Annotated in this window: 39 protein-coding genes and 1 pseudogene; 14 read left to right on the top strand and 26 right to left on the bottom strand. The window is 69.4% G+C overall.

Going from position 1 to position 53,678, the window contains the following annotated elements; all coding sequences use genetic code 11:
• Positions 1–189: 189 nt before the first annotated feature.
• Positions 190–3,192 carry a UPF0182 family protein gene (locus AB0H42_RS22900; protein ID WP_357058835.1) on the bottom strand — a complete coding sequence of 1,001 codons (3,003 nt, stop codon included), beginning with the start codon at positions 3,190–3,192 and terminating at the stop codon, positions 190–192.
• Positions 3,193–3,372: 180 nt separating this feature from the next.
• Here AB0H42_RS22900 and AB0H42_RS22895 point away from each other — a divergent pair, with 180 nt between their 5' ends.
• The gene (locus tag AB0H42_RS22895) at positions 3,373–3,966 is read left to right on the top strand and encodes a PPA1309 family protein (RefSeq protein ID WP_357058832.1); all 594 of its coding nucleotides are present in this window, start codon (positions 3,373–3,375) and stop codon (positions 3,964–3,966) included.
• 58 nt (positions 3,967–4,024) lie between these two features.
• On the opposite strand, the gene AB0H42_RS22890 is transcribed toward AB0H42_RS22895, so the two are convergent.
• Together AB0H42_RS22890 and AB0H42_RS22885 are read right to left on the bottom strand one after the other, a co-directional pair.
• Positions 4,025–5,050, bottom strand: coding sequence for a PDZ domain-containing protein (locus AB0H42_RS22890; protein WP_357058830.1), 1,026 nt, complete (start codon positions 5,048–5,050; stop codon positions 4,025–4,027).
• Between the two features lie 87 nt (positions 5,051–5,137).
• Positions 5,138–5,368, bottom strand: coding sequence for a mycoredoxin (locus tag AB0H42_RS22885; RefSeq protein ID WP_357059030.1), 231 nt, complete (start codon positions 5,366–5,368; stop codon positions 5,138–5,140).
• Between the two features lie 128 nt (positions 5,369–5,496).
• On the opposite strand from AB0H42_RS22885, the gene AB0H42_RS22880 reads away from it, so the two are divergent.
• The 3 genes from AB0H42_RS22880 (at position 5,497) to AB0H42_RS22870 (ending at position 8,573) form a co-directional block, all read left to right on the top strand.
• The gene (locus AB0H42_RS22880; RefSeq protein ID WP_357058828.1) at positions 5,497–7,626 is read left to right on the top strand and encodes an ATP-dependent DNA helicase UvrD2; all 2,130 of its coding nucleotides are present in this window, start codon (positions 5,497–5,499) and stop codon (positions 7,624–7,626) included.
• A 150-nt stretch (positions 7,627–7,776) separates the two neighbouring features.
• The gene (locus tag AB0H42_RS22875) at positions 7,777–8,112 is read left to right on the top strand and encodes a hypothetical protein (protein WP_357058825.1); all 336 of its coding nucleotides are present in this window, start codon (positions 7,777–7,779) and stop codon (positions 8,110–8,112) included.
• 179 nt (positions 8,113–8,291) lie between these two features.
• Complete coding sequence (locus AB0H42_RS22870) at positions 8,292–8,573, top strand: WhiB family transcriptional regulator (protein WP_357059027.1); 282 nt, start codon at positions 8,292–8,294, stop codon at positions 8,571–8,573.
• Positions 8,574–8,724: 151 nt separating this feature from the next.
• On the opposite strand, the gene AB0H42_RS22865 is transcribed toward AB0H42_RS22870, so the two are convergent.
• The 5 genes from AB0H42_RS22865 to AB0H42_RS22845 all read right to left on the bottom strand — a co-directional run bounded on the left by AB0H42_RS22865 (position 8,725) and on the right by AB0H42_RS22845 (position 14,859).
• Entirely contained in the window at positions 8,725–10,044 is a 1,320-nt protein-coding gene (locus AB0H42_RS22865) for an AarF/UbiB family protein (RefSeq protein WP_357059024.1), read from the bottom strand.
• Positions 10,045–10,149: 105 nt separating this feature from the next.
• Positions 10,150–11,013, bottom strand: a complete 864-nt coding sequence (locus AB0H42_RS22860) for a TOMM precursor leader peptide-binding protein (protein ID WP_357058823.1) — start codon at positions 11,011–11,013, stop codon at positions 10,150–10,152.
• 181 nt (positions 11,014–11,194) lie between these two features.
• On the bottom strand, positions 11,195–12,622 hold the full coding sequence (locus AB0H42_RS22855) for a zinc-dependent metalloprotease (RefSeq protein WP_357058820.1): 1,428 nt from the start codon (positions 12,620–12,622) through the stop codon (positions 11,195–11,197).
• A 202-nt stretch (positions 12,623–12,824) separates the two neighbouring features.
• Positions 12,825–13,754: an NAD(+) diphosphatase gene (gene nudC / locus AB0H42_RS22850; protein ID WP_357058818.1), complete on the bottom strand. Its 930-nt coding sequence runs from the start codon at positions 13,752–13,754 to the stop codon at positions 12,825–12,827.
• A 40-nt stretch (positions 13,755–13,794) separates the two neighbouring features.
• Positions 13,795–14,859, bottom strand: coding sequence for a potassium channel family protein (locus tag AB0H42_RS22845; RefSeq protein ID WP_357058815.1), 1,065 nt, complete (start codon positions 14,857–14,859; stop codon positions 13,795–13,797).
• Positions 14,860–14,993: 134 nt separating this feature from the next.
• Between AB0H42_RS22845 and AB0H42_RS22840 the strand changes: the two genes are divergently transcribed.
• Positions 14,994–15,407, top strand: a complete 414-nt coding sequence (locus tag AB0H42_RS22840; RefSeq protein WP_357058812.1) for a hypothetical protein — start codon at positions 14,994–14,996, stop codon at positions 15,405–15,407.
• Positions 15,408–15,514: 107 nt separating this feature from the next.
• On the opposite strand, the gene AB0H42_RS22835 is transcribed toward AB0H42_RS22840, so the two are convergent.
• Together AB0H42_RS22835 and AB0H42_RS22830 are read right to left on the bottom strand one after the other, a co-directional pair.
• Positions 15,515–18,892 (bottom strand): UvrD-helicase domain-containing protein, encoded by a 3,378-nt coding sequence (locus AB0H42_RS22835; RefSeq protein WP_357058809.1) that lies wholly within the window; start codon positions 18,890–18,892, stop codon positions 15,515–15,517.
• Positions 18,889–22,956 carry a PD-(D/E)XK nuclease family protein gene (locus AB0H42_RS22830; RefSeq protein WP_357058807.1) on the bottom strand — a complete coding sequence of 1,356 codons (4,068 nt, stop codon included), beginning with the start codon at positions 22,954–22,956 and terminating at the stop codon, positions 18,889–18,891. Before AB0H42_RS22830 ends, AB0H42_RS22835 begins: the two co-directional genes overlap by 4 nt.
• 93 nt (positions 22,957–23,049) lie before the next feature.
• Here AB0H42_RS22830 and AB0H42_RS22825 point away from each other — a divergent pair, with 93 nt between their 5' ends.
• Both AB0H42_RS22825 and AB0H42_RS22820 read left to right on the top strand, forming a co-directional pair.
• Positions 23,050–23,826, top strand: coding sequence for an alpha/beta fold hydrolase (locus AB0H42_RS22825; protein ID WP_357058805.1), 777 nt, complete (start codon positions 23,050–23,052; stop codon positions 23,824–23,826).
• Positions 23,823–24,122, top strand: a complete 300-nt coding sequence (locus AB0H42_RS22820) for an MGMT family protein (protein ID WP_357059020.1) — start codon at positions 23,823–23,825, stop codon at positions 24,120–24,122. Before AB0H42_RS22825 ends, AB0H42_RS22820 begins: the two co-directional genes overlap by 4 nt.
• 22 nt (positions 24,123–24,144) lie before the next feature.
• Here the strand turns inward: AB0H42_RS22820 and AB0H42_RS22815 are convergent, their stop codons facing one another.
• Complete coding sequence (locus AB0H42_RS22815) at positions 24,145–24,936, bottom strand: amino acid ABC transporter ATP-binding protein (protein ID WP_357058802.1); 792 nt, start codon at positions 24,934–24,936, stop codon at positions 24,145–24,147.
• Positions 24,933–26,411 (bottom strand): ABC transporter substrate-binding protein/permease, encoded by a 1,479-nt coding sequence (locus AB0H42_RS22810; RefSeq protein WP_357058800.1) that lies wholly within the window; start codon positions 26,409–26,411, stop codon positions 24,933–24,935. Before AB0H42_RS22810 ends, AB0H42_RS22815 begins: the two co-directional genes overlap by 4 nt.
• Before the next feature lie 178 nt (positions 26,412–26,589).
• On the opposite strand from AB0H42_RS22810, the gene AB0H42_RS22805 reads away from it, so the two are divergent.
• On the top strand, positions 26,590–28,380 hold the full coding sequence (locus AB0H42_RS22805; RefSeq protein WP_357058798.1) for an NTP transferase domain-containing protein: 1,791 nt from the start codon (positions 26,590–26,592) through the stop codon (positions 28,378–28,380).
• Positions 28,381–28,410: 30 nt separating this feature from the next.
• Here the strand turns inward: AB0H42_RS22805 and narI are convergent, their stop codons facing one another.
• The 4 genes from narI to AB0H42_RS22785 all read right to left on the bottom strand — a co-directional run bounded on the left by narI (position 28,411) and on the right by AB0H42_RS22785 (position 35,656).
• Positions 28,411–29,151, bottom strand: a complete 741-nt coding sequence (narI, locus tag AB0H42_RS22800; protein ID WP_357058795.1) for a respiratory nitrate reductase subunit gamma — start codon at positions 29,149–29,151, stop codon at positions 28,411–28,413.
• Between the two features lie 90 nt (positions 29,152–29,241).
• The gene (gene narJ / locus AB0H42_RS22795) at positions 29,242–29,955 is read right to left on the bottom strand and encodes a nitrate reductase molybdenum cofactor assembly chaperone (protein WP_357058792.1); all 714 of its coding nucleotides are present in this window, start codon (positions 29,953–29,955) and stop codon (positions 29,242–29,244) included.
• Positions 29,956–30,022: 67 nt separating this feature from the next.
• Positions 30,023–31,813: a nitrate reductase subunit beta gene (narH, locus tag AB0H42_RS22790; protein WP_357058789.1), complete on the bottom strand. Its 1,791-nt coding sequence runs from the start codon at positions 31,811–31,813 to the stop codon at positions 30,023–30,025.
• A 105-nt stretch (positions 31,814–31,918) separates the two neighbouring features.
• Positions 31,919–35,656, bottom strand: a complete 3,738-nt coding sequence (locus tag AB0H42_RS22785; RefSeq protein ID WP_357058787.1) for a nitrate reductase subunit alpha — start codon at positions 35,654–35,656, stop codon at positions 31,919–31,921.
• Between the two features lie 512 nt (positions 35,657–36,168).
• On the opposite strand from AB0H42_RS22785, the gene AB0H42_RS22780 reads away from it, so the two are divergent.
• Positions 36,169–36,846 carry a hypothetical protein gene (locus AB0H42_RS22780; protein WP_357058785.1) on the top strand — a complete coding sequence of 226 codons (678 nt, stop codon included), beginning with the start codon at positions 36,169–36,171 and terminating at the stop codon, positions 36,844–36,846.
• 32 nt (positions 36,847–36,878) lie between these two features.
• Entirely contained in the window at positions 36,879–37,406 is a 528-nt protein-coding gene (locus AB0H42_RS22775) for a DUF6886 family protein (protein ID WP_357058783.1), read from the top strand.
• A gap of 54 nt (positions 37,407–37,460) precedes the next feature.
• Here AB0H42_RS22775 and AB0H42_RS22770 read toward each other — a convergent pair whose 3' ends face one another.
• The 6 genes from AB0H42_RS22770 to AB0H42_RS22745 form a co-directional block, all read right to left on the bottom strand.
• A complete protein-coding gene (locus AB0H42_RS22770; RefSeq protein WP_357059017.1) occupies positions 37,461–38,273 on the bottom strand; it encodes a CbiX/SirB N-terminal domain-containing protein in 813 nt (270 codons plus the stop codon).
• A gap of 62 nt (positions 38,274–38,335) precedes the next feature.
• A complete protein-coding gene (locus tag AB0H42_RS22765; RefSeq protein WP_357058781.1) occupies positions 38,336–39,556 on the bottom strand; it encodes a uroporphyrinogen-III synthase in 1,221 nt (406 codons plus the stop codon).
• Positions 39,553–39,954 (bottom strand): nitrite reductase small subunit NirD, encoded by a 402-nt coding sequence (gene nirD / locus AB0H42_RS22760; protein ID WP_357058780.1) that lies wholly within the window; start codon positions 39,952–39,954, stop codon positions 39,553–39,555. Before nirD ends, AB0H42_RS22765 begins: the two co-directional genes overlap by 4 nt.
• 365 nt (positions 39,955–40,319) lie before the next feature.
• Complete coding sequence (gene nirB / locus AB0H42_RS22755) at positions 40,320–42,848, bottom strand: nitrite reductase large subunit NirB (protein ID WP_357058778.1); 2,529 nt, start codon at positions 42,846–42,848, stop codon at positions 40,320–40,322.
• 24 nt (positions 42,849–42,872) lie between these two features.
• Positions 42,873–44,345: a nitrate/nitrite transporter gene (locus AB0H42_RS22750; protein WP_357059014.1), complete on the bottom strand. Its 1,473-nt coding sequence runs from the start codon at positions 44,343–44,345 to the stop codon at positions 42,873–42,875.
• A gap of 323 nt (positions 44,346–44,668) precedes the next feature.
• A complete protein-coding gene (locus AB0H42_RS22745) occupies positions 44,669–45,931 on the bottom strand; it encodes an MFS transporter (protein ID WP_357058775.1) in 1,263 nt (420 codons plus the stop codon).
• Between the two features lie 65 nt (positions 45,932–45,996).
• On the opposite strand from AB0H42_RS22745, the gene AB0H42_RS22740 reads away from it, so the two are divergent.
• From AB0H42_RS22740 to AB0H42_RS22730, 3 genes and pseudogenes are all read left to right on the top strand, one after another.
• Positions 45,997–46,665 carry a FadR/GntR family transcriptional regulator gene (locus tag AB0H42_RS22740; protein ID WP_030523404.1) on the top strand — a complete coding sequence of 223 codons (669 nt, stop codon included), beginning with the start codon at positions 45,997–45,999 and terminating at the stop codon, positions 46,663–46,665.
• A gap of 268 nt (positions 46,666–46,933) precedes the next feature.
• Entirely contained in the window at positions 46,934–48,424 is a 1,491-nt protein-coding gene (locus AB0H42_RS22735; protein WP_357058773.1) for an MFS transporter, read from the top strand.
• A 30-nt stretch (positions 48,425–48,454) separates the two neighbouring features.
• A pseudogene (locus AB0H42_RS22730) lies at positions 48,455–48,622 on the top strand (zinc ribbon domain-containing protein); the annotation flags it as partial.
• A 233-nt stretch (positions 48,623–48,855) separates the two neighbouring features.
• Here AB0H42_RS22730 and AB0H42_RS22725 read toward each other — a convergent pair.
• From AB0H42_RS22725 to AB0H42_RS22715, 3 genes are all read right to left on the bottom strand, one after another.
• Positions 48,856–49,710, bottom strand: coding sequence for a TIGR02569 family protein (locus AB0H42_RS22725; protein WP_357058770.1), 855 nt, complete (start codon positions 49,708–49,710; stop codon positions 48,856–48,858).
• A 168-nt stretch (positions 49,711–49,878) separates the two neighbouring features.
• Positions 49,879–51,060: an adenylyltransferase/sulfurtransferase MoeZ gene (gene moeZ, locus AB0H42_RS22720; protein ID WP_063131507.1), complete on the bottom strand. Its 1,182-nt coding sequence runs from the start codon at positions 51,058–51,060 to the stop codon at positions 49,879–49,881.
• Between the two features lie 190 nt (positions 51,061–51,250).
• Positions 51,251–52,192 (bottom strand): DUF3152 domain-containing protein, encoded by a 942-nt coding sequence (locus AB0H42_RS22715; protein ID WP_357059011.1) that lies wholly within the window; start codon positions 52,190–52,192, stop codon positions 51,251–51,253.
• Positions 52,193–52,516: 324 nt separating this feature from the next.
• On the opposite strand from AB0H42_RS22715, the gene AB0H42_RS22710 reads away from it, so the two are divergent.
• Entirely contained in the window at positions 52,517–53,173 is a 657-nt protein-coding gene (locus AB0H42_RS22710; RefSeq protein WP_030523399.1) for a TetR/AcrR family transcriptional regulator, read from the top strand.
• Positions 53,174–53,245: 72 nt separating this feature from the next.
• Here AB0H42_RS22710 and AB0H42_RS22705 read toward each other — a convergent pair whose 3' ends face one another.
• Positions 53,246–53,473, bottom strand: a complete 228-nt coding sequence (locus AB0H42_RS22705) for a DUF3107 domain-containing protein (RefSeq protein ID WP_030523398.1) — start codon at positions 53,471–53,473, stop codon at positions 53,246–53,248.
• Positions 53,474–53,678: the final 205 nt, after the last annotated feature.

Below are 53,678 nucleotides of genomic sequence, written 5' to 3'. Positions count from 1 at the left end.
CGCGCCTAACCGCTGTACCCGCAACCGGATCCGGACCCCTTCTACACCGCACCCCCCGAACTCGCCGAACTTGCCATCCATCCGGATGGCAGCGCCTCTTCGTGGTTTCCGGCCCGGAATCCGACCGGACCCCGCGGCCGCTCACCGCGCGGAGCCGCCAGGGACCGGCTCCGCGCCGGGAGCGGGCTGCTACCTACCCCCGCCGGCGTCCTGATACGCCTTCACGGCGGCGTCCAGCTCGTCCAGTGCCCGGCCGAAGTCCTCGAAGTTTCCGGTACGCATGGCGGCGCGCACCTCTTCGATCTTGCGGCCCAGCTCCGCCGCCGCGGCATCCCGCGCGGCCGAACCGGTGCTCGCGGGCGGCGGGGCCGAGCCGTTGGGTGTCGCCGCGCCCTGATCCTGCGAATCATTGCCCTGGGGCTGCGGCGGCGCTGCCCCGGGGTTGGGCCTGGTGGCTGGATCACCGCCGGACGGGGTGGCCAATGCGCCGGAGCCGGGTAGCACCTGGTTCAATGCGTCGGCCAGCGTCGAACCGTAACCGACCTTCACGCTGCCGGCCTGGTCGCGGTAGCTGACCAGCACGCGCAGCAGCTGCGGGAAGGTCGCCGTGTTCTGGCCGGTATTACGCTCGTTGTAGAACGGCTCCACATAGAGGATGCCGCCGTCGGCCACCGGCAGGGTGAGCAGATTGCCGTATCTGATCTTGTTCGAGTTCGACAGCAGCGTCTTCTCCTGGGAGACCTGCGGCGCTGTCGTCATCGTGTTCTGCGTCTGCTGCGGACCCTGGGTCTGCGTATCGGTCGGCAACTGCAGAATCCGGAACTTGCCGTAACCGTCCGGATCGGAGCGCACCGATATATAGGAGGACAGGAACTGCCGGTTGTACCCGACCATCGCACTGGTCAGATTGAACACCGGCTTACCGGTCTCCGGATCGCCGAGCAGCACATAGTACGGCGGCTGGCTGGCCGACACCCCCTCCACCGTCGGATCGGCGGGCACCGACCAGAACGCGTTGTTGGTGAAGAACTCGCGCGGATCGTCCACGTGGTACTTGGTCAGCATCTCGCGCTGCACCTTGAAGAGATCCTCCGGATACCGGAAGTGCTCGCGCAGCTCGGGGCTGATCTCGCTCTCCGGGATCACCGCGTCCGGGAACACTCCCCGCCAGGCCTGCAGGACCGGGTCGCTGGGGTCGGTCTCGAACAGCTTGACCGTGCCGTCGTAGGCGTCGACGGTGGCCTTCACCGAGTTGCGGATGTAGCTGACCTCTTTGCGTGGCAGCAGCCGACCGGTGCGCTGGTCGACACTGTCCTCGACCGCGCCCTCGAGCGAGGTCGTCTGGGCGTAGGGGTAGCTGTCGAGCGTCGTGTAGGCGTCCACGATCCAGACGATGCGCCCGTCCACGACCGCCGGATAGGCGTTACCGTCCGGGGTCAGCCACGGCGCGACCTTCTGTACCCGGTCCCGCGGCGAACGGTTGTACAGGATCTTCGAATCAGCGCTGATCGCCGAGGAGAACAGGATATTGCGTTCGGCGTACTTGGCCGCGAACGCCAGCCGGTTGAACCAGTTCCCGATCGGCACACCGCCGGCGCCGTCGTAGGTGAAGCGGGCCTGGTCGGTGTCGTACTCGCGGGGGTTCTGGCCGTCCTTCGTACCGACGATGGCGTAGTCGGGATCGGACTGCGAGATCAGCTCGCCGTAGTAGATACGCGGCTGATCGACCTTGATCCGCTGTTGATCCTTCGGCGTGAACAGATCACTGACCAGGAAGATGGGATAACCCGAATCACTACTGCCACCCGCGGCGTTGGGATCTTCGGATTGCGGCCGGTTGACCCGGTTGGCGGGCGCGGCGACGAACCCGTTGCCGTGCGTGTAGACCGTGTGCTTGTTGATCCAGTCGGTCTGGTTACCGCTCAGGGTGGCCGGAGACAGTTCGCGGGCAGCCACGATGTAGTCCTGGATCTGGCCGTTGAGCGAATACCGGTCGATATCGAGCGCCTCGGGGAAGCCGTAGAAGTTTTTCAGCTGCCGCAACTGGGTGAAGGTCGGGGACAGGATGTTGGGATCCAGCAGGCGGGCGTTGGCGATGGTGGCATGGTCCACCGCCACGTTCACCGGATTCTTGCTGCTCTCCCCTTTGTAGTCGACGTATTCGATCTTGTCGTCGGTGATTCCGTAGGCTTCCCGGGTAGCGGCGATATTGCGCTCGATGTACTCGCTTTCCTTCTCCGCCGCGTTCGGGCGCACCGAGAACTGCTCGACCATGAGCGGCCACACCGCACCCACCAGCACCGAGGAGAGCACCAGCAGCGCCGCCGCCATCGCGGGCACCCGCAGATCACGCAGCACGATCCCGGCGAAGAAAGCCAGCGCGCAGATGATCGCGATGGACATCAGGATCAGCTTGGCCGGCAACACCGCGTTGATATCGGTGAACGAACCACCGTTGAAGGTGGGTTCCTTCCGGCTGCTCATCAGCAACTGATAGCGGTCGAACCAGTACGCGACGGCCTTCAGCAGCACGAAGATCCCGGCCAGCACCGCGAGCTGGACCCGCGCCGGAGTGGTAAGCACGCCCTCGCGCCCGGTCAGCCGCAAGCCACCGAAGATGTAGTGGGTCACCAGGCTCGCGAAGAACGCGATCACCGCGGCGACGAACAACCAGTTCAGCACCATCCGGTAGAACGGCAGATCGAAGGCGTAGAAGCCCACATCGAGACCGAACTGCGGATCGGTGCGGCCGAACGAACCGCCGTGCAGGAACAACTGCACGGTGACCCAGTTCGACTGGGCGACCAGTCCGGACAGCACACCCAGCAATGCCGGGATACCGAGCCCGAACAATTTCAGCTTGCCGAGCACCGTCGTCCGATACCGGGCGATCGGATCACCGGCGCCCGAGGTCGGCACGAACACCGGGCGTGATCGGTAGGCCAGCAACAGGGCGAGCCAGACGATCGCCCCGACCAAGAGCGCGACCACCGCGAACACCGCGACCCTGGTCAGCAGCACGGTCAGGTAGACGCCGCGGAAATCGACCTCCCCGAACCACAGCCAGTTCGTATAGGTATCGATGAGCCGGGGCCCTACCAACAGCAGTGCGGCCAGCACCACCGCAGCCACCAGCAGCAGACGGCTGCGCCGGGACAGCGACGGTAAACCGGCGGGGGGGCGCATGCCCACGATGCCACGCTCCAGGGTCCGGCGGCGAATGAGCCGGTAGCGCCACCGGCCGCTGCGCCGCAGTCCGAATTGTTGAGGTCGGGCCCGTACGGACCCTCTGGGCCCACTCTACGGAAAACGGACATCTTCGCGACCGCAGGGTTCGAGCGGTGTCGCGGCGGCGGATGCGAGGATGGTCGGGTGAGCGCCGATCTGCATGCCGAAATCGTCCTTGCCCGTTCCGTCCACGAGGTCGCGGAGTTCGTGGACGCCGAGGGCTGGGGAAGATCACCACAGATGTTCGCGCTGGTGCGAACCGCGGATCTGGTGGCCGCCGAACCCGCGCTCATCGACGAGGTCGACGCCGCGGACGAACTGACACCGATCGCCCAGGACCCCCTGCCCGATCATGTGGCCGGCGGATCGATGGCGCTCGACGAATTCCTCGCCACCACCAGTTGGCCCCCGGCGGTGGCGGGCTGTGTGCTGGTGCAGGAGATCGTGGTACTCCCACCGGACGCCGAGGAGGATCTCGACGAGGCCCTCACTCCGCTGCTGGCCGATGCGGACGCCGCCGACGCGGCCGGCCGGGCCGCCGCCCACGCGCACCCGGGACGGCGCGAGGCCCGGCTCTTCGCGGCTGTGCTGCGTTCGGGAAACAGCCTCTGCCTGTTGCAGCTACGGCCCGAAGAGGACGACGAGGACGGCGCCGACCTCGACCTGCGCACCTACCCGAACCTCGCGCCGAACCTGGTGGAAGCGCTGCGGCAAACATTCGAGGAATCCGCCGACTGAACGGCGAACGCCCGGGTCCGTGGGCCCGGGCGCACGGACTCCGCCGTCCTCGAATTTTTCAGCCGCAGCCGACGACTTCCTGCCCCGCCGACAGATCCTCGAGCGCCTGCACCGCGCCCGCCAGCGTCTCCACCCGCACCAGCCGCAGACCGTCGGGGACCCGCTGACTCGCCTCGTTGCAGTTACCCGCCGGGACCAGGAACGTTTCCGCGCCCGCCTCCTGGGCCGCCATCATCTTGTACTGGATCCCACCGATCGCGCCGACCTTGCCGTCCTCGTCGATGCTGCCGGTCCCCGCCACGAAAGTCCCGCCGTCGAGGTCGCCGGGACTCAATTTCTCCACCAGCGCCAGACTGAACATCAAACCGGCCGACGGACCACCGATATCGGCCAGATTGAAATCGATCTGCATGGGCGGCGCCGCGGATTCGGTGGGTGTCAACCCCAGGAACCCCTTGGCGGCGTCGTCGGGCCGGGCACCGAGCGTGATGTTCGCGGTCTGCTCGGCGCCGTCGCGGCGGTACACCACCGGCACCACGGTCCCGGGGGCCCGGCTCGACGCCTCATTGAGCACATCCTGGGTGGTCGCCACCGACTTACCGTTCACGCTGACGAGCTGATCCCCGGCCCGCAGCACGTCCTGGGCCGGAGCGCCTTCGGCGACCTTGTGCACGAACACCGCCGTCGGCAGGTTCAGCTGACGCATCGCCGCGACCTCGGCATTGCTCTCCGAGGTCGTGAACTCCTGCTCGTTCGATTCGTCGACCTCCTCCCGGGACACCCCGGGCGGATACACCTCGGCGCGCGGCACGATCCCGTGCCGGCCGCTCACCCAGAAACCGAGCGCCTCGAAAATCGTCAGACCGTCCCGCACCGCGACCGTGGTCATGTTCAGCTGCCCGGCGGTTCGATCGACCTCGGCCCCCGACACCTGCACGACCTCGAGACCGTCCACTGTCCCGAGTGTATCGACGGTGGGTCCGGGCCCCAGCGCCACGAACGGCACGGTGAACACACTGCCCACCACACCGAACAACACAACCGGGACAAGAGCGACCAGGAGCGTGATGATCCGACGATTCACCCGGCCAACACTAGCCATCCGCTCCCGCACAATGCGGGACAGGCACGCGCGCGATCCACGAGATCGCCCCCTCCGGACCCGGCGAGATCACACCAGACGCGCGAGCGCCTGCTTCACCTCGGCCAGGGACGGATTGGTGGCGGTCGAACCGTCGGCGAACTTCACGGTCGGCACCACATGGTTGCCGTTGTTCACGCTGCCGACGAACTCCGCCGACGCCGGATCGTCCTCGATATCGATCTCCACATAGCTGATCCCGGCCTCTTTCAGCTGGGTCTTCAACCGCCGGCAGTAACCGCACCAGGTGGTCGAGTACATGGTCAGATCAGGGGTCACGTCAGTCACGAACAGAGCAACACCCACCGGGCCACGTTTATTGCCGCGTCATTTCCGTTCTTCCCGGCGCCGCCGACCGGGCACTCGGGCCCACGCATAGACTTCCCCGGGTGGGCGCAGTCGATCTATCCGAGTTGGACTCGGAACAGGCCGCCGCCGTCCGCGCGCCGCGCGGGCCCGTCTGCGTGCTGGCCGGCGCGGGTACCGGGAAGACCCGCACCATCACCTATCGCATCGCGCATCTGGTGGCGGCGGGGCAGGTGCGGGCGGACCAGGTACTGGCCGTCACGTTCACCGCCCGGGCGGCCGGGGAGTTGCGGGCGCGGCTGCGGGCGCTCGGGCTGGGGGCGGCCGCCTCGACCGTGCAGGCCCGGACCTTTCATGCCGCGGCGCTGCGGCAGCTGCGGTATTTCTGGCCGCAGGTGGTCGGGGAGGTGCCGTGGCGGATGCTGGACAGTAAGTTCCCGGTGGTCGCGCGGGCCGCGAACCGCGTGGGTCTGGCTTCCGGGACCGAGAGTGTGAAGGATCTACTCGGCGAGATCGAATGGGCCAAGTCCTCGCTGGTGGCGCCGGAGGATTACGCCGCGGCAGCCGATGCCCACCGCCGGGACACGCCGTTCGCGGCCGCCCGGGTCGCGGAGGTCTACGCCGCCTACGAGTCGGTGAAGACCACGCCGGAGGGTCTGCTGCTGGATTTCGACGATCTGCTGCTGCACACCGCCGCCGCGCTCGAGGACTATCCGTCGGTCGCCGACGAGTTCCGGGAACGCTACCGATGCTTCGTCGTCGACGAATACCAGGACATCACCCCGCTGCAGCAGCGGGTCCTGGACGCCTGGCTGGGGGACCGCGACGATCTCACCGTCGTCGGGGACGCCAACCAGACCATCTATTCGTTCACCGGAGCCGGGCCGGGCCGGTTGCTGGATTTCTCCCGCCGGTTCCCGGAGGCGACCGTGGTGCGGCTCGAGCGCGACTACCGGTCGACTCCGCAGGTCGTCGACCTCGCCAATCGGGTGATCGGGATGGCGCAGGGCCGGATCGCCGGGACCCGGCTGCAGTTGATCGGGCAGCGGCCGGACGGACCGGAGCCGGAGTTCGCCGAATACGCCGAACTCGCCGCGGAAGCGGCCGATATCGCCCGCCGGATCGAGGAACTCCTGGCCGGTGGCACCCCGGCGGCCGAGATCGCGGTCCTGTACCGGATCAACGCCCAATCGGAGGCCTACGAGCAGGCACTGACCGAGCGCGGGATCGCCTATCAGGTTCGCGGCGGCGAGGGTTTCTTCCAGCGGCCGGAGGTACGCCAGGCGGTGCAGGAGTTGCGCAAGGCGGCGTCCCGCGACGACCTGCCCGAAACGTCACGGTCCGGGAAGAACCTGGTGAGCCTCGTGCGAGCCGCGCTGGCACCGATCGGTCTCACCGCGTCCGCGCCGGTGGGCGCGCAGGCCCGCCAGCGCTGGGAGTCCCTGACGGCGCTGGTCCGGCTGACCGAGGAACTCGTCGAGCACGAACCGGGTCTGGAACAGACCGGACTGCTGCGCGAACTCGCCGCGCGGGCCGAAGCCCGGCATCCACCGACCGTGCAGGGCGTGACCCTGGCCTCGTTGCACGCGGCCAAGGGCCTGGAGTGGGACGCGGTGTTCCTGGCCGGGCTCACCGACGGCACCCTGCCGATCTCCTACACACTCAACGGTGACGGGTCGGTCGCCGATGCGGCGGCGCTGGAGGAGGAGCGCCGGCTGCTCTACGTGGGGGTGACCCGGGCCCGGGTCCACCTCCGGTTGTCGTGGGCGCTGAGCCGAGGAGACGGTGACCGCCGGGCACGGCGGCGCTCCCGGTTCCTCGCCGGGCTGGTGCCCGACGGCTCCCCCGCGTCCCCGATCGCCGCCCCGGCGCGACCCGCCGCGGACGCCAACCGGCCGGTGTGCCGGATATGCGGTCGTGCGCTGCTCGATTCGGAGGCGCTGCTGCTGCGCCGGTGCAAGAACTGTGTGGGACAACCGGATACGGAACTGCTCGGCGCTCTCCAGGATTGGCGCCGGGAGAAGGCGGCCGAACTCGCCGTGGATCCGCGCGGGATCCTCGGTGTGAATACGCTCACCGCGATCGCCGAGCAGCTGCCCGATGACGAAGCCGCGCTGGCCGCACTGGGTATCGACGAGAGCAAGATGCGCAAGTACGGGGCCGAAGTGCTGGCCATCATCCGGTCCCGGCGCCGTTCGATCGCCGGCCGGTAGCCGCAATCAGGCAAAACTGCAGGTAGAAAATAGGTTGTCGACTCCCGCGAGATTGCTTAAGGTGGAAATCGCGCTCGGGAGGGTACATCCACGCGCACAGTTGACACACAGTTGAGATCACGACCACGAGTACAGGAGGGAGGCAGTCAGATGAACGGCACAACGAACTACGGCTTCGTCACCGTAGCGCCGAATATGCGGTCGTCCGCTGCTTCCCGGGGGTTCCTCGCTTTGCAGGGGACCGGCCTGTCCTGCCTCGATATTGCCGGTGATCAGGCACGTATCCGCTATTCGCATCAGCCGAACATCGTCGAATCGCAGGACCAGTCCATCGTGAACTGGCACCCGGGGGCTGCTCTGGCAGCCGCCGGCTCCTTCGCTATCGATCCCGCCGCAGCACCCGCAGTGGCAGATAAGCGACCGGAAAGCCTTCGCAAAGGACACCGAGCGACCGTGAACAGGCGGCCCCACAGCCGACCAAGGTAGGGATCAACCCCACACCTCCTGGCCACGGGACGCAGATGCGAAACCGTGGCCACAATTTTTTTGGCCTTCAGCCCACAAGGCACCGGTTTCGCAGAACGAACACCGAACCGCTGCACAACAAGCTGAAGGAGAACGACGTGGTCACCACCACCCAGAGCTGGCCGTCGGCCACCACTGATGTGGCGTGTAGCACCGTGGCAACCGATCCGGGGGGCCAGCGGCAGCGCGTCCTGCCCTGTCGAGCGGGCGATCCCGACCTGTGGTTCGCCGAGAGCCCGGTCGAGCTGGAAGAGGCCAAGGCGCTGTGCGCGTCCTGCCCGATCCGTAAAGGCTGCCTGACCGCGGCCATCGATCGGCGGGAGCCGTGGGGCGTCTGGGGCGGCGAGATCTTCGACCAGGGGGTCGTCATCGCCCGTAAGCGCCCGCGGGGCCGGCCGCGCAAGGTCGCCAGCTGTGTCTGACCGGCACTCCGTGTCCCTCGCGGACGTCCACCCACACCGGAAACGAGCCGCTCATCGCTTCGTCGATGAGCGGCTCGTTCGCTTCTGTACCGGTATCGATATGCGCGCGGCGATCACCGGGATCCGGGAAACTCCAGCGCTGTAATACTTTTCAGGCGCTGTCCCGCTGCTCCCGGAAACCGGGCAGCCAGGTGGCGGCCAACTGCATGAACGGCACCTCGGCATCGAGCTGGGCACAGATACCGATGGATCCGCCGAGCACCCGGAAGATCATCAGGTATTCGGCGGGCAACATCATCGCCCGCGCGGTCTTCATCTCCGGCGAGGAGTAATCGGTCGCCTTACCCGCCACCCGCTGCATCCAGCGCCTGGTGAAGTGGAACGATTCGGTGCGGATCGGGTCGGTGAACGGGCGCAGGTACTCCGCGATCTCGGTTTCGGTGAGCGTTCTGCCCGGCTGCACCCAGCCGTTGGCGTGCAGAATCTCGGTGAGTTCGCCGTACTCCTCGGCGACCGCCAGCACGAGGATCCGGCCCAGCAGGTCCGGGAATCCGCCCGGCAGCGGTGCGCAGGCGCCGTAGTCGATCACCGCGAGCTTGCCCTCCGGGGTGATCATGAAATTGCCCGGATGCGGGTCGGCGTGCAGCAGACCCACCGTTTCCGGGGCGGAGAAATGGAACCGTCCCATCAACCCGGCCACCCGGTCGCGCAGGGCCCGGGTCCCCTCCGGATCGGCCTGGCCGGCGCTGATGATCGTGGAAACCGGTGTACCGTCGAGCCATTCGCTCACGATCACCTTCGGCGCACTGGCGACCACTTTGGGCACCACGAATTCGGGATGTCCGTCATAGGCCTTGCTGAACGCCCGCTGATTCGCGGCCTCGTTGCGGTAGTCCAGTTCTTCTTCGGTGCGCTCGGTGATCTCGGCGAGCAGCGGTTTCACATCGGCGCCGGGAATGACCTTCGCGAATAAGCCGGTCATCCGGTTCAGGGTGCGCAGATCGGCGCGCAGCGCCTCATCGGCCCCCGGGTACTGCACCTTCACCGCGACCCGCCGCCCGTCCGACCACACCGCCCGGTGCACCTGGCCGATACTCGCCGATGCGGCCGGAGTGTCCTCGAACGACTGGAACCGCTTACGCCAATCGGTACCGAGCTGCTGGTCGAGGACGCGGTGCACGGTGGCGGCGGGCATCGGAGGCGCGGCGGCCTGCAGTTTGGTGAGCGCCTCGCGATAGTGCTCGCCGAACTCCTCCGGGACCGCGGCCTCCATCACACTGAGGGCCTGGCCGAATTTCATCGCGCCGCCCTTGAGCTCCCCGAGTACGGCGAACAGCTGTTCGGCCGCCTTCTGGTTCAGCTCCGTGTTGATCTCTTGACGATCGCCACCCGCGAGCTTCCTGCCGAAACCGACCGCGGCGCGCCCCGCTACTCCCAGCGGGATCTTTGCCAACTTCGCATTGCGGGACATGGGCCGGCGCACGATCTCAGACACTCCCCCATAATGGCCGACAACCCCGCTTCACTGCCACGAAAAACCGGAGAGAATTACCCTCGTCACCGAATGTGAATGTCATCACACGGTCTCGCCCACTGTGCTTCCGAGACAATCGCAGCGGGGGTGCGGCGCCCATAACCGGCGATCGAGAGTCCGGGTATCGAGATCGAGCTCGAGGGTTCTGTTCAGCGTTTCCGGCGGGAAACGCGGCTCGCAGGCGATGATCGTCTCGAGCTCGCCCAGCGCGAGCGCGGCCACCGCGGCGATCCCGGCGGGGCTGGCATGACCGGTTCGTCCGAGCAGTTGCGCGGCCAGTCGCGGCCATTCCGCGTCGTGATCGACTCTGGTCAGGTCCGCGCAGCGCAGGCAGCTGGTCCGGCCCGGCTGGACCAGCGGTCCGACGATCCCCTTCCCGTCGCGGAGCCGCACGACGAGATGGGCGATCCGCGCATGGGACAGATCGCGCACCAGCCGGGGATCCGGGATCAGGGCGTCGGCGAGCACCACGAGGTCGGCGGGCCGGGCCCGGCCGTCGATCTCACCGCGGTAGTCGCGCGAGCGCTGTGGGCGGATTCCCAGCTCACGCAGACCCGCGGTGATCGCGTCGGTGAGCGGACCGATGCCGTGCACCCGGATCGACCGCACGCGACCGGCCGGGCGGGGCGGGTGGACCAGTAGGCCCGCGGTATCGATCATCGTGAACAGGGCCGTGGCCTGCGCCGGTTCCAATCCGAGCGAGCGGGCCCGCCAGATGATCGCGGGTTTGCTGTTCAGTCCGTCGATCAGCCGGAGGAAACCCAGCACCTGCCGGGTCTCCAGTCCCGGCGCCACACAGAGCACCGCGGTATCGGGATCCCAGCCCAATTGGACCTGCCCGGTGGACCGGACCAGGATCGGCACCCGAGGATGCAGCAGGGGGCCACGTGGCCGGAGCATCGTCATACCGGAAGTATGCGAGTGCCGTTGCGTCGCAACGGGTTCGCGCACCGGGTTGTCCACAGGATTCCGCCCTGTGGACAACTCCGTTTCCCGAGGTGAGCGGGTGTCCGCGACAGCTCCGCGGGCGCCCGCGGAGAGTCGTACGGAACAGGCCCCGGAATTACCGCCGGGGCCTGTCGATCCGCTACTTCTTACCGGATTCCGGATCCTCCGGATCGGATTCGGGACGTTGTTCGCCGCCCTTGTCGCTCTCACCCTCGGTCTTCGCCGCCTCGCGTTCGGCGGCCTCGGTGGCGGCCAACTGCGCGAGCGGGTCGTCGAACGCGCCCGAGCCACCGCCGATCACCGAATCGATGAACCCGGCGGGCGCGTCGAGATCGGCGGCGTCGGGGAGCAGATCGGGATGCGCCCACACCCCGTCACGCGCGTCGATACCGGCGTCGTCGGTGAGTCGCTGCCACAGGGTGGCCGCCTCACGCAACTTGCGCGGACGCAATTCCAGACCGACCAGCGTGGCGAAGGTCTGTTCGGCGGGACCACCCGTGGCCCGGCGACGGCGCAGTGTTTCGGCGAGCGCGCCCGCACCCGGCAGTCGATCGCCCACAGCCGCGGCCACCACCACCTGAACCCAGCCCTCGATGAGGGCGAGCAGGGTTTCCAGCCGGTCCAGCGCCTGCTTCTGCTCGGGCGTGGTCTGCGGCTCGAAACTGCCCTGGGCGAGAATCTCCTCGAGCTTGGACGGATCGGTGAGCGCGGACGGATCGAGATTGCGGGCGGCGTCCTCGAGGGCCGAGAAGTCCATGGTGATCCCGCGCGCGTAATCCTCGACGGCGGCGAGGACCTGCTGGCGCAACCAGGGCACATGAACGAACAGCCGCTGGTGGGCGACCTCGCGGGCGGCGAGGAACACCATGATCTCGCTCTCCGGCTGCTCGAGTCCCTCGCTGAACTCCGAAATGGCGGTGGGCAGCAGGGCGGCGGTACCGGCCGGGCCGAGCGGCAGGCCGATATCGGTGCCGGTGAGCACCTCCTTGGCCAGCTGGCCCAGCGCCTGGCCGAGCTGGGAGCCGAAGGCCAGCCCGCCCATCTGCCCGAGCATCCCCATCATGGGGCCGGCCATCTCGCGGGCCTCCTCGGGCAACCCGGCGGTCCACATACCGGAAATCTGCTGGGCCACCGGATCGCACAGCCGCTGCCAGGTCGGCAGGGTTTTCTCGATCCAGTCGTTGGCGGTCCAGGCGATGGTGCTCGTCGCACCGGCCGGGAAGGTGGTCGCGTCGTCGAGCCACAGTTCGGCCAGGTGCGCGGCATCGGCGACCGCGGCGGCGGTACCGCTGGACACGGGCGGAACGGTCTTCCCGAGCTGCTGGCGGGCCAGCCTCTTGGCCACGTCGTAGTTGACCGGGCCGCCACCGCCCCCACCGGACATACCCTGGCCCATACCGCTCAGCATCTGGCCCAGCGAGGACAACATCTGGCCCAGGGCCGCCGGATCGAACCCGGCGCCGCCGGCACCGAAACCGAACGGATCGTTACCGCCGCCGCCCGGCTTGTCGCCGCGGCCGCGATCGTCGTCGTCGCCGTGCGAGAAGCCGAACGGGAGGTCACTCATTCCGCCTCACCCGCCGGCATAGCGTCCGGGTGGTGTCCGGGGAGCGCGCGCGCACCGTTCTCGGGCGCTTCGTGAAGCTGCATGTCGTCCATAGTAGGCGCGGCGAACCGCCCGGTCCGCCTCCCCGGGCGGTCTTCGCGCTGGGTGAACATCGCCGCGCCGGGACCGGCCGGGTATCGGTTCGCCCGGTCCTGCCGAACCCCTACTCGGCGGCGACCCAGGATTCCATGATCGTCCAGGCGATCGAGATCGAGCCGGGCAGCAGGAGCCGCGCTTCACCGGCCGGGGCGGCCTCGCCGGCGTCCGGCCGGGTCCGCCGGCCGCCCGCCGCCAGCGCGTCGCGCACCTCGTCGCGGGTGAACCAGTGCGCCTCGGCGATCTCACCGTCGGTGAAGGCCAACGGCTGGTCGGGGTCGGCCTGCGCGGAGAACCCGAGCATCAGCGAGCGCGGGAACGGCCAGGGCTGGCTGCCGAGGTATTCGATATCGCGCACCTCGAGCCCGACCTCCTCGCGCATCTCCCGCTCGACACACCGTTCCAGCGACTCCCCCGCCTCCACGAACCCGGCCAGCAGCGAGAACATCGTCTCGGGCCAGCTGTGCTGACGGGCCAGCAGCACCCGGTCGCCACCGTCGTGGATGAGACAGATCACGGCGGGGTCGGTGCGCGGGAAATCCTCGCGGCCGTCCTCGGCCACCCGGGACCAGCCGCCCTTGGCCGGCATGGTCGGTGTGCCGTCCGCGCCGTGATAGGCGGCGCCGGCATGCCAGTTGATCAGCGCGAGCGCCGTGGACAGGACCCCCGCCGTGAAATCGTCGATCGAAGCGTCGGCGAGCCGGCGCAGGTCCCGCAGGGTGCCGGAGAGCGCCTCGTCGCGCACCGCCCACAGGTGCACACCGTCCTGTACGCCGAGGAACACCGCGTCGGGGCTCGGCTCGGGGGACAGCTCGAGCGCGGCTTCCCAGACCAGCGCCTCCGACTCGTAACGCACCGCGCCGCGCGGGCCCACCCGGAGTAGCCGGGCCGTGGACCAGCCTTCCTTCAGCGACTGCTCGTCGGCGCGAAGATGGTCGGCGCGGTCCAGCGCCGAACGGGACAGCAGGGGAATCTGGTTGAGTCGGAAAACGGCCACGTACCGAGACTATCGCGGCTCGATAACGGCCGTGCCGGAGTCAGCGGGCGCGACGGATGTAGAGAAGTTTGTCCCCGGTTTCCAGGGCGTCGACCGCCGGCTCGCCGACGCGCACCAACTCACCGGCCCGCACCACCCCGAGCACGATATCGCTGAGGTGCCGCGGTGACCCGCCGACCTCACCGGGTTCGACCTCGCGTTCGGCGACCGCGAAACCGTGCTCCGGGGTGAGCAGATCCTCCATCATCTCCACAACGCTGGGCGTGGTGGTGGCGATCCCGAGCAGCCGGCCCGTGGTCTCCGAGGACACCACCACCGAATCGGCGCCGGACTGCCGCAGCAGATGGGTGTTCTCCGATTCACGGATGGAGGCGACGATCTTGGCCTTCTTGGTGAGTTCCCGGGCGGTCAGGGTGACCAGGACCGCGGTGTCGTCGCGGTTGGTGGCCACGATGACCGAGGACGCGTTCTGCACACCCGCCAGCCGCAGCACATCGGACTGGGTGGCCGACCCGTGCACGGTGACCAGCCCGGCGGTCGACGCCGCTTCCAGGCTCACCGCGTCCATGTCGACGACGACGATATCGGCGGGTTGCATGCCGTCACCGAGCATGGCGTCGATAGCGGTGCGGCCCTTGGTGCCGTACCCGACGACGACGGTGTGATTACGCACGGTGCGCCTCCAACGCTGGATCTTCAGGGCCTGGCGGGAACGTTCGGTGAGTACCGCCAGTGTGGTGCCGACCAGGACGATGAGGAACAGCACGCGCAACGGGGTGATGACGAAGATGTTCACCAGCCGGGCCGACGGGGTGACCGGCGCGATATCGCCGTACCCGGTGGTGGACAGCGACACGGTCGCGTAATAGAACGCGTCCAGCAGGGTGACCGAATCGTCGGCGCTGTCCCGGTAGCCCTCACGGCCGAGATAGACGACGAACGCCGCCGCGCACAGCAGCCCGACCGCGAACAGCACCCGCCGGGTCAGCGATATCCAGGGGCTGTTCTGAGCTTCCGGGATACGGAGCAGCCCGACCAGCGCGAAATCCGGTGATTCGGCCGCGCCGCGGGCCCGGCTCCCGAGATCGGCGAACCGCGAACTCACCGGCGACGCCTTTCACCGGTCCGGTCATCACGCACACCGGTCACTGTCAGTCCCTCCGACACAGCTCGGGAGCCTACCCGCTCACCCGCCGTCACGTCGGACACGCGGTCGTGGCGGGTATCTATGGTGGTGCCATGGCAGATATCACCCCGGCGGGCGCACCGGATTCCGGTCGCACCCCGGCGCTTCGACTGGCCGCGCTGCTCCTCGGCGCCGGCGTCCTGCATTTCGTGGCCCCCGAACCGTTCGATTCGATCGTCCCTCCGCAGTTGCCCGGAAAGACGCGTTCCTACACCTACTGGTCCGGGGTGGCCGAAATCGGCGTGGGAACCGCCCTCTTGATTCCTCGCACCCGGCGGCTCGGCGGCCGGCTGGCCGCACTGCTGTTCATCGCGGTTTTTCCGGCCAATATCCAGTTCGCCGCGGATTCGGTGCGTAACCCGAAGGCACCGTCGATCCTGAAAGCGGTTTCGGTACTGCGGCTGCCGCTGCAGTGGCCGATGATCACCAGCGCGCTGGCGGTGAGCCGCCGGTCCCGGCAGGACTAGCGACCGGCGCCACGCGGCGGGTGGCCGATGCGCTGCCCGAATACCGCTCGGCTCGGTGCCGGCAGGAGCACCGGAGAGCGGCCTCGGATCCGGCGGGCTGCCGAGCCCTAGCTCTCGTCCCCGTCCCGGCGGGTCGAATCGGTGAGCAGCGCCACCAGTTCCCCCGGACCCGGTAAGCGCTCGGGCGCCACCGTGCGACCGCTGCGCACATAGTGGAAGGCGGCGCCGATCCGGTCCAGCATCCGCTGTTCCGTTTCCCCGGTACGCGCCGCCACCAGCCGCGCCCAGGCCAGCCGGTAGACCGCCAGCTGCACCGCTACCGCGGCTTCGTCGGCCGGGCCGGGTTCGGCACCGGTCTTCCAGTCGACGACGGTCCAGCCGCCGCCGGGCTCGGCGAACACCGCGTCCATCCGGCCGCGGATCACCACCCCGGCGATGGTGGTTTCGAACGGTACTTCGATCTCCACCGGGCGGCGCGCCGACCAGGGCGAGGACAGGAATGCGTCCTGCATCCGGGCCAGTTCGGCGTCGGTGGCCGCCCCCGCGTCGGCCGCACCGGGCAGATCGTCGAGGCCGGGCAGCTGATCGGTGGCGAACCAGCGCTGCACCCAGGCGTGGAAGGCGGTGCCGCGGCGGGCCAGCGGATTGGGCGGATAGGGCAGCGGGCGGCGCAGCCGGGCGGCGAGCCGGCCCGGATCGGCGCGCATTTCGACCAGCGCGGTCGCCGGGAGCTGAGTGGGCAGTTCGACCTCGGCCGCGGCGTCGGCACCGGCCCGGTATTCGGCGAGCAGCGCATCCACATCGGCGATCCAGCCGTCGGGATCGTCGCCGGATTCGGGCACGTCCGCGCCGGCGGCGAATTCCGCCAGCGCCGCATGGACCAGCGCGGCGCCCGCTTCGATATCGTCGCGGCGGGCGCCGAGCGGGTCGCCGGGCCAGGACGCGGTCACCGGAGTGGCCGCCAGCGGATTCGGTTCGCCGGGTACGGGATCGGCGGCCCAGCACGCGATCTCGACCCCGCTGCCGGGGTGCTCGGCGGCGGTTTTCACCTCGAGCAGGAATTCCGACGGACCCTTCGGCTTATCGCCGGTTTCGGGCCAGTGGTGCGCGGAGACCAGCAGGACGCGCTCGGTCCGGGTGAGCGCGACATAGAACAGCCGGCGGTCCTCGTCGAGCCGGCGCCGCGCGAGCGCTTCCTTGTGCGCGGTGAGGCCGCGCTGCAACTCCGCGCGGTCGGTGACCTCGGTCAGATCGAGAACCGGGACACCGTCCGGGGATTCCGCGGTGGCCCGGTCGCCGCGCAGCGAGGTGGGTAGTTCGGCCAGGGCACCGAGCCAGGTGTTCACGCCGCGGGTGGACGGGAACACATCCCGGGTGACATGCGGTACCGCGACCACCTCCCATTCCAGTCCTTTCGCGGCGTGCACGGTGAGCACCTGGACCCGGTCCGGGGCGACCTCCACCTCGCCGGGTTCCAGACCGTTCTCGACCGATTCGGCGGCGGTGAGGAAAGCGAGCAGACCGCCGAGGGTGGCGCCGGTGTCATTCGCGAAACCGGCGACCACTTCGGCGAAGGCGTCCAGATGTTCGCGGCCGGCGCCGGAACCCGCGAGTGCGCGCCGGGCCTGGCTCTCGACGCCGACACCGATGGTGCGTTCCACATCGGCGACCAGTTCGGTGAGCGGCTGCGCCGCCCGTTCGCGCAGCATCGCCAGTTCCCGCCCCAGCGCGGTCACCCGCCGGTATCCGGCCGCCGAATAGCGGTCCGGCGGACCGGGATCGGCGATGGCGTCGGCCAGGCCGGCCCGTTCGGCGGGTTCGGGGGCCACCTCGTGCAGGGCCGCGGCCAGGCTGGTGGAGTCGGTGATATCGCCGCCGGGGTCGCGGATGATGGACAGTTCCCGGGCCCGCCGGGCCAGCGCGGCCAGATCGGCGCTCCCGATCCGCCAGCGAGCACCGGTGAGGATCCGCACGGCAGCGCTGCCGGCGGCGGGGTCGGCGACGAGGCGCAGGGTGGCGACGATATCGGCGACCTCCGGGGTCGACAGCAAGCCGCCCAGACCGACGATCTCGACCGGTAACCCCCGCGCCCGCAACTCCTCGGCGAGTTCGGCGGCATCGGCGTTGCGGCGGATCAGGACCGCGGAAGTGGGCGGGGGCCGGTCGGCATCCCGGGCCGCGGCCCAGTGCGCGGCGATCCGTTCGGCGATCCACCGGCGTTCGCTCGCGACGCTGTCGGTGAGCGCGAGCGCGACGACACCCGGTTCCGCGCCGGGTTTCGCGCGCAACGGGTCGACGGTGACGCCGCCGCTGTCCCGGGCCGCCGCGCGCAGCGGTTCCACGACCATATTGGCCAGATCGAGCGCCTCGGGCGGGTTGCGCCAGCTGGTGAGCAGCGGCAACACCGGCGCCGGAACACCGGGAGCGACCGGGAAGTCGGTGGTGAAGCGCGGGAGATTGGCGGCCGAGGCGCCGCGCCAGCCGTAGATGGACTGCATGGGGTCGCCGACCGCCGTCACCGCGAGCTCGCGCGGCCGCGCACCGCTGGACCGCGGGTCGCGCTGCTCCGGGTAACCGGCGCCGAACAGCGCGGACAGCAGGATGCGCTGGGCGTGGCCGGTGTCCTGGTATTCGTCCAGCAGCACCAGCCGGAAGCGGGCACGTTCGGCGGTGGCGACCTCGGGGTGCTCGGCGGCCAGCCGTGCCGCCAGCGACATCTGGGCCCCGAAATCCAGGGCGCCGCGCTGGTGCAGGGTCTCCCGTAACTGCTGGACCAGCGGCAGCAGCGCCACCCGCTCGCGCTGGGCACGCAGGATCGACAGCAGGTCCTTGTTCGGCCCGCCGCGTTGCCGTGGACCGGGCGGCAGCGTGTGCACGAGCTTCTCGAGTTCGGTGTGCGCCTCGGCGAGTTCCTCCGGTTCCACCAGATGTTCGGCCAGCTGCCCGGACAGCGCGAGCACTGCCTCGGTGACCGTCAGCGGCGAACGGTCGGTGTCGAGGTCACCGTCCCAGCCGCGCACCACCTGGTGGGCGAGCTGCCACAGCCGGGTTTCGGTGAGCAGCGCCGCCGACGGCTCCACCGGCAGCAGCAGGCCGTGTTCGCTCAGCAGCCGGCCGGCATAGGAGTGATAGGTACTGATCTCGGGTTCGGCACCGGCCAGGGTGGCGCGCAGTTCGCCGGCGGGGTCGAGATCGCGCAGCAACCGGGACCCGGCCAGCCGGGCCAGCCGCGTGCGGATCCGGGCAGTGAGCTGCTGGGCCGCCTTGCGGGTGAAGGTCAGCCCGAGCACCTCCTCCGGCGTGACCAGCCGGTTGGCCACCATCCAGACCACCCGGGCCGCCATCGTTTCGGTTTTGCCCGCGCCCGCGCCCGCCACCACCAGCGCCGGGCCGGGCGGTGCGGCGATCACCGCGGCCTGCTCCGCGGTCGGCGGCGGGAGCCCGAGTGCGTCGGCCAGCTGTCCCGGCGAGACCCGGGCGCTCACTCGTCGGTCACCTGGCGCCCGGCATCCTGCACCGGGCAGCTGTTCTTCACGGCACAGTGCCGGCAGCCCTCGTTGCGGATGGCCAGGAAACCGGGGCCCGCGGTGCTCGCGGCCGCGGCGTGGATGGTCTCGCGCCAGGTCTCCAGCGCTTCGGCGTCCAGCGCGGGCTGGACCCGCTCCTTCGCCACCCCGCCGGCCGCCGGCAAGCCGACGTACACCAGTCGTGCGCCGCCGGGTTCGGGATCACCGGCGCTCCCCTCCAGGGCGCCCGCGGCGGCGGCGACCTGGTAGGTCGCCAACTGGGCGTGCTGGGCGGCGTCGGCTTCGCTGACCGGATTCTTCCCCGTCTTCACATCGACGATGACGAACCGGCCCGCGGCGTCCCGTTCCAGCCGGTCGATGCGGCCCCGGATGCGGACCTCGGGCGTATCGTCGCCGGGCGCGGGCAGGACACAGTCGACCGGTACCTCGATCCCGGCCTGGGTGAGTTCACCGCGGGTGGTGCGCACCCAGGCGACGAACGCGTCCAGCATGGCCTCGGTGCGGCGCAGTTCCTGCCGGGAGTACCAGCTGGTCTCGGGATCGATACCGGACCAGCTCCGGGCGAGTTCGGCGCGCACCTGATCCAGCGGCACCCGGCCGGCCAGCGCCTGGACCAGGGTGTGCACCAGGGTTCCCTTGACCGCGTAAGGGTTTTCGCCGTCGGATCCGCCGTTGCGTTCCAGCGCCCACCGCAGCGGACAGGTCCGCAGCAGCTCCACCGTCGAGGGCGACAGCGCGATCGGGGCGTCGTCCTCCCACAGGGTCTCGGTGGAGCTGAGTTCGGGGACCCCGTACCAGTCGTCGGGCGCGGTACCGGGAATCCCGGCCAGCGCGAGCCGGGCCAGTTGCCGGGCGGCGCGGCGGCGGCGTTCGTCCCCGGCGCCGGGATCACAGACCGCCGCGCGTAGTTCGGCGATCAGCGCGTGCAGGGCGAGTACCCGGCCGGGTTCGGCGACCGGAAGCGCACCCGGTTCCCCGCCGGTATCACCGCCGAGCAATTCGGCCAGGAACCGGGAAGGCACCAGATCACGGTCGCCGGTCACCGATTCCACCGCCGTCACCAGCAGCGACCGGCGGGCCCGGCTGCACGCGACGAACAGCAGCCGGCGTTCCTCGGCCAGGACCGGCGCGGCGCGGCTGACCCGTTCGGTGATACCGGCGACCTCGTCCACCAGATCCTCGGTGTGCAGCAGTGTCCCGCGCGGGCGGGGGTCCGGCCAAATCCCCTCCTGCACTCCGGCGACCGCGACGACCTCCCATTCCCGGCCGGCCGCCGCGTGGGCGCTCAGGAGATCGACCGCCTCCTCCCGTCGTGTTCGCACCGCCCGGTCCTGCGGGAGCTGCTGCTGGAGCAGGTATTCGACGAAGCCCTCGATGGTCGCACCCGGTAGGCGGTCGGTGTAGGCGGCCGCGGCGTCGAACAGCGCGACGGCGGCGTCGAGATCACGGTCGGCCTGCATACCCGCCGCTCCCCCGCGCCGGGACTGCGCCAGCCAGCGCCGCTCCAGCCGCGACCCGGTCCACAGCGCCCACAGCACGTCCTCGAGGCCGCCGCCCTCGCGCCGGACCCGGCGGGCACGGTCCAGTGCGCGGGCCGCCCGTTCGAGCGGGGCGATCTCGACCTCGGTGAGGCCGGCCACGATCCGGTCGTCGCCCGAGCCGAGCAGCAGCTCCCGCAGCACCTCCACCGAAGGCCGGTCCGGGGCGGAGCCGCGGGGACCCGGCCCGCCCGCGAGATCCCGTGACCCCGGCCGAGCGACATCGGCTCGCGCGGGCCCCGACGGGTCCGCACCGAGTGAGACGGCACCGGAACCACCCTCGCCGGGGTGCGGCTCCGGCGGAAAATCCTCTTCGTCCGCCGGAGGTTCCGGCGGGAGGCCGTCCCACGGGTCGTCGCCGAAGCTCTCCTCATCGATCCCGTACCAATCCGCGTCGGCCCGGTGCCGGCTGACGTCGGCGAAAAGATCTCGAGGTGGAAACTCGTCGAGGGGATCCTCGGCCGGATAGGTATCGAAGACGGGCGGTTCGTCCACCGGCTCGGGCGGGAAGTCCGGTGGCACGGCGAAGTCCGGGCCGGGGTTGCGGGCAGGGCCGGAGTCCGGGATGCGGGCAGAATCCGTGCCCGTGGCACCGGCGGGGTCCGAGTCCGTGGCACCGCCCAGGTTCGGGTCCGGAACACCGACAGGGTCCAAGTCCGTGGCACCGCCCAGATTCGAGCCCGGAACACCGACAGGGTCCAAGTCCGTGGCACCGCCCAGATTCGGGTCCGGAGCACCGGCAGGGTCCGAGTCCGAAGCACCGCCGAGGTTCGGGGTGCGGGCGAGCTCCACCGCGGCGCGGCGGATACCGCGACGCAGGCGCCGCAGGCTGATCGCATCGGCTCCGCCCAACGGTCCGGCCAGGAGGTCGAGCACCTCGTCGGGACCGAACAGGGATTCGGTGGACCCGGTACCGCGTCGGGTGGCCTCGCCGGCGAGCACGGCCCGCAGCGCCAGCAACATCCAGGCGGCACCGCGGCGGCGGGCCAGCGGGATATCGTTCGCGGGTTGGGCGATCGGGACCCCGGCCGCCAGCAGGGCCCGGCGCAGCGGCGGCAGCAGCAGTGGAACCGAGCGCACGATGACCGCCATCTGTGACCAGGGCACGCCCTCGGTGAGATGCGCGCGGCGCAGATGGTCGGCGATCAGTGACGCTTCCTTGGCGGGGCTGCCGAGTACCCGCACCCGGACCTCGGCCGGGACGGGCGGTTCGGCGCCGGTATCCGGGGGCAGCTCACCGCGTTCCGCGGGACCCAGGTCGGCCCGGGTGGTGCGGTGCGGGACGAGCCCGGGTAGCCGCGACGCGATCCGGGCGGTGGCGGTGGTGATCGCCGGACCGGACCGGTGGTTGCCGTAGAGGACGATGCGCCGCCCCGGCGGGAAGTCCTCGGTGAGGAACCGCGAATCGGCGCCGCGGAAGGTATACACGGCCTGGTCGGGATCACCGGCGATCATCGTGGTCCCGGCCCCGGCCGCCAGCACCCGCACCAGCAGCGCCGCCTGCGGGTCCAGATGCTGGGCGTCGTCGACCAGCAGACAGCGTAACCGGGCCCGTTCGGCCGCCAGCAGTTCGGGATCTCCGGCCAATGCGTCCAGGGCGGCGCCGACGAGTTCGGCCGCGTTCAGGGCGGGCGCCGACGCCTCGGGTGCGGCCACCCCGACCGACCAGCGCAGCAGCATCGCCTGTTCGTAGCGGGATGCGAAATCGCCGGCCGCGATCCAGTCGGGACGGTCCCGGCGCCGGCCGAGGTCGATCAGATCCTCCGGGCCCAGACCGCGTTCGGTGGCCCGCAACATCAGATCGCGCAGTTCGTCGGCGAACCCGGTGAGCCCCAGTGCGGGCTGGAGCCGCCGCGGCCACAGATCACCGGCTCCGGCGGCGATATCGGCCATATCGCCGCGCAACATCTCGCGCAGCACGGCATCCTGTTCGGCACCGGTGAGCAGCCGCGGCGGCGGATTCCCGTGCCGGGCGGCCTGGCGGCGCAGGATCCCGAAGGCGTAGGAGTGGATCGTGCGGGCCAGCGGCTCCCGGGTCGCGCCGGCGACGCCGGGCGCCGCGGCCGGCGGGCGAACCGGCTCGGCGCGCGCGAACAGCGGGTCGGCCGCCGGCTCCGCGGGGCGTGCCGCTCCGTCCGCGGACCCAGCGGCCGCGACTACGGGAGCGCATACCGTCCAGTGGTCCAGCCGTTCGGTGAGCGCGTCCCGGGCGGTCGCCGCCGCCTGTTTGGAATAGGTGAGCAGTAGTACCGATTCCGGATCCGCACCCGCCGCGATCCGCGTCGCGGCCACATCGATCAGCAGCGCGGTCTTCCCGGTGCCGGGACCCCCGAGCACCCGCCAGATCCGATTCGGGCCCGGTTGCGCGGCGGTTGCGGACGGCGGGGCGGCGAACAGCGCGCCGACATCGGCTCCCCAGGTCCGAGCCCGGGGAGCCGCCGTTTTCCGGCGCACCAGCCGCACCGGCTTATCCGAACGCACCACGACGGCTATTGCAACAGACGGGGCCGACACCGCCGATGCCACGTCGGAACCGCACCCGCCGCGGTGTCGGAGCGCTCGGATAAGAATGTCATTGTGTCCACACTGCATGTTCACCGTTTCGGCCCGGCGACCGGCCCGGTGCTGCTGGCCCTGCACGGCCTGACCGGCCACGGGAAACGCTGGGAGGCGCTGGCCACCGAGTTCCTGCCCGATCTCCGGGTGATCGCCCCCGACCTGCGCGGACACGGCCGTTCCACCACACTGCCGCCCTGGGACCTCGAAACGATCGTCGCCGATCTGGTGGCGCTGGTCACCGCCGAAACCGCGGAGCCGGTGGTGGTGGCCGCCCACTCCTTCGGCGGGGCGTGCGCATTGCATCTGGCGCGGCGGCACCCGGAGCTGGTCCGCGGTCTGGTACTGCTCGATCCGGCCGTCGCATTGGACCCGGCTTGGTTGCACGAGATCGCCGAGGCCACCCTCGGCTCGCCCGATTACACCGATGCGGACGAAGCCCGGATGGACAAACTGGCGACGGGCTGGGACGCGGTCGCGCCGGACCTGCTGCGCGCCGAACTCGACGAGCACCTGGTGCCCGCCGCGGGCGGCCGGATGCGCTGGCGGGTGGACACGGCGGCGCTCATCGCGTACTGGGGTCAGCTCGCGCGTGACCCGGTACTTCCCGAGCCCGGTCTGCCGACAGCGCTGGTCCGGGCCACGAAGGTGGAGCCGCCGTTCGTCACGCCAGAACTTCACGCCGCCCTGGCCGACCGGCTCGGCGCGGCACTGACCGTGCACGAATGGGATTGCGAGCATATGGTCGCCCAGATCCTGCCGCGCGAGACCGCGGCGCTGATCCGGGCCGCGTTCTGATGGTCACCAGCGACGAACAGATCGAACGCGTCCGCGAACTGGTCGCCGCGATTCCACCGGGCCGGGTCGCGACCTACGGCGATATCGCCGCGGCGGCCGGACTGTCGACCCCGCGGACCGTGGGCTGGATCATGCGCACCGATGCCGCCGATCTGCCGTGGCACCGGGTGCTGGGTGCCTCGGGCAGACCGGCCGCCCACCTCGCCGACCGGCAGCTGCGGCTGCTCGCGGCCGAGGGGGTGGCCGTCACCGACGGCCGGGTCCCGCTGCGTACCGCACGTCACCGGTTCGACTGAACCGCGTCCGGCGCCGGGCCGGTCAGCCGGGTTCGAGCACGCGTTGCAAGAAGCGCCGCGTCCGCTCTTCCCGCGGCTCACCGATCACCTGTTCCGCCGGGCCCCGCTCGACGATCACACCCTCGTCGAGGAACAGGACCTGATCGGCCACCTGCTGTGCGAACCGGATCTCGTGGGTGACGATCACCATCGTCCAGTCCTGGGTGGCCAGGTCCTTGATCACCGCCAGCACCTCACCGACCAGTTCGGGGTCCAGCGCCGAGGTCGGCTCGTCGAACAGCACCACCCGCGGTTTCAACGCCAGGGCCCGCGCGATCCCGACCCGCTGCTGCTGGCCCCCCGAGAGCTGGAACGGGTAGGCCTGCGCACGATCGGCCAGACCCACCTGCGCCAACAGGGTCCGTGCCTCGGCGACCGCTTCTTCCCGGGGTCGCCGCTGGGCGACGACCGGACCTTCGACGATGTTCTCCAATACCGTGCGGTGCGGGAAGAGGTTGTGCGACTGGAAGACCATTCCGCTCTGCGCGCGCAACCGGCTCGCCTCCCGGCGCCCCGCCCGGCCGCGCGGCAGCCGGGCGAAGTCGATCTCCACATCGTCGATGCCGACCACCCCCCGCTCCGGCGTGTCCAGCACGTTCAGTGAGCGCAGCACCGTGGTCTTACCCGACCCCGAGGGGCCCAGCAGGACGGTCGCGGTCCCCCGCCGGGACTCGAAGTCGATACCGCGCAGCACCTGCCGGTCGCCGAAGGACTTCTCCAGGCCACGTACCCGGATCCGGGCGGGCTCGCTGTTCTGGTCGGTGGTGTCGGTCATTTCGCCACATACCTGTCGAGTCGGGTCTCCAGTCGTTTCTGCCCGGCCGAGAGGGCCACGCAGATCACCCAGTAGTACAGCGCGGCGAACGTGTACAGCGCGAGGAACTCGTTGCTCTCGGCCGCCGCGAGCTGAGCTTCCCGGAACAGTTCGGTCAGCAGGACCACCGAGCCCAGGGAGGTGTCCTTGAGCAGTGAGAGCAAGGTGTTGGACAGCGGCGGCACCGCGGTCCTGGTCGCCTGTGGAAGGACGATGCGGCGCAGTGTCTGCGCGTAGCCGAGGCCGACGGTGGCCGCCGCCTCGAACTGCCCTTTCGGCACGGAGAGAATCGCCGACCGGATCACCTCGGCCGCGTAGCCGGCCACGTTGAGGCTGAACGCGATCACGGCCGCGAGGAACGGATCGAACTTCAACCCGATCTGGGGCAGCCCGTAGAAGACGATGAACAGCTGGACCAGCAGCGGTGTACCGCGAATGATCGAGATGAACGCGCGGGCCGGTCCGGCCAGGATCCGGTAGGAGGAGATCCGCGCGAGCGCGACCAGCAGTGCGAGCACGAGCCCGATCGCGAAACTCAGCGCGGTCAGCGGGATCGTCACCTTCACCAGCCCGACGAACATCGGCCACGCCGCCCCGCGCAGTACTTCCCAGGTGTCACGGTGGCCGCGCCCCTCGGACAGGTCGGCGCTGCCGCCGTCGGGTACCGACACATCGGCCCGGAAGTATTTCTGCGAGATGGCGGTGAGCGTCCCGTCGGCGGCCAGCGCGGTGATCGCCCGGTTCGCCTGGTCGAGCAGTGCCGAGTCGTCCTTGCGGAAGGCGAGGACCTGTGCGCTGGTCTCCGCCCCGGCGTCACCGACGATCTCGATATCCGTGGACCCGGTGCTGGCGAGATAGTCGAGCACGGCGATGTTGTCGTTGACGATCGCGTCGACCCGGCCCTGGGTGAGCAGCGCGGCCGCCTGTGTGAATCCTTCGACCGCTTCGACGTCGGCACCGGCGTCGCGCGCCACCCGAGCCCAGTTGCTGGTGCTGGACTGCGCGGTGGTCCGGCCGGCCAGATCGTCCAGGGTCCGGATGCGCTCGTCGCCCGTGCGCCGGACGATCACGCCGTGGGAATAGGTGTATGTATCGGACAGGCCGTATTTCGCCCGGCGCTCGTCGTTGACCGAGACCTGGTTGGCGATGACGTCGATCCGGCCGGAGTCCAGCGCGGGAAAGATGGCGTCCCATTGGGTCTCGACGAATTCGAGATTCCAGCCGGCCCGATCGGCGATCGCCTCGATCACTTCGATGTCGTAACCGGTCAGCTGCCGGCTGCGCGGATCGTGGAACGAGAACGGCGGATAGGTGCCCTCGGTGCCGACCCGGACCACCGGCCGGTCGGGATCCTGCGCCGCCGCCACGCCTGGTTGCATGGCCCCGGCGAGCGCCAGCAGCAGGGACAGCACCATCCCCCTGAGCACTTGTCGCATCGGCGACCCCCTCATTTCGGCCGGACCCGGAATCCGGGCCTCCGGAGGGAGAGTAGTGCGCTCCGGCGCCCGGCGCCGGACGGACCGGCGGCCCGCAGTCGTCCGGCCGGTCCGGAAATCCCCGGCGGTCGGCGCCGCCGGGCCGACCATCGTCCCAGACGGCGAATAGCATGACCGTATGCCGAATTCTCTGCCGGCCCCGGACGTGATCGTGCTCGCCGGGGGGCGGGCCAGCCGGATGGGCGGCGTCGACAAACCGGGCCTCGTGGTCGGCGGGCGGTCCATGCTGCAGACGGCACTGGCCGCGGTGGCCTCCCTCGGTCGCACGGTCGTGGTGGGGCCGCCGCGCCCGGAGCTCGCCGCGCATATCGTGCAGACCCGGGAACCGGAGCCCGGCTCCGGCCCGGTCGCGGCGGTCGCCGCGGGCCTGGCCGCGCTCGGTGCCGAACCCGCGCCCCGGATCGTCGTCCTCGCCGCGGACCTCCCGTTCCTGACCGACGCGGCGATCGGTGAACTGGTGCGGCAGAGTGCCGAATTCGACGCGGTCTTCGCCGCCGACCCTTCCGGGCGCCCCCAGTATCTGATCGGTGTATGGCGGACCGAACCGCTCGCGGCCCGGCTCGCCGAACTCGGCAGCGTAGTCAACCAGCCGATGAAAGCCCTGGTCCCGCGCCGCACGAATATTGTGGAACTGCCCGGGGTCGACGACTGCGATACCCCCGGCGAGATCGCCGCCGCCCGTAGCGCGCTCGGCGACCGGGGTGCGGGCGATTTCGCGCCCGCCGCTCCCCGGGCCGCCACCACGGCGGTATCACTCGACCGAGCCCGGGAGCTGCTGCGTACCGGCCTGACCCGGCTCCCCGAACGAGAGGCGGATCTGCACGCGGTGCGCGGGGCCGCCCTGGCCGCACCGCTCACCGCCACCGAGGCCCTGCCCCGCTTCGATGTCTCGGCCATGGACGGGTACGCCGTCGCCGGGGACGGCCCGTGGGAGCTGCGCGCCGATATCGGTTTCGCCGGCGGGCAGCGACCCGACGGGCTGCGCCCGGGCGAAGCGGTGCGGATCGCCACCGGCGCCCAGGTCCCGGAGGGCACCACCCGGGTACTGCGCGACGAATTCGCCCGGATCAGCGGCGACCGCGCCTTGTACCGGCTCCCGGAGACCCCGCTGCGCTCCGATATCCGCCGGCGCGGCGAGGACCGCGCGCCCGGCGACGAGATCGCGCCGGCCGGCACCACGGTGACGCCCGCCCTCGTCTCGGCCGCCGCGGCCGTCGAGGTCACCACCACCACGGTCCGCGGCCCGGTGCGCGCTCGTATCGTCATGACCGGCGACGAGATCCGCAGCAGTGGTCCCCTGCAGGCCGGGCAGACACGTGATTCGATCGGCCCGATCCTGCCCGATCTGCTCGTCGCTCACGGTGTCCCGGTGCTCGACCGGGTTCATCTCCGCGATACCGCCCACGGTTTCGACCAGGTCCTGACCACCGCGGCCGACTGCGATCTCCTGGTCGTGGTCGGGGCCACCGGTGGCGGCGCGGCCGATCAGCTCCGCGGTGCCCTCGACCGCTGCGAGGCCCGCCTCCTGGTGTCCCGGCTCGCCCTGCGTCCGGGCGGGTCCACCGTTGTCGCCGAACTCTCCTCCACCACAACGGTTCTCGGCCTTCCCGGCAACCCCTACGCCGCGATCGCCACCCTCCTCGCCCTGGTACCCGCGATCGTCGCCGGCCGGACCGGCGCCCCCGCACCCCGCCGGGCCCGCGGACCACTGCGCAACGCGGGCGAGATCTCCGGACCGGTGGCGCGGATCGTGCCCGCCCGGTACGCGACACAGCCCGGCGGCGGCTGGGTGGGCGATCCCGCGATCCGCACCGCCCACCTCGGCGGTCTCATCGACCGCGACGGCCTGGTCGTCGTGCCCGCGGGGGCCCGCGACGACGACCACGTCGAGTTCATCGCCCTGGTCTAGCGGGAGTGTCCCTGCACCGGCCGGAGGTACTCAGCTCCAGCGGTCCGGGGTGACCGGGGCGTCCCAGGCGCGGGCGTAACGACGTGTGTCCGGCCCCGCGACCTCCTTGCTGCGGTACACCACATACGGCCGGACCAGGTAACCGATCGGGGCGGAAAACATGTGCACCAACCGGGTGTACGGCCATACCGCGAGCAGCGCGAGCACGAACAGGCCGTGCGCCTGGAACGTCCACGGGGTGCCGACCATCAGTTCGGGCTGCGGGGTCGCGGTGAACAGGCTGCGGAACCACGGGGACACGGTTTCCCGGTAGTTGTAGGTACCCCACAGCAGATTGCTGCCCACGGTGTTGAGCAGGCCGGTGATCAGGGCGCCACCGAGCAGGAAGTACATGAACTTGTCGTTGGCCGTGGTCGCCTTGCGCACCGCCGGGACGGTGAACCGGCGGTAGAGCAGGATGCCGATACCGGTGAGGACCATCAGCCCGGCCACGGTGCCCGCGCTGACCGCGACCAGGTGGTACATGTGCTCACTGATACCCACCGCCGCGGTCCACGATTCGGGGATCAGCACGCCGAGTACATGGCCGAAGAACACCCCGAGCATGCCGAAATGGAACAGCGGGCTACCCATCCGCAGCAGGCGTGATTCGTAGATCTGCGAGGACCGGGTGGTCCAGCCGAACTGGTCGGTGCGGTACCGCCAGATATGGCCGAGCACAAAGGAGGTGAACGCCACATAGGGCAGGGTCAGCCACAGGGTAGTAGTCATGAGGTTCTCCTCCGAGCAGATTCATGGGGTCGACGGAGGCCGTAGCGGAGGCGGAGGTATCGCCTCATCAGGTTTCTCCTCCGAGCAGGCTCATACGGTCCGCGGAGGCCGTAGCGCAGGCGGAGGTATCGCACCTGCCGAATGTTCGGGCATCGTCGGATCCAGGGCGAAGGGTTCGAGCCCGACCTCTTCCTCCGGCGGTCCCTGGGCGGCGAGTTCGGCGATCCGGCGCCGATCCGCCGTGGTGGGCGGGGCCAGGGTGGCGACGACCGCGGCCAGCACCCACGCGTAGGGGGAGGCATTGTCCGCCAGCGACAAGCGCAGCAGTTCCAGCACCGGCACATGTTCGCCGAGCAGGCGTTCGCCGCCGATCGGATCGACGGTGGCCGCGAATTCCAGGAGGACGGGCAGATGATCGGGCAGTTCGGTATCGCCGAGTTCCACCCCGGCGTGCCGGTAGGCGTGTTTGAAACGCAGCAGCGCCATCCCCCGCTTGCGGGTGTCGCCGTAGGCGTAGAAGGTCAGGTGCAGGCTGGCGCGACGCTTCATATCGAAGGTTTCGACGTAGCGGGCGGCCAGGTCGAGTTCGGGTGTGGCGCGCACGTGGTCGCAGAAATCCAGCAGCCGCGTACGCACCGGCTCCGGTAGTTCCCCGATCGCCGCCTCGATCCCGTCCAGTGTCGTGCGGAGCCCGGGGCCGGGGTAGTCCAGCAGCAGCGCGGCCGTGCGCCAGACGATCCGGCGGTCCCGTTCGCTCATCGCCAGTGCCGGTGCGGGCCGGCGGCGAATTTTCAGCAGTGCCATCGGCTACCTCTCGAAGCAGTTTCACACCGTCGGCGGAGGCCGCAGCGTTGGCGGAGGTATCGCCTCATCACCGGACCTCTGTGTGTTCGGGGAGCGTCGGCGCGTCACCGTTCGCGGCGCTCCCGGAACCGTTCTCGGGCGCGCCGCCGGAGTCGTTGATCCCGGGCCCGCCGACTCCGTTCGCCGCGCGCCCGTTCGAGCCGTGACCGTGCGTACCTCGGCCGTTCGAGCCGTGGCCGCGCCCGTCCGCCGACTCGCCGTTCGAACCGGCGGGCACCAGCCCGTCGGTGCGCTGCCCGTCCCAGTTCAGCAGGTTGATCCGGCCGGTTTTCGCCTCCGGCGCAGCGACATTGGTGTCGGTGAGGTGGAATTTCTCGACCATCTGGTCGAACGCTGTCATTCCCGGACCACCGTCGCTGTCCAGGCTGCATCCGGTCGCCAGCGAATCGAGTTCGTGGGCTCGCGCACTCGCGCCGGTCGGGATCACATAGCGGTGCTCGTATTTCGCGATGGCCAGCAGCCGGTACATGGCTTCGATCTCTTCGGGCTCCAGCCGGACCGACGGCGCGATGGCCGGATCGGGTTCCTGACCGAGGTTGATCGAACGCATGAACGCGCGCATCCCGGCCAGTCGTTGCAGCGCCGCACGCACCGGGCCGATATCGCCGGCGGTGAACAGTTCGGCCAGGTACTCCACCGGGATCCGCAGCGCGTCGATCGCGCCGAAGAGGTTGGCGTGGTCCTCGCCGTCGTGCCCGGTCTCCGACAGCACGTCCACTACCGGCGACAGCGGCGGGATGTACCAGACCATCGGCATGGTGCGGTATTCCGGGTGCAGCGGCAGCGCGATCTGGTAGTCGACGATGAGTTTGTAGACCGGCGAGTCCTGCGCGGCCTGGATCCATTCCGGAGAGATACCGGCGCGTTCGGCCTCGGCGACGACCCGTGGGTCGTGCGGGTTCAGGAAGACGCCGAGCTGGCTGGGGTACAGATCCTGGTCCTCGGTGACCGACGCCGCCGCGAGGACCGCGTCGGCGTCGTAGAGCATCACGCCGATATAGCGCAGCCGGCCGACGCAGGTCTCCGAGCACACCGTCGGGATACCGACCTCCACCCGCGGATAGCAGAAGGTGCATTTCTCGGCTTTGCCGGTCTTGTGGTTGAAGTAGATCTTCTTGTAGGGGCAGCCGGTCGTGCACTGCCGCCAGCCGCGGCATTTGTCCTGGTCCACCAGGACGATTCCGTCCTCGGCCCGTTTGTAGATCGCCCCGGACGGGCAGGACGCCGCGCACGACGGATTGAGGCAGTGCTCGCAGATCCGCGGCAGATAGAACATGAAGGTCTTGTCGAATTCGAGCTTCACCTGTTCGGAGAGCCGGGCCAGCAGCGGGTCCCGACCGACCTGATCAGGCCCCGAGCCCAGATCGTCGTCCCAGTTGGCGCCCCAGGTGACCTTCGTATCGTCCCCGGTGATCAGCGATTTCGGCCGCGCCACCGGGGTGGTGTCGATGGCCGGGGAGGACAGCAGGTTGTCGTACTCGTAGCTCCAGGGCTCGTAGTAGTCCGCGATGGTCGGCAGGTCGGGGTTGGCGAAGATATTGAGCAACCGTTTGAGCCGGGAGCCCGATTTCAGCGTGAGCCGGCCGCGTCTGTCGAGTGTCCAGCCGCCCTTCCACTTCTCCTGGTCCTCGTACTGCCGCGGATATCCCTGGCCGGGCCGGGTTTCCACATTGTTGAACCAGACGTACTCGGTCCCGCCACGGTTGGTCCACGCCTGTTTACAGGTGACCGAACAGGTGTGGCAGCCGATGCATTTGTCGAGGTTCATGACCATGGCCAGTTGTGCCATCACTCGCATATCAGTCCTCCGGGGTCGCGGGTAGCTCGTGGTGGCGGCGCATCAGTGTTCCTTTCGACGTGTTCGGGACGCTGCGCTACCGCCTCCGCGCTCGACCCGATCACGTCAGTACTGCACCTGCTGGCTGCGGCGGCGGATGGTGGTGACCTCGTCGCGCTGATTACCGGTCGGGCCGTGATAGTTCAGCGCGAACGACTGCTGGGCGTAACCGCCGATCAGATGCGTGGGTTTGATCATGATCCGGGTGAGCGCGTTGTGGATACCGCCGCGTTTGCCCTTACCGGTGAAGGTTTTGCCCTCCGCCGCGGTGCCCTCGATCCGCGGCACGTCCACGGCCCGATCCTGCGCGTGGTACATGAACACGGTGCCCTCGGGCATCCGGTGCGAGACGATGGCCCGGGCCACCACCACACCGTTGCGGTTGATCGCCTCGATCCAGTCGTTGTCGGCCACCCCGATCTTGGCGGCGTCCTTCTCCGACATCCAGATGGTCTGGCCGCCGCGGGAGAGGGTCAGCATGTGCAGGTTGTCCTGGTAGGCCGAATGGATCGACCATTTGGAATGCGGGGTCAGGTAGCGCACGGTGACCCCGCTGTCACCGATATCGCCGACGGCAGGTTCGGCGAACAGTGCGGTCATGTCCAGGGGCAGCCGGAAGGTCGGCAGTTGTTCGCCGAGTTCGATCATCCAGTCGTGGTCGAGATAGAAATGCTGGCGGCCGGTGAGCGTATGCCACGGCTTGAGCCGTTCGGTGTTGATGGTGAACGGCGAATAGCGGCGCCCGCCGGTTTCGCTGCCCGACCACTCCGGTGAGGTGATCACCGGTACCGGCCGCGCCTGCGTATCGGCGAAAGTAATCCGCTTGCCCTCGTGTTCGGCCGCCAGATCGGCGAGGGGGGTACCGGTACGGCGTTCCAGGGCCTGGAAGCCCTCGACCGCCAGCCGTCCGTTGGTGGTACCGGACAGCGCGAGGATCGCCTCGGCGGCATGCCTGTCCTGGGCCAGTGAAGGTCGGCCCTGCGCCACCCCGGACACCACGGTCCCGTTCGCCCCGGCCAGGTATTCCACCTCGGCGCCGGGATGGGTGGTGACGCCCTTGACGGTGAGTCCGAGAGTTTCCACCAGCGGCCCCAGCGCGGCCATCTTCTCCGCGATCTTCGCATAATCCCGTTCGACGACTACCAGTTTCGGCATGGTCTTGCCCGGAACCGGTTCGCATTCCCCGGCCTTCCAGTCCAGTACCCGTCCCCCGGCCTGGGCCATGGCGTCCGGTGAATCGTGTTGCAGCGGCACCGCGACGATGTCCTTGCGCACCCCGAGATGTTTCTCGGCGAGCCAGGAGAAGCCGCGGGCGATCCGGTGGAACGCCTCGAAATCGGTTTTCGCCTCCCACGGCGGCGAGATGGCCGGGGTGAAGGCGTGCACGAACGGATGCATATCCGTCGAGGACAGATCGTGTTTCTCGTACCAGGTGGCGGCCGGGAGCACGATATCGGAGAACAGTGTGGTGCTGGTCATCCGGAAGTCCAGCGAGAGCAGCAGATCGAGTTTGCCGGTGGCGGCTTCCTCGCGCCAGACCAGTTCCTCCGGCCGCACCCCGGTGGTGTCGGTGGTCTGCAGATTGGAGTCCGCGCCGAGCAGATGCCGGTGGAAGTACTCGTTGCCCTTACCGGAGGAGCCGAGCAGATTGGCCCGCCAGACGGTGAGCACGCGCGGGAAGTTCTCCGGGGCGTCGGGGTCTTCACAGGCGAACCGCAACTCGCCGGATTTCAGTCCGTCCACCACATGGTCGGCCGCGGTCCGGCCGGCCGCCTCGGCCTCGTCGGCCAGGTCGAGCGGGTTGCGATCGAACGTCGGGTACGAGGGCATCCAGCCCAGCCGGGTCGCCAGCGCGATATTGTCCGCCGCCGTCCGGCCCGCGAACTTCCCCTTCGCCAGCGGTGAGGAGAAAACGTCGGCGGTGAACGGGTCGTAGCGCCACTGGTCGTTGGTCAGATACCAGAACACCGTGCCCTGCATCTGGCGTGGCGGACGCTGCCAGTCCAGCCCGAACGCGAGGGTGGACCAGCCGGTCACCGGCCGGCACTTCTCCTGGCCCACATAATGCGCCCAGCCACCGCCGTTCACGCCCTGGCAGCCGGTGAGCAGGGTCAGGGTGAAGAAGGACCGGTAGATCTGGTCGGAGTGGAACCAGTGATTGGTCCCGGCGCCCATCAGGATCATGGACCGGCCGCCGGACCGGTCGGCATTGTCGGCGAATTCCCGCGCGATCCGCCGGGCCTGCGCGGCCGGGACACCGGTAACGGCTTCCTGCCAGGCGGGGGTGTAGGGCTCGGTGGCGTCGTCGTAGTCGGCCGGCCAGGTGCCGGGCAGACCCGGACGGCCCACCGCGTACTGCGCCAACAGCAGATCGAACACCGTGGTGACCCGTTTCCCGGCGACCGTCGCGGTCGGCACGCCGCGGGTCGCGACGCCTGGGGTATCGGTATCGAAACGGGGGAACTGTACGGCCGCAGCATCGTCGGTGCGGCCGTACAGCGTCAGGAGTGGCTCGACACCCCCGAGATCGAGATTCCAGCGTCCGGTGCCGTTCTCGCCGAACCGGTCCCCCAGCGAACCGTTCGGCACCACCGGCACGCCCGCACCGTCGAGCAGGACGGTCCGGAACTCCGCGCCCTCGTCGGTGTGGCCCAGATCGGCGGCGGTCAGGAACTTCCCGGGCACCGCCACCCCGTCCGCACCGTCGTCCAAGGTGATCAGGAAGGGCAGATCGGTGTATCTGCGGACGTAGTCCAGGAACCGGGGCGTCTCCCGGTCGACGAAGAACTCCCGCAGCACCACATGACCCATGGCCATGGCCAGCGCGGCGTCGGTCCCCGGCCGCGCGGCGACCCATTCGTCGGCGAACTTGGTGTTGTCGGCGTAATCCGGGGAGACCACCACGACCTTCTGGCCGCGATAGCGGGCCTCGGTCATGTAGTGGGCGTCCGGAGTGCGGGTCACCGGCACATTGGAACCCCACATGATCAGATATCCGGCGTCGAACCAGTCCGCCGACTCCGGGACATCGGTCTGGTCGCCGAACACCTGGGGCGAGGCCACCGGCAGATCGGCGTACCAGTCGTAGAACGACAGCATCGACCCGCCCAGCAGCGAGATGAACCGGGCGCCGACCGCGTGACTGACCATCGACATGGCCGGAATCGGGGAGAATCCGGCGACGCGGTCGGGTCCGTACTTCTTGATGGTGTGGACGTGGGCCGCGGCCGCGATCTCGGCGGCCTCCCACCATTCGGCGCGCACGAAACCGCCCTTGCCGCGCGCGGCCTTGTACCGGCGGGCGCGTTCGGGGTCCTCGACCAGATCGGCCCAGGCCAGCACCGGGTCCTTCAGTCTGGCCTTGGCTTCCCGGTACAACTCCAGCAGCGTGGCGCGGACGTAGGGGTACCGCACCCGGGCCGGTGAGTAGGTGTACCAAGAAAAGGAGGCACCGCGCGGGCAGCCGCGGGGTTCGTATTCGGGTTTGTCCGAACCGACCGACGGATAGTCGGTCTGCTGGGACTCCCAGGTGATCACCCCGTCCTTCACATAGATCTTCCAGGAGCACGAACCCGTGCAGTTCACCCCGTGAGTGGACCGCACCACCTTGTCGTGCGACCAGCGGTCCCGATAGAACTCGTCGGCGCCGCGGCCACCCACCTTGTGCACCGTGCGGTGGTCCGCGGAGACCTCGCCGCGCTGGAAATACTTGCCCAGCCGCAGCAGTGCGTCCCCGGCCGCCGGTGCCCCAGGGTGCCGTTCCGCAGTGGTGTGCGCCGAGCCCGGAGTACGTGAGACGACCACGACGCCCCCTTTTCTGCAAGCGGTGAAATCGGGCTGATGCTCCGACTGTAGGGACGCCACCCGACCTGGCCAAACGCCGTTCTCACATCGAAAAGCGCAGGTCGGTGAGCTGTGAGGTCACCGCAATCCGGTTGTCACGGCGGGCGGACCCGCGCAGTCCCGGCAGCAGCGGATCTCCTGGGAAAACACGGGGGAAGGCGACGGATCCGGCCGCCGGGAGGACCGTTGGGGCAGCGGCGGTGAAATTTCGGAAATCGCCGCTTCTCCAGTGGTTTACATTTGTTTACACATGCGGGAGTGGCCGCCGTCACCCGCACTCCACCGGTCCGGCGTATCCGGATCCGCACTTCCACCGGCTGGGAAGGTCCGCAGCAGCCGGAGTGACGCCCGATCGTCTACGCTGACTGCCCGATCCGACCGCGTCGGCGGTCGCTCGAGCAAATTCGAGGTACGCGATGTTCAGCGTTTTCCGGCGGCGGCGGAGCCGGCGTCCCCTATCCGTCACCGTGTGTGTGGCAGTCGCCGCCTTCGGTACGGCGCTGATCCCCGGCACCGCGGTGGCGGCACCCACCGCGGCCGCACCCGCCGTGACGGTGTACCCGGGCATGGAGATCCGGCACACCGAGATAGCCGACGGGAAGGCGGTCACCACCCGCTGCACCGTGGGACTCACCGGTTCGATCGGCTCGGCCCAGTACGCGGTGACCGCCGGCCACTGCTACCACCAGGGAATCGTCACCGACAAAGTCGGTAGCCCGATCGGCTGGTTCGAAACCCATCGCCCGGACGAGGGCCTGAAGTTCGGTTTCGGATTGATCCGCCTGTACGACGGGGTCGGCGTCGCCGCCTCCATGGGACGCTTCGGGCTGTCCACGGTGGATATGAAACCGCAGCTCGGGCAAGAGATCTGCAAGATCGGTGCGACCACCGGATGGACTTGCGGGTCGATCACCGAGGCCAATGAGGAATGGCTCTACGCCACCAACGCGCTCGGCGCCGAGGCCGGCGATTCCGGTGCGGTGGTGTACCGCCAGACCGCCGACGGGCACGCCGCGTTCGTCGGGATCCTGGTGGCCTACGACGACGCCCAAGGTCACAGCGCGGTCGTGGAACCGGCCGCGCTGCTGTTCGACCAGATCGACCGGTACGGCCCGACCCGCAAGGACCAGTTCGTCTGGTACCGGGTCTGATCCACCGGCCGGCTCCGCTATCGTCGGTCCCCATGCGACCCGGACCGGGCGAGGTACTGCACTTCTCCGAAGACCCGACGATCGTCCGCTTCATCCCCCATACGGCCGCGACCGCCCGGCAGTCCGAACCGTATGTCTGGGCGGTGGACGCGGCCCGCGCACCGGACTACTGGTTTCCCCGGCAGTGCCCCCGGGCCATGGGGTGGGTCACGCCGGAGACGACCGACGATGACCGCGCGAGACTGCTGGGCCCCGGCGGCGGAGAACGGGTACACGCGATCGAATACCGGTGGCTGGACGACCTGCGCACGGCCCGGCTCTACGCCTACCGGCTCCCGGCGGCGGCCTTTCGTCCGTTCGGCGCTCCGGTTCCGCACGCACACGTCTCCACCGAAATAGTCGAACCACTCGCTCCGCCGGAGCCGGTCGGCGACCTCCTACGACTGCACGAGGAAGCCGGTATCCAGCTGCGGGTACTACCCGAACTGGAGCCCTTCTGGCAGGCGCTGACCGCCGGCACACTGGGTTTCAGCGGCATCCGATTGCGCAACGCGCGCTGACGGATCCGTAGGCCGCGATTCCCGGCGAACGGCGCGGGGGCCGCGGTGCGGTGGTCAGCGCACTCGCTGCCGGTCCGCGGCCCGGACCGCGCTGCGGTAGCGATCCGCGATCAGCCGGACCACGGCGGGATGGACTCCGATCGGCTCGGCCACCCCGGTCGCGTCCGCCTGGTGCAGCCGCTCGTGGAACAGCCCGTGCGCGAGTAGATAGGAGGCGATGAACACCCGCTCCCGCCCGGCCTCGCGCAGCTGCGCCACGACTTCGGGAACGCGGGGCGCCCCGGTGGCGACGTAGGCGGTGCGCACCGGAGCCGCGAGCTGTGCGGTGAGCATGGCGGCGGCCCGGCGCACATCGGCGCGAGCACGCGCATCCGAGGATCCGGCGGCCGCGAAGACCACGGCGTCGCCGGGCCGCCAACCGGCCGCCCGCAACCGAACGGCCATGATGCGCGCCAGTGCGGGGTCGGGACCCATCGCCGCGGTGACGGTCACCGCGGGATGTCCGCTGTCGTCCACCTCGCGGGGTACGTCCTGGTAGACGTGATATCCGGAGGCCAGAAAGGCCGGCACCACGACGGCCGGAACGGAATCACCGGCCACCACGGCCCGGGTCGCCAGATCGCGCAACACCTCGGCGGGCGACGGTCCGAGCACATCGACGAACGCCGTACGCACGGCCGGGTTCACGCAGTCGTCCATGGCCGGTCCCGCTGTCGGCTCGGGCGTACAACCGCAGTTCGAGTAGCCGGGCGCGGCAGCGCGGCGGCCGGCGGAACCGGGCGCGCCGGAGTGACCGCACCGGGCCTCCGGGGTGCCGGGCCGCCGGTCCAGTTCGTGCCCGACCGCTTCGGCCAGCGCGGCGATCATCTGCACACCCTTGGCACTGCGGGTGCCGTGCGCTACCAGCACCAGCGCGGGCGGTGGCCGCCTCACCCCGGCACCACCGTCCGGATATAGCGCGCGTTGCGCGCCGGGGCGGCGGCCGGTGGCGCCGTATCGGCATTGTTGTCGGTGCATTCGGCCGGATCCATGGCCAGCCGGTACCCGCGCTTGACCACCGTCTGGATCGCCTTGGGGGTGCCCAGGCCCGCCCGCAGCCGCGCGATCGCGGTCTCCACCGCGTGCGTATCGTCGCCGCCGCCGGGCAGCGCCGCCAGCAGGTCCTCGCGGGAGACCACCCGGCCCGGCTGGCGGGCCAGTGAGCGCATCAACGCCATGGGCGCCGGGGCGAGCTGTTTCACCGTGCCGTCCACCACCACGCACGCGCCCCGCACGCTGATGGTGTGGCCGGCGGCATTGATGCGGCCGGCCCGGCGCGGAAGTTCCTCGGCGACATGGCGGGCCAGCGCGCCCAGCCGGGCGCGGCCGGGCATCGTGGTGGGCACGCCGAGTTCCTCGAGCGGGGCCGCGGTGATGGGGCCGACACAGGCGGCGAGCACCCGGCTGCGCAGCGCGTGCAACACCCCCTCCAGGACCCCGGTCTCCTTGGCGCGCATCAGCATCGAGGCCACGGCCGGGGCGCTGGTGAAGGTCACACAGTCGATCGCGGAGGTCACGACGGCCTCGATCAGCTGATCCATCGGACCGCGGTCGGCGGGCGGCTCCCACCGGTACACCGGTACGGGCACCACATCGGCGCCCGCGCACCGCAGTACTTCGCAGAAGTCGGGGATCGGCTCCCATTCGGTGGTGGCGCCGTGCAGCTGGACCGCGATCCGCACGCCCTCGACGCCTTCGGCGAGCAGATGATCCAGCACCTCGGCCGAGGACTCCGACGCCGGCGACCACTCCTCGCGCAGTTCCGCGGCCCGGATCGCGCCTTTGGCCTTCGGGCCCCGTGCCAGCATCCGGGCGCCGCCCAGGGTCGCACGTAACTGTTCGGCCAGGCCCCAGCCCTCGGCGGCCTCCATCCAGCCGCGGAAACCGATACCGGTGGTGGCCACCGCGATCTGCGGTGGATCGGCGACCAGCTCACCGGTCACCCGTTCCAATTCGGTGTCGTCGGCGAGCGGGATGATCCGGATGGCCGGTGCGGATACGACCGACGCACCCCGGCGGGTGAGCAGGGTGGCGAATTCCTCGGCCCGCCGGGCCGCGGTGAGACCGATCGTGAAACCGGCCAGCGAGGCATTCGTCTCCGGAACCGTCATACCGGGCAGCCGTCCGGGGCCACTGTCACGGGCCGGTCCGAGATCAACACCTGTCCGTCGTCCACGCGCACGGAATATACCGGCAGGCGCGTCGTCGCGTCGTCCAGGCACCGGCCGTCGAGCAGGGAGAATGCCTGCTTCAACAGCGGTGACGCGACCACCGGCTCACCGCCGCGGTCGCCGACGATACCGCGCGACATCACCGCCGCCCGGCCGAACGGATCGATATTGCCGACCGCGTACAACGTGCCCTCGGGCAGCAGGAACAGGGCCGCCTGGGCGCCGCCGGGCAGCAGCACGGCCACACCGCGGCCGGGGATCAGGTACTCGAGCGGGCACGCCCGGGTCCACCCGGTGATCGTGGCCCGATCAATTGCCGTGATGTCGATGACGGTCATTGAGCCTCCTTTGAAGCTGGTACATGCGGTCCGCGTAGGCCGCGGCACAGGCGGAGGAATCGCATCACTGCGCCTCCTCAGAAGCGGGGTCCATGCGGTCCGCGGAGGCCGCGGCGAAGGCGGAGGTATCGCATTACTCATTGGTACCGGCGGCCTGTTTCCTGACGGTTAAGCCGTCATTTCTCGTGCGTAGCGACCGGTGTGCTGCCACCTCGATCGCGGTTGCGCGCCGCGGGCTGCGCACCGGGCCGGGCTGTGCGCATCCGGCCCGCCCGGCACGCCCTGCGTGGTCCCGCTCCGCTGCCTCCTCCTGGCGTACTGGGCCGGGCGGCTCCATTGCGGCCTGCCCGGCATGCCCTGCGTAGTTACGCTCCGCTGCCGCCTGCGGGCATACCGGGCAGGCCGAGCAGCACCGGGACCTTGCGCTCACCGCTGTCGTCGAAGGCGATGGTCGGGTCGGCCTCGGCCGGGGCGTTGACGAACGAGACGAACCGCGACAGCTTCTCCTCGTCGTCGAGGACCGCGGCCCACTCGTCGCGGTAGCCGGCCACATGGTCGGCCATCGCCTGCTCCAGATCGGCGGCGACCCCGAGGCTGTCCTCGCACACCACCTCGCGCACGTAGTCGATACCGAGATCCTCCTGCCACGGCGCGGTGCGCTGCAGCCGGTCCGCGGTGCGGATGTAGAACATCAGATAGCGGTCGATATAGGCGATGAGCGTCTCGTCGTCGAGGTCGCCTGCGAGCAGCACCGCGTGTTTGGGAGTCAGGCCGCCGTTACCGCCCACATAGAGGTTCCACCCGTTCTCGGTGGCGATGACGCCCACATCCTTGCCGCGGGCCTCGGCGCATTCCCGGGCGCAACCGGAAACGGCCAGTTTCAATTTGTGCGGCGAACGCAGCCCACGGTAGCGCTTCTCCAGCAGCACGGCCATGCCGACCGAATCCTGCTGGCCGTACCGGCACCAGGTGGAACCGACGCAACTCTTCACCGTGCGCAGCGATTTACCGTACGCGTGGCCCGATTCCATACCGGCGTCCACCAGGCGCTTCCAGATGAGTGGCAGCTGTTCCACCCGCGCGCCGAACAGGTCGATCCGCTGCCCGCCGGTGATCTTGGTGTAGAGACCGAACTCCTTGGCGACCTCCCCGATCACGATCAGCTGTTCCGGGGTGACCTCGCCGCCCGGCATCCGCGGCACCACCGAGTAGGTGCCGTTCTTCTGCATATTGGCCAGGAAGTGGTCGTTGGTGTCCTGCAGCGCGGCCTGTTCGCCCTCCAGGATGTGATCGCTGGAGGTGGAGGCCAGAATCGAGGCGACCGTCGGCTTGCAGATATCGCAGCCGGTCCCCCGGCCGTGCCGGGTGATGAGCTCGGAGAAGGTGCGGATACCGGTGGCCTGCACGATCTGGAACAGCTCGGCGCGCGACTGGTCGAAGTGCTCGCACAGCGCCTTGGACATCTCGACGCCGGATTGTTCGAGCACCTTCTTGATCATCGGCACACAGCCGCCGCAGGAGGTGCCGGCCTTGGTGCAGGCCTTGATGGTCGGGATATCGCAGGCGCCCTCGGCGATGGCGCCGCAGATGGCGCCCTTGCTCACGTCGTTGCAGGAGCAGATCTGGGCTTCGTCGGGCAGCGCGTCGGCGCCCAGTTCCGCCCCGGCCGGGGAGATGAGCGCGGCCGGTTCGGCCGGCAGCGGCCGGCCCACCAGCGGGCGCAGCGCGGCGTACTGGGTGGCATCGCCGACCAGGATGCCGCCCAGCAGGGTCTGCGCGTCGTCGGAGATCACCAGTTTCGCGTAGGTACCCCGGGCCGCGTCGTGCAGCACCACCGACAGTGCGCCCTCGGTGGTGCCGTGCGCGTCGCCGAAGCTCGCCACATCCACGCCGAGCAGTTTGAGCTTGGTGGACAAGTCGGCGCCGGGGAACTCACCGGCACCACCCAGCAGGCGGTCGGCCACGATCTCGGCGGTGCTGTAACCGGGCGCCACCAGCCCGTAGCAGACCCCTTCGATCGCGGCGCATTCGCCGATGGCGTAGATATTCGGATCGGAGGTGGCCAGCCCCAGATCGGTGATCACGCCACCGCGCGGGCCGACCTCGAGCCCGGCGTCGCGGGCGAGCTGATCCCGCGGCCGGACACCCGCGGAGAACACCACCAGCGCGGCATCGATCACGGTGTCGTCGGACAGGGTGACCCGCAGCCGTTCGGCCGGGCCGGCGGCCGTGTCGCGTTCGATCCCGGCGGTGCCCACCCCGGTGTGCACCCGCAGTCCCAGGTCGGTGACCAATTTCTCCAGGATCGCGCCGCCGCCCTCGTCGATCTGGGCCGGCATCAGGCGGTCGTTGTACTCGACCACGTGCGGGGTGAGCCCGAGCAGCCGCAGCGCGTTGGCGGCCTCCAGCCCGAGCAGGCCACCGCCCACGACCACGCCGTGGGCGCCGGGCCCGGCCGCGTCGGCCGCGGCCCGGATACCGTCCAGGTCCTCGATGGTCCGGTAGACGAAGCATTCCTGGTGTTCGTGCCCCGGCACGGGCGGTACGAACGGGTAGGAACCGGTCGCCAGGACCAGCGCGTCGTAGTCGAGCACTTCACCGGAAGTGGTGGTGACCTTCTGCGCGTCCCGGTCGATGGCCTCGGCCCGCTGGCCGAGGCGCAGGTCGACCAGTTCGTCGCCGGCGTACTCGTTACCCGGTAGCGCCAGCGAGGCGGCGTCCCAGTTGCCGACGTAGGAGGACAGGCCGACCCGGTCGTAGGCGGCCAGTTTCTCTTCGCCGAGGACGACGACCTGCCACTGCCCCGACTCGTCCCGGGCGCGGACGGCCTCGACGAACCGGTGCCCGACCATGCCGTGACCGGCGACGACGACTGTTCTGCGCTGTGCGTTCATGGTGTCCTCCGTGGGGATCCGGGGTCAGAGGGTCGCCGACGACCGGGCGGACCGGGATTCGGTGGGCTGGGAGTTGCGGGAACCGGGTTCGGCCCGCCGGACCAGGGCCTCGGCCGCCGCGACGACCTCGCGGTCGCGGGCCGGGGCGCCGGGGCGGCGCAGGAACACCGCCCAGGTGACCAGAGCGCAGGCGATGTAGAACACCGTGAACACCCAGAAGGCGGTGGTCGCGGACTGGGTCGAGGAGTACGACGACCGGAGCACCAGGTTGATGCCGACACCGCCGAGGGCGCCGATGGCGCCGACGAAACCGATCAGCGCACCCGAGGTGTTCTGCGCCCAGGCGGCACGTTCGGCGGGACCGGCGTCCAGGCTGCGCGATTTGGCGTCGAAAACCGACGGGATGATCTTGGTGACCGATCCGTTGCCCAGTCCGGACAGGACGAACAGCGCCACGAACCCGGCCACCAGCGCGCCCAGCACCGGACCGGAGAAGCCCTTGTGCGAGCCGTCGGCAACCGTCGATGCCGTGGCCACCGCGATCGCCGCGACCATCATGGCCGCGAAGGTGAACAGGGTGACCCGGCTGCCACCGATCCGGTCGGCGAGTTTGCCGCCGTAGGGTCGGGCGATCGACCCGAGCAGCGGTCCGATGAAGGCGATCTGCGCGGCGTGCAGCGTGGCCTGGGCCGCGGTGTCCCCACCGGCGATGAAACTGATCTGCAGGATCTGCCCGAACGCGAAGCTGTACCCGATGAAGGAACCGAAGGTGCCGATGTAGAGGAAAGAAACCGCCCAGGACTGCGGCACTTTCAACGCGGTGAGCATGAAGGACAGATCGGCCTTCTGATTGGGCAGGTTGTCCATGAACAGCGCCGCGCCGAGACCGGCGAGCACCACCAGCACCAGATAGGTCGCGCAGATGACCGAGGCGTACGCGTTACCGAGGGTCGCGATGACCAGCAGCCCGAACAACTGGATGACCGGCACGCCGATATTGCCACCGCCCGCGTTCATCCCCAGGGCCCAGCCCTTGAGCCGCTGCGGGTAGAAGGCGTTGATATTGGTCATCGAGGAGGCGAAATTGCCGCCGCCCAGACCGGCGAACGCCGCGACGACCAGGAAGGTCGTATAGGAGGTGCCGGGCTGGTTCACGAAGTACAGGGTGAGCACGGCCGGCACCAGCAGTGCGGCGGCGCTGAACACCGTCCAGTTACGACCGCCGAACCGGGCCGTGGCGACCGTGTACGGGATCCGCAGGATCGCGCCGACCAGTGTCGGTACGGCGACCAGGAAGAATTTGCCCGCCGCGTCGATCCCGTAGGTCTCGGCCGGCATGAACAGCACCATGACCGACCAGATGGACCAGATCGAGAATCCGATGTGCTCGGCCACGACCGACCAGATCAGATTGCGTGTGGCGATCTTCTTACCGCCGGCCGCCCAGGCCGCGGTGTCCTCGGCGTCCCAGCGCTCCAGCTTCGGCCGCCGCAACATCGCCGACAGGGCGTCGCCGCGGCTTTCGGTCTGCGTGCTCAAAAGGGCCTCCCAACGTGGTTCGACCCCACGGTAGGAAACCGGTATTGCGAAAATGCTGCCCGAGATGACCGTCGAATCAACGGTTTCTCACGCGGTTCGCGGCGCTCAGGTGAGCAGGCCGCCGATGTTAATTCGTTGTGTCATCGGCATTTCCGCCGGTGACGAAGTGCCCATATCCGCCGCGGAACGCGGTGAGGGATGAGCCGATGATGACCCGCGTCACCTTCCGGCGCAACTCCGGACGCCGGTTCCGGTGCCGGGCACCGGTCCCGTGTGGCCGCTCAGCGCGGGGAAACGGAGTCCTCGAGCATCCGCGGTTTACACGCCTGCCAGGCGCCGGTCAGCAGCACCAGCACGGAGACACAGAGCAGTGCGAACGGGGCGGCCCAGCCGCCGGTGACCGTATGGAGCATGCCGAACACCAGTGGTCCCACACAGGCCAGCGCGTAACCGACGCCCTGCGTGAAGCCGGACAGGGCGGCCGAACCGGCCGGGGTCCGGGTGCGCAGGTTGATGAGGGTGAGTGTCATCGGGAAGGTACTCGGGCCGAGACCGAGGATCGCCACCCACAGGATGGGCGCGCTCATGGGCGCGAAGAACAGCCCGGCGAAGGCCACGAAGAAACATGCGGCACACCCCACGACCACCGGGTACGGGTTGGCGAGCCGGGCGGCCACCGTGGGTGCGGTGAGGGCGGCGATCAGTCCGACGAGGGCGAACAGCGCGACCATCGAGCCGCCGAAGGCCGCGTCGGCACCGGCGTCGGCGAGGATCGTCGGCAGCCAGGTGAACACCGAGTAGGTGGTCAGCGAGGTCATCCCGAAGGTGGCCGCCATCCCCCAGGCCAGGGGCGAGCGCCACACCTTCGGAGCCGGGGCGCTCCCGGGATCCGGCACACCTGTCGTGTCCGCCGCCGCGCGGGCGCGCCGGGTGCGCAGTACCCCGATCCAGGGGACGGCCGCCGCGAAGCCGAGCAGGGCCCATACCCCCAGGGAGACGCGCCAGCCGTGCGCTTCCGCCAGCGGCACCGCGATCAGCGCCGGCAGTACGGTACCGATCTGCACCATGGTGATGTAGAGCGCGCTCACCGTGGCGAGCCGGTCCGGGAAATAGCGTTTGACCAGCGGGGGAACCACGATATTACCGATCCCCATACCGCCGAGCGCGAGCGCGGAGAACAGCAGTAGTTCGACCGTCCCCGAGACGAGGACCCGCACGAGCATGCCGGTCCCGGCGGCCGCCATCGCGAGCAGCACGGTCCGTTCCAAGCCGAGTCTGCGGGCCAGGATCGGCGCCAGCAGCCCGGTCACCGAGAACATGAGGGTCGGGATCATCCCGAAGACACCGACGACGGCGGTGGAGTAGCCGATATCGCGCCCGATGTCCTCGGCGAGTGGGGTGAACGCGGTGACGGCCACCCGGAGCACGAGCGCGGACATGACTATTGCCGCGAGGACCAGTAAACGGCCCTCGATCAGTTTGCGTTTCCGCTGCTCGAGAGGTGTTTCGGCCGCTTGGGAGGTCTCGGGCAGCGCAGCAGTCACCGGGAAATCATAGGATGACCCTATGACCGGGGCAATAATATTGTGATGGGCGGTACTCTGTTGCCGTGCAAAGCGTGCGCCGCACCAGTCTCATCGCCCAGGTCACCGAGCAACTCAAAGAGGATATCCGCTCGGGGCGCTGGCCGATCGGGACGCGGATCCCCACCGAGCCCGAATTGGCCGAACTCACCGGCACCGGCCGCAACACCCTACGCGAGGCCGTCCAGGCGCTGGTCCATGCCGGCATGCTGGAACGGCGGCAGGGTTCCGGTACCTACGTCATAGCCACCTCCGAGGTGGGCGGGACACTCACCAAATACTTCGCCGAAGCCGCCGAACGCGATGTCCTGGAATTACGTCACGGACTCGAGGCCACCGCCGCCGCGCTGGCCGCGCACCGGCGCGACGATACCGATATCGCCACCCTGCGCCGGCTACTCGACGACCGCAACCGGCTGTGGCGAGTGGACCGGGCCGCGGCCATCGAGGCCGATGTCCAACTGCACCGGGCGATCGTGCTCGCCAGCGGCAACGCCGTGTACATCGAGTTCTACGACTCGGTCCTGGGCTACATCGAATCCGGGATTCGTTCGCGCACCGACCGTATCGACAGCTGGTACGCCGCCGAACATCGCGAACTGGTACAGGCCATCATCGACGGTGACGCCGAGAAAGCCGCCCGGACCACTCGATGCTTCCTCGACACCCTGCTGGCGGATTACCGCGACCACTAGGCGTACCTCCGCCTTCGCTCCGGCCGTGCGCGCCCAACAGCACCCTCGGGCGCAGTCCTGGCCGGGTTCCCTCGAGGTTACGGACCGATCACCCGGGTGTGCGGCTCCGCCGTGAGCGGGATTTGCAGCGATCGTCATCGCGCGCCACGCGGTGGAAACACCCGGCTTCTAGCGTTTTCTCACGTCACAACACCGCACTCGACCGCCCGGCTCCCACGGCCGGGCGCCCCGGTCCGGGGGGCGTCGAGTAACGACGAGAGGGGCGCCGATGACCGCGACAGCCGACACCGGCCGGCAACCATCCGATACCGCAACGATTTTCGTCCACCAGCGCCGGGGTCGCTGGATCGACCGGTGGGAACCGGACAACGAGCGGTTCTGGAGATCCGGCGCCGACCGCACGGCCAAGAAGAACCTGGTGTTCTCGGTTTTCGCGGAGAACCTGGGCTTCAGTGTCTGGGTCCTGTGGGCCAGCGTCGTCACCGGAATGGGCGCTGCCGGTTTCGCATTCCTGGACGGGCTCGGCAAAGGTGACCCGGCCGCGGTCAGCAATGCCCTGCTGCTCACCTCCATCCCCACCCTGGTCGGTTCGACCCTGCGCATCCCCTACACCTTCGCCATCCCCCGGTTCGGCGGGCGGGCCTTCACGGTGTTCAGCGCCGCCATGCTGCTCGTCCCCACCCTCGGCCTGGTTCTCTTCGTCAACCAGCCCGAAACTCCGATGTGGGTGTTCGTGGTCCTGGCCGCACTGTCCGGTTTCGGCGGCGGCAATTTCTCCTCGTCGATGGCGAATATCTCGTTCTTCTTCCCGGACGGGAAGAAAGGCGCCGCGCTCGGAATCAATGCCGCGGGCGGCAATCTCGGTGTCGCGCAGACCCAGCTGCTGGTGCCGCTGCTGATCACCCTCGGCACTCATCTCACCGCGAAGGACGCGGCCGGATACCGCTTCGGGATCACTCTGGCGGTCCTGGTGTGGATTCCGTTCATCCTGGCCGCCGCGTTCGGCGCGCTGCGGTACATGGACAGCCTGTCCACCGCGCAATCCGACGGACGCTCCTACAAACCCGCGCTGACCAATCACCACACCTGGGTGATGGCGTTCCTCTACATCGGCACGTTCGGTTCGTTCATCGGATTCTCGTTCGCCTTCCCGACGCTCATCAAGGCCAACTTCCCGGAACTGGCGACCATCGGCTGGATCACCACCCTCGGAAATCTGGCGTTCCTCGGCGCCCTCGTCGGCTCCTTCTCCCGGCCGTTCGGCGGCTGGCTCTCCGACAGACTGGGCGGCGGCGCGAATATCACCATCGCGGTGTTCGGCGGGATGGCCGGCGCGGTCGCACTCATCATGGCCGCGCTCGAGATGAAGAGTTTCCCGCTCTACCTGCTGGCCTTCCTGGTGCTCTTCGTGCTCGCCGGTATCGGCAACGGCTCCACCTACCGGATGATCCCGTCCATCTTCAGCGCCCAGGCCAAGAAGTACGCCGCCGAGCACGATCTCGCGCCGGCGGAAGGGGCGGCCTCGGCGAAGCGGCAGGCGGGTGCGGCCATCGGGGTCATCGGAGCGGTCGGTGCCTTCGGCGGTTTCGTACTCCAGCAGGCACTGCGCCTGTCCAACACCAATTTCGGCACCATGGCGCCCGCGTTCTGGGCCTACGCCGCCGCGTTCCTGGTGATGGCCGGGGTCACCTGGTGGTTCTACCGCCGCGCCTCATTCGCGGTGGGCCGGGTGCCGTCGCTGGCGTACGCCAACGTCTGAGGGCTCCGCAGCCAGGGCAGGGCCCGGTCGATTCGATACCGGCCGGGCCCTCACTCATCTCGGGTCCCGCGTGGAGCAGACCAGGCCCAGAGTAAACGGTGTCCGGCCTGCGGCACCCTCAACCCCGCCCTGACATTGTCGGATCGGGTGTTCGGCTGCGGATGCGGATACCACGCCGACCGCGACCTCAACGCCGCCGTCAACCTCGCTGCCTGGCCGACACTCCGCAGGCAAGACCCACCACGATCCCCGGAACTCCGAGCAGGGGGCCGGGTTATCAATGCCCGCCGACGGGAAGGCGCTGACCGGCACCCGATGGATGCCGGTGCAACCGGCCCGGACGACGCGGGAACCAAGGCTCAGACCCGGTCGGGGTATGCGCCGAGGACGAGGGCGGTGCCCGATAACTTGTCGAGTTATCGGGCACGCTGTCACAGCAGGAATCGCACCATATCCGCCGTCCGGACCAACCCCGGCAACGCTTCCGGCGTGGACCGCGGATGCAGCACATGCACCGCCAGCCGGAACATCACCGCCCGCAACAACATCTGCGGCCATTCCGGCAGATCGGACCAGCGTTCCAGCAGCCCGTCGTCGGCTCCGCCCCACGACAGCGCGTCCACCACGACCACACCCGCCGCCCACGCCGGTGGTCGCCAGTACGGAGTCAGATCGGTGAGCGCGGGTGTCTGCGCCCCCGCGAACAGCACGGTGCCGAACAGATCACCGTGCACCAGCTGCGGCGGCGTCCGCACGGGTTTGCGCAGTGTGGCCAGCTGACCGACCAGTTCGAGGCTGTGCCGGCCGTCGGGCGAGTTCTCCATCACCGCGCCCGCCGCGCGCAGCGTCCGCAACGGCACCGCCTCCCACGCCGCCCGGTCCGCGGCGACGAAGACGTCCACGTCCAGCCAGGGCGTGACCGGCGGCTGCGAGAGGAAACGGGGCCGTTCGAGGGTGGCCGTGGCCTTGTGCAGCCGCAGCGAGACCGACACCACCTCGTCGTGGCGTGGTTCCGGACAGCCCGTCATAAAGGTGTCGCACCGCCAGCCCGATACCACGTACCGGCCGTCGGTGGCCCGCACCGGGCGGGCCAGCCGCAACCCATCCACCCGCAGACTCTCCCGGACCTTCGCCGACCAGGCCGCGCGCGCATGGTCGGCGACGGGGCTGAGCACCACATCGCCGAGGCGCCAGCCGCCCTCCCAGTCACCGAGGGCGACGGGGGTCAGTTCCCGCAGACCGTATGTGGCCCGCACATGTTCGGGGGGTTCGACAGTGGTGGTCACGGCCGTACCGTACTCCCGCCACCGGGCCCCGGTATCGCGCCACACCGTGTCGTAGCACTGCCGCGACACACCGCGACCGGACCCGGTCCCACACCGCGCGCGTAGCGCGGGACCTCCGCCCGCGTACCGTTCACACGCAGGTCAGCGGCCTACCGCGGGCTCGACGGCTCAGTACACCGGCAGTGAGGGGTCGACCTGATGCGCCCAGGCGATCACGCCGCCCTGCAGATGTGTGGCGTCGGCGAAACCCGCCCGCTTGAGCGCGGCCAGCGCCTCGGCCGACCGGACACCCGTCTTGCAATGCAGCACGATCTTGCGGTTCTGCGGCAGTTCGGCCAACGCCTCCCCCGAGAGGATGCGGTCCTTCGGGATCAGCGTCGCGCCCTCGATGTGCACGATGTCCCATTCCACCGGTTCACGGACATCGATCAACTCCACATCCCCGGCGTCCAGCAACTCCTTGAGCTCCCGCGCGGTCACCGTGGAACCGGCGGCCGCGGCCTGCCCCTCCTCGGACACCACACCGCAGAACGCCTCGTAGTCGATCAGTTCGGTGATCGGCTGCCGCGCGGGATCGCGGCGCAGCTTGATGGTCCGGTAGCTCATATCGAGTGCGTCGTACACCATGAGCCGGCCCAGCAGCGGGTCGCCGATACCGGTGATCAGCTTGATGGCCTCGGTGACCATGACCGAGCCGATGGACGCGCACAGCACGCCCAGCACGCCGCCCTCGGCGCAGGAGGGAACCATTCCCGGCGGCGGGGCCTCCGGGTACAGATCGCGATAGTTGATCCCGCGACCGTCCGGGGCGTCCTCCCAGAACACCGAGACCTGGCCCTCGAACCGGTAGATCGAACCCCAGACATACGGTTTGCCGGCCAGCACCGCGGCATCGTTGACCAGGTAGCGGGTCGCGAAGTTGTCGGTACCGTCCACGATCAGGTCGTATTCGGCGAACAGCTGCACGGCGTTCTCCGGCTCCAGCCGGATCTTGTGCAAGCGCACGTCGATCCCGGAATTGATCTCCAGAATGGAATCGCGGGCGCTGTCCGCCTTGGGGCGGCCGATATCGGATTCACCGTGGATGACCTGCCGTTGCAGATTCGAGGCATCGACCTCGTCGAACTCGACGATGCCCAGGGTGCCCACGCCGGCGGCGGCCAGGTACAGCAGCGCCGGAGAACCCAGCCCGCCGGCCCCGATGACGAGCACCTTCGCGTTCTTCAGCCGTTTCTGCCCGTCCATCCCGAGGTCGGGGATGATCAGGTGACGACTGTAACGGGCGACCTCGTCCCTGGTCAGCTCGGCGGCGGGCTCCACAAGTGGGGGCAGGGACTGCGGTGTTGACACGTCTTCGAACTCCTCGTATCGAAATAGCCGGATGCGGTGTGCGGGGTGCGTACAGCCGGTGACCCGTGACCGCTGTGACCCGCACCCACACCGGCGTAGGTTCCCTGTACAACGCCGGCGCGAGAGTCATTCTTCCCGGTCCGGCGCCGGGACCACCGCCGGACCCGGCCCGCGCGACCCGGGGCCGCACTCAACCGCGCGGATACGGCCAGGGGTTGAAGCGGCAGGTCTTGCCGTCCATCGGGACGACTCCGTGCGGATCCAGGGCAGCGATCTCGTTGTTGGCGGTGCCGAAGGTCTGCTGCATCATCACCGGAGCCAGACCGCCCTCGCTCTCACACGGCTGATGCTCGTGGTAGCCGATAGCGTGCCCGACCTCATGGTTGACCAGGTACTGCCGGTAGGAGCCGATATCGCCGTCGAACGCCGGAGCCCCGCGCACCCAGCGCGCCTCCGACAGCACGACCCGGGCCTGATCGGAGTTGTAGCACGAGGAATCGATCGGGATATCGAAACCGCAGACCTCGCGGGTGGTCGCCCGGGCGGTGAGCGAGATCCGGAAATCCGGCTCCCCGCGATCGATGCGCTGGAACGCGAACTTGCGGTCGTGCACCCAGCTCTTCGGATTACCGAGAGTGGATTCGACCATCCGGGCCACCGAATCGTCGCCACCGAAATTCCGCGTGTCGATCCCGTTCTCGATCTCGACGGTATAGGTGAAGGTGTACTGCTCGCCCGCGCCGGCGCGGGCGGAAGCGCCCGGCACGATCCGCCAGGTGCCCTTACCGTTCTCGGTGAACTTCCCGCCCGCGGGCAGCGCCCCGATCGGCAGATCCTCCGGGAAGGTCCCGTCGCCGGGCGGTGCGCCGATGACCCCCGCACTGGCCGGCGGCGGACCGAGCGACCCGAAACCGGGATCGATCGGTTCCGCGGGGCCGCCGCGGCCGGTACGCACCGCGTCGACCACCACGAACACCGTCAGCACCAGTAGCACCGGCAACGCGTACACCCGCCACCCGTACCTGGACACGACGAAACGCAGCCGCCGCCGCTGCCCGGCCGCGGGCGGCGGATCACCCTCCGGGTCTCGGCGCGCGCGCAGCGGCTCCCGGGATCCGTCGCCGGGCGACATCTCCGTCGTCGCCCGCGCGGCGACCGCGAGCTCTGAATCCTGGGGGCGGTGCGCGCTGCGCCCGCCGCCGGAGGGGTTTTCCGGTCGGTCGGTCACGGCTCCACACTCTCACAACCCGCCGTAACGGCCACAATGGAAGTACCCCCGGCAACCATGCCCCCGGTACGCGCGAGCCACTTCCCGGCATTCCCGAAGGGCACCAGACGGATCGGGGCCGTTCCCGGGTTCACCAACCCGGGTCGGCAACAGCATCGTAAGCGAGTATGGTGCTCGAAAGACCCGGTACACACCCCTTTGCCGGGGAATCGACTGGGAGATCCGAATATGACCGACCTCGTGGACCGGATGACGTCCCGCTCGTCGTCCGGCACCGCCCCCAAACGTGGCACCCGGCTTCCCCGTGACGAGCGGCGCCAGCAACTACTCGCGGCCGCCAGCGAGATCTTCGTCCTACGCGGCTATCACGCCGCCGGTATGGACGAGATCTCCCAGTGCGCCGGCGTCAGCAAACCGGTGCTGTATCAGCACTTCACCAGCAAGCTGGAGCTGTACCTGGCCGTCCTGCAGAACTATGTCGACATGCTGGTGTCGAGCGTGCGCCAGGCGTTGCGCTCCACCACCGACAACAAGCAGCGCGTGCGCGCGGCGGTCGCGGCCTACTACGACTTCGTGGACAACGAGATGCAGGGCTTCCGGCTGGTCTTCGAATCCGATCTCACCAACGAACCCCAGGTCCAGCGCCGCGTCGAACAAGCCACCGAAGCCTGCGTGGACGCGGTCTACGACCTCGTCGCCCACGATTCCGGCCTCGACCCCTACCGGGCCCGCATCCTCGCGGTCGGCCTGGTGGGCGCGAGCCAGTTCACCGCCCGGTACTGGCTGGAAGCCGACCGCCCCATCCCCAAGGACGAAGCCGTGGACACCACGGTCGCACTCGCCTGGGGCGGCCTCAAACACGTCCCTCTCCATCCGATCGGCTGACCCGCCACCGGCCGGAACACGACGAAGCCCCTGCCGAACCGGCAGGGGCTTCCGTTCGTCCGGGCCCGGTACTCAGACCGCGGCGAAACCCACCCGGCCGCCGGTCACGGCCCCGATCTCCACGTAGGCGACCTTGCCGGCCTGGATCAGGTACTTGCGGCCCTTCTCGTCGGCCAGCGCCAGGACCCCGCCGGTAGCGGCCAGCGCCTCGGAAACCAGAGCCTCGACCTCATCCGGGCTCTGCGCGCTGGCGATGACGAGTTCACGCGGGCTATCCGAAATACCGATCTTGACCTCCACGGCCAACCTCCGAACCTAGAGTCCTGTGCTGTCCCAGTAAGGCTAGTTGAGCCACCGCGGCCCGGACACACGACGGGGTGCGCTGTCAGCGAACAGTGTTTATTTGCGGCGCCTCCGGCGCCGCGGGTCGGGGCCCTGTGACCCCGATTCTTCCCTCCCCCCCCCCATGGGGGGGCGGCGAAGGACCCCCGGGAGACAAGAACGG

It is taken from the genome of Nocardia sp. NPDC050799 (assembly GCF_040654015.1).
Lineage (GTDB): Bacteria > Actinomycetota > Actinomycetes > Mycobacteriales > Mycobacteriaceae > Nocardia.
This window is presented reverse-complemented; position numbering and strand designations above follow the sequence as displayed.

Bases quoted from the DNA above. Each gene is read 5' to 3' on its own strand.
- AB0H42_RS22715 (WP_357059011.1), bottom strand. From the start codon at position 52,192: ATGTCGCCCGGCGACGGATCCCGGGAGCCGCTGCGCGCGCGCCGAGAC.
- AB0H42_RS22840 (WP_357058812.1), top strand. From the start codon at position 14,994: ATGGCAGATATCACCCCGGCGGGCGCACCGGATTCCGGTCGCACCCCG.
- AB0H42_RS22735 (WP_357058773.1), top strand. From the start codon at position 46,934: ATGACCGCGACAGCCGACACCGGCCGGCAACCATCCGATACCGCAACG.
- nirD (WP_357058780.1), bottom strand. From the start codon at position 39,954: ATGACCGTCATCGACATCACGGCAATTGATCGGGCCACGATCACCGGG.
- AB0H42_RS22750 (WP_357059014.1), bottom strand. From the start codon at position 44,345: ATGTTGCGGCGGCCGAAGCTGGAGCGCTGGGACGCCGAGGACACCGCG.
- AB0H42_RS22855 (WP_357058820.1), bottom strand. From the start codon at position 12,622: ATGAGTGACCTCCCGTTCGGCTTCTCGCACGGCGACGACGACGATCGC.
- AB0H42_RS22860 (WP_357058823.1), bottom strand. From the start codon at position 11,013: ATGACGATGCTCCGGCCACGTGGCCCCCTGCTGCATCCTCGGGTGCCG.
- narJ (WP_357058792.1), bottom strand. From the start codon at position 29,955: ATGGCACTGCTGAAAATTCGCCGCCGGCCCGCACCGGCACTGGCGATG.
- narI (WP_357058795.1), bottom strand. From the start codon at position 29,151: ATGACTACTACCCTGTGGCTGACCCTGCCCTATGTGGCGTTCACCTCC.
- AB0H42_RS22770 (WP_357059017.1), bottom strand. From the start codon at position 38,273: ATGATCGCCGCGCTGGCCGAAGCGGTCGGGCACGAACTGGACCGGCGG.
- nirB (WP_357058778.1), bottom strand. From the start codon at position 42,848: ATGAACGCACAGCGCAGAACAGTCGTCGTCGCCGGTCACGGCATGGTC.
- AB0H42_RS22710 (WP_030523399.1), top strand. From the start codon at position 52,517: ATGACCGACCTCGTGGACCGGATGACGTCCCGCTCGTCGTCCGGCACC.
- AB0H42_RS22775 (WP_357058783.1), top strand. From the start codon at position 36,879: ATGCGACCCGGACCGGGCGAGGTACTGCACTTCTCCGAAGACCCGACG.
- AB0H42_RS22875 (WP_357058825.1), top strand. From the start codon at position 7,777: ATGAACGGCACAACGAACTACGGCTTCGTCACCGTAGCGCCGAATATG.
- AB0H42_RS22865 (WP_357059024.1), bottom strand. From the start codon at position 10,044: ATGTCCCGCAATGCGAAGTTGGCAAAGATCCCGCTGGGAGTAGCGGGG.
- AB0H42_RS22805 (WP_357058798.1), top strand. From the start codon at position 26,590: ATGCCGAATTCTCTGCCGGCCCCGGACGTGATCGTGCTCGCCGGGGGG.
- AB0H42_RS22810 (WP_357058800.1), bottom strand. From the start codon at position 26,411: ATGCGACAAGTGCTCAGGGGGATGGTGCTGTCCCTGCTGCTGGCGCTC.
- narH (WP_357058789.1), bottom strand. From the start codon at position 31,813: ATGCGAGTGATGGCACAACTGGCCATGGTCATGAACCTCGACAAATGC.
- AB0H42_RS22815 (WP_357058802.1), bottom strand. From the start codon at position 24,936: ATGACCGACACCACCGACCAGAACAGCGAGCCCGCCCGGATCCGGGTA.
- AB0H42_RS22885 (WP_357059030.1), bottom strand. From the start codon at position 5,368: ATGTACTCGACCACCTGGTGCGGTTACTGCCGGCGGTTGAAGACCCAG.
- AB0H42_RS22765 (WP_357058781.1), bottom strand. From the start codon at position 39,556: ATGACGGTTCCGGAGACGAATGCCTCGCTGGCCGGTTTCACGATCGGT.